This is a genomic window from Acinetobacter nematophilus (genome assembly GCF_026344175.1).
Classification (GTDB): domain Bacteria; phylum Pseudomonadota; class Gammaproteobacteria; order Pseudomonadales; family Moraxellaceae; genus Acinetobacter; species Acinetobacter nematophilus.
Genome location: NZ_JAPKMY010000012.1, coordinates 1 through 57,671, shown reverse-complemented (window position 1 = coordinate 57,671; position 57,671 = coordinate 1). Strand labels below are relative to the sequence as shown.

The window sequence follows — 57,671 nt, the reverse complement described above, 5'->3', positions numbered from 1 at the left end:
TTCTAGGCCATATGGATTATGTACCACTTGGGTAGACGCTGGTTGAGGCGGTGGAGTATGGGCACTATTGTTTACATTTTCAGTGGTTTGAACTGTTGTTGGTGTAACTGTTTCTTCTGCAAATACACTGGAAACAGGCAGTATACTCGTACCTGCTAAAATACTTGTTAATGCAAAAAGTCGCACAGTTTTCATCATTTTATTCATTCACGATCTCCAATTTTTTAATTAATTCATTACAAATTCATAGGGAATGTCATACCAAGAATCCTGAGGTTCACCATTCTTCAAGGCAGGTTTAAAAGTACATAAACTGAAAGCTTTGGAAGCGGCTCTATCTAAAGCCTTACTGCCACTCGATTTTTTAACTTTGGCTTCTTTCACTTTGCCATCACCACCAACAAAGACTGAAATAAGCACTTCGCCTTGTTCCTCATTCTGTAAAGACTCCCTTGGATAATCAGGTTTTTTGCAGCCCGCTTCACCACGAGATACACCTCGAGTTTCACCTGCTGGCTGAGGCTTCGGTGTAGGATTCGTTTTTTGCTCTGACTCAGCTTTTTGCGTTGGTGTCGGCTCTGGGCTTTCAGAGGTTTTCTGTGTTGGCTTATCAGTTGGTTTTTCCTGAGGTTTCGGATCAGGATTGGTCTTTTCCACAGATTTTTCACGAGGCTTCGGATCAGGTGTTTTTAATACTTTCTCCACTAACTTTGGAAGCTCAGGTGGTTTTTCAATAGGTTTTGGTTTTTCTGATTCAGGCTTTTTATCCTGAATGATGAGCAATTCAACTGGCTCATCTGTCGGTTTTTCCACTTTTTTCGATAATCCTGTCACTAGTCCATAAAGGAGGATGAGATGTAGAAGAATTACAGCTCCAATCCCCATCAGGCGTTTGACAGAATTATGTTCTAATGCTGAAAAATTCTTGCCCATTGCGACTCCTCAAATGAGAGACAAACAATAAATAGCGCAAAATAGGCTATATAAAAATTGTGTTCAATTTTCTGTTTGGCGGTGTGAACGATTTACTTTCACAAACAACAGATGGAACTGAGCTGATGTTTGTGAAATATCCAGTTAGAACTTATAGGTCGCTCTTAGGTAATATGCACGACCTGTTGGATCGGCATAACTTGAGTCATAGCCATATTGGAAGTTATCTGTGACATTTGAGGCAGGTGGATCTTGATCAAAAATATTTTTGATTCCTGCAGTGAGTTCTAGATTCTTAAATCCACTGTATGTACCTGCGATGTTGTATAGGGTGTAGTCACTGACACGATGTCTGTCATACTGGGCTTCACCAGTTGAATTTGAATCTTTATAGCCACGGTTGAATTGTTGCTCAAAGATCATTTTCCAGTTGTCATAGCTCCAATTTATATTGGCAACATGTTTCCAACGTGTATAAACTTGTTGGTTGTAATAGCTCCCCACACGACCGACCCATTCACCGCCTTTTTCTTCTTGTTTGTCATATTTGATGACATATGTACCATCAATACCAAAGCCAAATCGACCAGTTTTGGTCACAGGGGTCAGATAGTTCAGACTTAAATCAACCCCTTGCGTTTTGATCCCTCCCATATTGATCAACGTGGTACTGACATATTTGATTCGACCATCTGCGTCACGCACAAAGAGACTGGAATATTTGTCTGGATCTGCGAAAACAATTGAATCTGTAATGGCATCGATCAGATTATCAACTTTGATATTGTAGTAATCTGCGGTAAATACAAGATTTTTAATCGGCTCGAATACCACACCGGCAGTATATGACGTTGATTCTTCTGCTTTTAAATCAGGGTTTCCACCTTGCATACGTTTAAACTGAACATTACATTCTGTTTGATACTGTGGTGAGGTTGCATTGCCGCCGGGGCAAAGTACGGGATCATTGTATCTTGAACCTGTATAGGTTTGGCTTTGAGGTGCATTGATGTCGTATAAACTTGGTGCACGGAAGCCTGTGCTATAGGATGTACGGAACATTAATTGTTTTAAGGGTTCCCACCGTAACGCAACCTTAGGATTGAAAGTATCACCAAAGTCACTGTAGTCATCATAACGTGCTGCAAGTTGTGCCTCCAAATTGGCTAAAATCGGAATATGAAATTCAGTAAACAGGGCGGAAATATCACGATCACCTTTACTCACAGGCTTATTAGGATCTATTCCACTGCCAGGCACTTGTTTCACAATTTCGGCATTGATTTTTTGATCCCAGTTTTGTTTGGTAAAACTTCCACCTAGTGCAAAACCAACATCACCGGCAGCTAAGCTGTAGATTGGACGAGATACGGTCACATCAACTGATGTTGAATCTAAACTTGCTTTGTTGGTGTCTCCTTTCACTTCAAAAGATTTCCAAATATTCGCATCTGCTGAAGGTCCAAATGGATTGAGTGAACCATCATTTAACGCAGTCTGAACTTTACTTTGGTTGAGATAACCGGCATTAAAGCTATCGGTTGCTTCACTTTTTGCATAGGTTAAACCTGCGTTAATGTCCCATCCATAAGCTTCACCTTCAATTCCAGCAAATGCTCGATGTGAATCATTGGTCGTTTTGCCTGAACGATTGCCTCCTTGTGAACGCAGATAAAGTTGTAAATCTGCATCATTCAAGCCAGTCACTGCGGGTGTGATTCCTTTCCCAGGATAATATTGACTTGTACTTGGGAGTGTTAAGGAACGGCTGTATACATCAGGCGCAATCGAGGTTGTTACTTCATTGCGAGAAAAAATATACTCTCCAATCAAATTAAATTGATCAGTAAGTTTCAATGTGCCTCGACCCAGTGCTGAAATTGTTTCTACTTCTGGTGTGATACCAATCAGTGCCTGTGTGTTGAGATAACATAAGCCTTCATCGGCAATAACATTGGGGGTATTATTACAATTTGCATTGCCATATGGATTGGCAAGAATATTGGATGTAGGATCAAAAAAGTTTGCAGGAAAGGCATTTGCTGAACTGGCATCTAGTCCCAGTTCAGGGATGACGCCACCACGACGGCTGATTTTACGGTCTTTCGCCATGATATTATTGGTTCTGCGGTAATCTACTACACCATAAACATTAAAGCCCTGTTCATCTAAATTGCCATATCCTCCAAAAATAGAAATGTCTTGTTTATCTCCTCCACTGGCTTCAGGTTGAGTTGCACCCACACTAATATTGAGTCCCTCAAAAGATTTTTTAGTAATAAAGTTAATAACTCCCCCAATTGCATCTGCACCATATACGGCAGAAGCACCATCTCGTAGAATCTCAATACGTTCAACCATGGCCATTGGAATAATATTGAGATTGGTCGTTGAGGTGCTGAAAGGGCTATACGCCAAACGACGACCATTGAGCAATACCAATGTTTTATCTGTTCCTAAACCACGAAGGTTGGCAGAAGAGCCCTCGGTATTACTTGCACCGACGTTCTGTGAAGTTGAAAATCCTGCTTGGTTTGAACTGACTTTGGTCAATGCTTCTTCAACTGTGGTAACCCCTTGTTTGGCTAAATCATCACCTTTAATAATGGTAATCGGTGATGCACTTTGAGCAGCAACTCCTTTGATTGAAGAGCCTGTCACGGTCACTTTTGCCACTTTGGTTGTTTGGGAGCTTTCTTCATTTTCTGCTGCTTTTGCTGTAGTGAGGTACATCAAACTTAAACTAAGTATGCTTAATTTAAGAATATTTTTCCCCATTGTTGGCGACTCCAAAGAACGAAACTCTTTGTTCATTTTCATATTTTCAGACATCCGTTTTTTTTTGTACTTAGCGATATTGCTGCAATGCTTTCTAGCAATACAAGTGCCAACTATCTAATTATATGTTGTAAAAATATACAAAAAATTGCTAATAATTTGCGTTACTAGTGTCGAATTATCTTATTCTTCCAAGACTTGATTGAAAAAATCTATTTTTGAAAAAATATGAAAAAGTATTAAGTAAAGATGAAATCATTGTAAAAAAAAGTATTAATTTATAGTGATTGTGTTTTATCAATATCTTTAAAATCAAATGTTTAATTTAAGTTATGAGTTGTATATAAATTTATTATGATTAATATTTTTATATTATTTTATAATAATCATATATTTATTATTTATTTTAGAGTGATTGATAAAATAAGTGAGCAATTTTGGAACACTCGTGTATTTAAATTGTGCAATATAAGTCATTCTGATAAAGGTTATATGAATTTAATATTTATAATATTCATCGTGCAAATCTTGAGAGATTGAACGTTGATAAATCTTTAATAATTGTTAATTTTTTACGGTAAAAAGAAACAAAATTTACAACAATAATTATGGGTGGCATGAAATTCGCTTTCGATTTGGGGCTGTTATCTTGTACAGTTTTTCACTATTGTTAATTTGATATTTGGTTTCGTACCAAAGCGGTAATGTACAGGATGATCGTACCGTTAGCTTATTGTTTCATATGATCTGATTCAGAGCTGAGGCGTTTTCAAGGTTTGCTACTCTTATAAAAATACATAGGTATGAATTTGGAATCTAAGCTTTTACGTATTGCGTTGTGCGCTTATGCAATCGGTTGTGGGGAACTCGCCATTGCGAAAACTCCTGCACAACCCAATAAAATGTTGCATTTGGCTTTTGAAGCGCCAGATGATGGTTTTGATATGGTTAAAACCTATAATTACTACAGTGGCAATATCGCAGAAGCGATATTTGAGCCTCTGCTAAAATATGATTATTTGGCTCGTCCAGTAGTACTCGTGCCTAATACAGCACAGTCCTTACCCAAGATAGAACAAGAGGGCAAGGTGTATACCTTTAAAATTCAGCCTGGAATTTATTTCACTGAAGATCCTGCATTTAAGGGAAAACGGCGTGAATTGACTGCTCAGGATTATATCTATTCAATCCAGCGTATCAGTGATCCTAAAAACCATTCCCCTACATATTCTTTTATTGATGGAAAAATTCAAGGTTTAGAACAAGTTGTCGCCAATGCCAAAAAGACTGGAAAATTTAATTATGATACGCCCATTTCAGGACTAAAAGCTTTAGATAAATATACATTGCAATTTACCCTTACTCGTCCTGACTATAATTTCCCTTATATTTTAGCTTATGTCACTTTTAGCGGAACAGCACGAGAAGTTATTGAGTTTTATGGAGAGCGTATAGCACAACATCCTGTAGGTACTGGACCCTATCAACTCAGTAAATATGTACCGCGTAGTAAAATCGAACTGGTGGCAAACCCTGACTATCGTGGTTTTATCTGGAACTATAAATCTACCGGAACAGTTTGGGATAATCAGTTGGTCAAGGAAATGACAGGCAAAAAAATGCCCCAAGTGGGAAAGGTTGTAGTGAGTATTATTGAGGAGGAACAATCCAGATGGCTAGCGTTTAAGTCTAGGCAATTGGATTTTGATAAATTAACTTCTAATGCTGTTCCACAGGCACTCAATGGCACACAATTAAAACCCGAATTAAAAAAACAAGGTATTCAACACTTTCCCAATAAAGACCCCGAAATTACCTACACCATGTTCAACATGAAAGATCCAATTGTAGGAGGCTACAGTTTAGAGAAAATTGCCTTGCGTCGAGCGATTACCTTGGCATATAACCAAGATGAAGCGATTAAGCAACTTTATAAGGGGCAAGCTGTGCGAGCTGAAATGCTCGTGCCAGATGGGGTACAGGGTCATAATGCCCAATATCGCAGTAGCGTGGCTTATAATCCTCTGTTGGCGAACAGATTACTGGATCGATTTGGTTATAAAAAAGCAAAAGATGGATACCGAACTTTACCTAATGGGCAGCCGTTGATATTGAAATACAATACAGAAAATAGCTCAAGTTCAGTCATTCATTCTGAATTATGGAAGAAAAATTTGGATGCGATAGGCGTGCGTGTTGAATTCAAAGTCAGTAACTTTGCTGATAATTTAAAAGAAGCGATGCAATGTAAACATATGATTTGGGGTGGAGCATGGATTGCTGACTTCCCAGAAGGTGAAAATTTTGCTCAGTTGCTTTACGGTCCTAACTCAGGCAAAGGTAATTTAAGTTGTTATCAGTCGAAAGCTTACGATTCGCTTTATCGGCAAGCCTTAACCTTACCGCCACAACAACGACAGCCTTTTTATGAAAAAATCAGTCGTCAGATTGAAGCAGATAACCCTTGGATTATACATACCACCCGAATTCGCAATTGGTTATTGCAGCCACAAGTTCAAGGCTATAAAGCACATCCAATGATGAACACCGTTTGGCAATATCTTGATGTACAGCCAGTCAAAAAATAACAGATAAAGTTGAAGGAAATGATGAAGGATAATTTAAGTCGGAAACTTAAACAGATTGGATCAAGTGTAGTGTTGGGCAGTATGATGCTTACAGGCACGGTGAGCATTTTTGCCAAAAATCCCGCAGATCCAAATAAGATTTTACGTTATGTTTTTCCTGTTGCTGAAACGGGGTTTGATCCAGCCGGGACACAAGATCTTTATTCTGCACATGTGCATAATTCAATTTTTGAAGGCTTATATACCTATGATTATCTGGCATCGCCTGCCAAATTGGTGCCGCGTACTGCTGTCGCGTTACCAGATGTGAGTACGGATGGGTTGACCTATACTTTTAAAATTAAAAAAGGCATCTACTTTGCAAAAGATCCAGTGTTTAAAGGTAAGGCGCGAGAATTAACTGCACAAGATTATGTCTATTCCTACAAGCGTTTATTAGATCCAAGTTTACATTCACCCAATAGTTGGTTGCTGGATGACAAGATCGTGGGGATCGATAAAGTTCTTGAGCAAGCCAAAAAAACCGGAAAGTTTGATTATGATCAACCCGTTGCGGGACTTCAGGCAACAGATCGATATACCTTGGTGATTAAATTAAAACAGCCTGATCAAAACTTTCCCATGCTTTTGGCACATCAACCCGCAGGTGCAGTGGCTCGGGAAGTAATTGAACATTATCGCGATAAATCGGGTTTTGCCATGGCTCATCCGGTAGGTACAGGTCCTTATATTTTGACCAAGTGGATTCCTGGCTCACGTATTATTTTAAAGGCAAATCCTGATTACCGTGGCTATGTTTGGGATTTCAAAGCTTCTACGCCCGAAGACCAGAAAATTGTCGATGCAATGAAAGGCAAAAAGATGCCACAAATCGGTGTGGTTGATATTCAAGTGATGGAAGAAGCGCAATCACGCTGGTTGTCGTTTAGCAAAGATGAAACAGACTTGTTTGTTCTGGATGGTGATTTAACTGTTCAAGCGATTCAGGATGGTCAGCTCAAGCCTGAACTGGCGAAAAAAGGCATTCAACTTTCCCGAATTGTCGATCCTTCGATTGATTATTATTACTGGAATATGCAAAACCCTATCGTCGGTGGTTTAAGTAAGGAAAAAATAGCCTTACGTCGTGCCATGGCAATGGCGTATTCACCAGACAATCAGATTAAAATTTTAATGAAAGGTGATGCACAAAGATTACAATTCCCCGTCCCTTATGGCGTAGTGGGACATGATCCCAATTATAAAACCAGTATTCCTTATTCAGTCAAAGCAGCCAATTTACTTCTCGATCGTTATCACTATAAGGTGGGGGCAGATGGTTGGCGAACCCTGCCTGATGGTAAGCCGTTGGTGATTGAATTAGCCGTTTATGGGGGCAGTGCACGCAGTCAGCAGAGTGCCGAATTTTGGAAAAAAACCTTAGACAATATCAAAGTTAAAATGACCACCAAATCTTTGCCTTTTGCAGAAGGTCTAAAAGCTGAAAAACAATGTAAAACCATGTTTAAAGGTTCTGCCTGGGTTGCCGACTATCCTGATGCTGACAACTTTATGCAACTGTTCTACAGCAAGAATATTCATGCTACCAACAATGCCTGCATGAAAATACCTGAATATGATCGCCTGTATGAACAAACTCAAAAGTTAAAGCCAGGTCCTGAGCGTGATGCACTCTATCGCAAAATGGCAAGAATATTGGAAGTCTATATGCCTGTACAAATGGCATCGACACGTTACCGAAATGCTTTGGCGCAACCGCGTGTGATTGGATTTAAAAAGCATCCCATTCTTCCCTCAGAATGGATGTATTTTGATATGAAAAAGTAATGTTTAGCGGTGGCTGAAAAAATAAACAGATTGAATTTTGAAAATAAATTGAAGATTGGAGAAAAGATGAAAATGAAGATATTTAAGCTGAGTGCGTTATGTATGTTATCGGTCAGTTGGGGACAGTGGACATATGCACAACCTGAACGCAGTACTTTACCGAAGTTTCAAGCAAAAGATATTCCAGCTCAGTGTGATGCGAAAATTGCCAATGTAAAAAGCAAACTTGCTGAATTTGCCACGCTCAAACTCAAAAACAATGCACCAGCCGGAAATGTGTTGGCAAAATGGGATCAGATTTTTGCTGAGTTTGAAGATTTTTATGGACCGATCAATTTGATGAGCAATGTCGATCCCGATGCAGCATTACGCAAAGCCGCTGAGGATTGTGAGGTTAAAATTAGCCAATTCCAGACGGAAGTCTATCAAGATGCCCAACTATATCAGCAGATTAAAAAAACCAGAGCCACGAACGAGATTGACAGTAAATATCGCCAAGATATTTTGGATGGTTTTGAAGATACAGGCGTTCAGCTCTCGACGGAAAAACAAGCCCGTTTAAAAGTGATTTTGGATGAATTGACCAAGATTCAACAAGAATATGCGCGAAACATTCGTGATAATCCAGAAAAATTAGAATTCACACCTGCCGAGCTGAAAGGTTTACCCGAAAGTTATATCTCAAATTTAAAGAAAAGTGAAAAGGGCGACTATTTATTGGGGTTTGATTATCCTGAATATCGTCCTTTTATGGAGTTGGCAGACAGTGATGATGCCCGTAAACGCTATCAAATCGCCTATACACGCCGTGGAACAGAAAAGAATTTAGTCCTGCTTAAACAAGCCATTGATTTGCGTTATGAATTGGCACAACTGTTTGGTAAAGCCAGTTATGCCGATTGGGCATTGAAAAATCGCATGGCGCAAAATCCTGAAACAGTAAATAAGTTTCTCAAAGAGGTACACAATACCGTTGCTCCATTGGAACAAAAAGAAGTACAGGCTCTTCGCGAATTCAAAGCTAAAACCTTGAATATTCCTGTAGAAAAAGCTGAAATTAACCGTTGGAGTGAGGCGTATTGGAGTGAAAAATTACGTCAGCATAAGTACCAAATTGATCAAGAAAAAATGCGTGAGTATTTTCCAACCCAAGCGTCGCAAGACTGGTTATTTGCCATTTCATCTCACCTATATGGAATCGAGTTTAAGCCTGCCAAAGTCGATGTTTGGCAAGATGAAGTTGAATACTACGATGTAATCGATAAGCAGACAGGTCAACTTTTAGGTGGTCTGTATATGGATAAGTTTCCACGTGAAGGTAAATATGGTCACGCTGCGGTTTGGGGAGTAAGAGGCGGAAGTACATTGACCCAGCGAAAGCCCATTTCTGCTTTGGTCACCAACTTTAACCGTAAAGGCTTAAACAGTGATGAACTGGAAACATTTGTACATGAGTTTGGTCACGCTTTACATGGCATTCTGTCAAATACGCGTTATGCCTCGCAGTCAGGAACTTCTGTAGAGCGTGACTTTGTGGAAGCACCTTCCCAAATGTACGAGGAATGGGCTCGTCGTAAAGAAACGCTTTCTACCTTGGCAGATTATTGTAAACCTGCATGTCCACGCATTAATGATGAACTGATTGCAAAACTCAAAGCGGTTAAAAACTATGGGCGTGGCTTGTTCTATTCACGTCAGACCTTATATGCGCAATACGATATGGCATTACATACTGCCCATGCATTAAAAACCCAGCCCATGGATGTTTGGAAAAATCTTGAAGCCCAAACGGCTCTAGGCTATGTGCCTACAACAGAATTCCCGGGTCAGTTTGGTCATATTATGGGGGGCTATCAGGTCGGTTATTATGGTTATATGTGGTCTGAAGTCTTGGCCTTGGACATGCTTTCCGCATTTGGCGATAACTTAAATAATCCTGAAGTTGGCGCACGCTATCGTAAAACAATTCTGTCACAAGGTGGGCAAAAGAAAGCTGAACAATTGGTGGTCGATTTCCTGGGCAGAGCACCGGATAACAGGGCATTTTTTCAGGAAATTACGGGACAACGTAACTAAAGGGAATTAGAACTATGTTGGCATACATCATACGTCGTATATGGCAGATGATTCCCACCATGTTGGGAGTTGTGTTGCTGATCTTCTTTTTATTCAATTGGGTTGGGGGCGATCCGGCATATATTCTTGCGGGGAAAATGGCGAATCCAGAACAAATTGAAAACATTCGACAGCAATTGGGTGTCGACCAGCCCTATTACATCCAACTTTGGATTTTTATTAAACAGATTGTCACCTTTGATTATGGTTTTAGTTGGAGTACAGGTGAGTCCGTTTCAAATATTATTTTGACCCGTCTAGGACCGTCACTGACCATCATTATACCGTTGACGATTTTACAAACTGTGATTTCAATCATTTTGGCATTGGCTGTTGCATCGGTCCGTGGTTCTTTAACGGATCGAATGGTGATGCTGTTGTGTACCATTGGGATGTCGATCAGTATTTTGGTCTACATCATCGTATTTCAATATAGTCTGGCTTATCAGCTAGGTTGGTTCCCAGTACAAGGCTGGAGTGACAGTCTGACTGAGAATTTATTTGAGTATGCCTTATTGCCGATTCTCATTATGTTGGTGGTCAGCATTGCACCAACATTACGGCTTTACCGCAGTTTCGTCTTAGATGAAGTCAATCAGGATTATGTCAGAACTGCTCGTGCAAAAGGCGTAGGGGAAGGACGTATCTTGGGGATTCATGTGCTTCGTAATGCTTCAATTCCGATTATCACTGATGTGATGGCAAGTCTGCCTGGTTTGTTAATCGGCGCATTCTTAATTGAGCGTTTTTTTGGGATTCCAGGGATCGGGCGTGAAATCATCATTGCAGTTGAGCGTAGTGATTTTCCTGTGATTAAAGCCATTACTGTGTATGTCGCAGCCGCAACCATGATTTTTAATCTCATCGCTGATTTGATTTATAAAGTGGTTGATCCACGCGTACAGTTGAAGTAGGTGGGATGATGCTTGGAATTTTATCTAAAAAAGTAGAAACACAACAGCAAGCTTCTCCGGGGCTATGGCGCTTGGCTATGCGACGATTAAAAGCTGATCGTGTTGCCATGGTGTCGTTAGGGGTATTGTTCTGTTATTTCATCATCTTGATTTTATCCATGACAGGTGTCATCGCTTCTAACTGGAACAAAGAGGTTGCCGAAAGTTATGCACCTCCTACCTTTATGGGAGCAGATCAAACACTACAAAATACAGCTAAAAAAGCAGTCAATGCAGAAGCATTACCTGAAAACCCTGTTGACCCTTTAAAAGACGTGATCAAAGAACTGAATGCCCAAATTGCCACTGAGCAGGCTTCAGGTGGTACAGTAGATTATTATGGTGTACAAGATCCACTTGCCGAGGATATGAAGGTCATTGATCAGCAATTGGGTGGACATTTGCTGGATCAGCAAAGTGAATTGAAAAAAACCTTGCCTTTCGGTGCAGACAAGTGGGGACAGGATGTTTTACTAAAGACCATTAAAGGCGCTGAAACTTCAATTGTGGTTGGGCTGGTTTCTGCATTGTTGGCTGTGGTTATTGGTACATTTTTAGGTGCGATTGCAGGCTATTTTGGCGGATGGGTCGATGATCTACTCAATTGGTTCTACAGTATTTTTACCTCTATTCCCTATTTATTACTGGTCTTGGCGATTGCAGCTGTATTACAGCAGAAAGGGATTTTATCTATCGTTTTGATTCTGGGCTTAACCGGTTGGACAGGTGTGTTTCGCTTAATTCGTGCTGAATATATGAAACATACCTCACGTGAGTATGTACTGGCCGCCAAAGCTATTGGGGTTAGCCATCTCAGGCGAATGTTCGTGCATATCTTTCCAAACGTCAGTCATATTGCATTGGTTCAAATGTCAATTTTAGTGGTTGGGTTTATTAAATCCGAAGTAATCTTAAGTTTTCTGGGTTTTGGTGTTCCTGTCGGAGTTGTGTCGTGGGGCAGTATGCTGAATGAAGCACAGAGCGAGCTCATACTCGGTAAATGGTGGCAATTGGTTGCAGCATCAGTCGCGATGGCAGTACTGGTTACAGCATTTTCAATGTTTACTGATGCATTACGCGATGCATTAGACCCTAAAATAAAATAAGGAGTATATAGATGTCAGAACAACATGTGATACCTCCTGTACTGCTGAGTGTTCAAGATCTCAGTGTGAGTTTTAAGGGGGAAAATAAGCAACTCATTGAAACTGTAAAAAGCATTTCTTTTCAGATTCCTGCCAATACCACAGTGGCATTGGTGGGAGAGTCGGGCAGCGGTAAGTCAGTAACGTCTCTGGCAACAATGGGACTCTTGCCCAAAGATCAGTCTTATATTGCTGAAAAAAGTAAAATTATGTTTGAAGGTCAAGATTTACTGTGTCTGACAACCCAACAAATGCGTAAGATTTGCGGTAAAGATATTGCCATGATTTTTCAGGAACCGATGTCATCGCTTAATCCTGTGTTTACTGTGGGGGATCAAATCGCTGAAATTCTACGCATTCACTTAAATATGGGGCGAAAACAAGCACGCCAACGTGCGCTCGAGTTACTCACTGAAGTGGGGATCCCATCCCCAGAAACCAAGATCGATGCTTATCCCAATCAGCTTTCGGGGGGACAACAGCAGCGGGTCATGATTGCAATGGCGATTGCATGTGAACCTAAATTACTGATCGCGGATGAACCGACCACAGCACTAGATGTTACCATCCAAAAGCAAATTTTAGATTTGTTAGAGGCTTTGCGCAAACGCCGTCAAATGTCGATGCTATTCATTACTCATGATTTGGCTTTGGTGAGTGAGATTGCGGATCAAGTGATTGTGATGCGTCATGGCGAAATTCGTGAGCAAGGTTTAGCCAGAGAGGTGCTTGAACACCCCACGGATCCATATACCAAAGCTTTATTGTTATGCCGACCAACATTGTCTCAACGTCCATTTCGTTTACCTGTCATCAGTGATTTTCTTGAGCGGCAAGAACCACATTCGCTTGAAGATGGTGATTTAGCAGAAACAAAAATGCTGGAAAGAACGCGTGGCTTGGTGGGTGGTGAAGAAATTATTCTAGAAGTTAAGGACTTAAAAAAGTCATTTTTTAGCCGTAAAGGATTCTTTGGAAAAGAAGAATATCAAGCGGTGAAAGGTGCATCATTTCAATTGGCGAAAGGAAAGACTTTAGGTTTAGTCGGTGAGTCAGGATCCGGTAAAACTACAATTGGTTTATTGCTCATGCGTCTACAGCAAGCAACGGGCGGTCAGGCGTTTTTTCAAGGAAAAGATATTTTGGCAATGTCTGAAAAAGAATTTACCCAATATCAACGTAAAATTCAGATTATTTTCCAAAATCCGTATGCTTCATTGAATCCACGATTTACCGTTGGACAGATCCTGATGGAACCGATGCAGATTCATGGCATTGGTGCAAACGATATAGAACGTAAGCAGTTTGCCTTAGCGTTATTAGAGAAAGTCAGTTTGCCGGTTCAAGCTTTCGATCGTTATCCCCATGAGTTTTCTGGAGGGCAGCGTCAACGGATTGCAATTGCCCGCTGTTTAACACTGAAGCCTGAAATTTTGATCTGTGATGAGTCGGTATCCGCATTGGATGTTTCAGTACAAGCGCAGGTGTTAAATCTACTTCAAGACTTACAGGATGAGTTTGGATTAAGCTATATTTTCATTTCACATGATTTATCTGTAGTGAAATATATATCTGATCAAATCATGGTGATGAATCATGGTGATATTGTCGAAATCGCCAATTCTGATGAATTGTATCAGTCACCAAAACATGAATATACCAAACGTCTGTTGAGTGCAATTCCTCAAGCTGCGGTTGAACATCTGTCTTGATTTACATTTAATTAAAAAGCCACTCAATTGAGTGGCTTTTTATATTGAAGTATTCGAGTGTTTTAGAACTTCTTAAAACCTTTCGTCACGACAAAAGGTTTTTTCTTTTCAGGTTGTTCATTACGTTCTTGACGGTCTGCATAGTCTCGACGATCATTGCTGTAACGCTCATCTGAGCGGTTACGGTTTTGTTGCGTACCATAGCGATTTTCAGAACGGTTGCTGTTAAAGCTGTTCCCACGATTATCAGCACGATCGTGATTGTAGCTGTTGCCGCTCGAGCGTACTTTATTGAAACGGTTTTCAGAACGTTCATTACGCTGATCAGCACGGTTTTCACTGCGGTTTTGACCATATTGGTTTGAACCTGTTTTAAAGTCGCGCTGTTCATTATGGCTATATTGTTGTTCACCTTCACTGTCACGACGTTGCTGACGAAGGAAACCGCCACGACGTGCAGCCATAGGTTTGTCTTGCATACGTTCTGTACGGCGTTTTGCCATACCAAATAGACCCGTACCTTGACGTGGTTTTAATTCAACCGCTTTGGTTAAATTATCAATATCAGTTTTATCCAGTTCCATCCAACGACCTGTACGAAGTTCACGAGGCAAAATCACAGTACCGTAACGTGTACGGAGTAAGCGACTTACTTTTAAACCTTGTGATTCAAAAATACGGCGAACCTCACGGTTACGACCTTCTTTCACAACGACTTGGTACCAGCGATTGATCCCTTCACCACCAATTTCAGAGAAAGATTCAAATTTAGCTGGACCATCATCTAAAACAACGCCATTGATCATGTTGTTTTTAAGTTGAGGCGTGACTTCTCCCATGACACGAACGGCATATTCACGTTCGATTTCATTTGAGGGATGCATTAAACGATTGGCAAGCTCACCATCGTTTGTGAAAAGCAATAAACCGGTAGAGTTAATGTCTAAACGACCCACCATGACCCAACGATCGTTGGCAATTGGCGGTAAATGATCAAACACGGTCGGGCGAGATTCTGGATCATTACGCGAGCAGATTTCACCTTCTGGCTTATAGTAAATCAATACGCGACGACGGATTTCATCTTCAATTTGGAACTGAACCTTACGACCATCGATGCGAAGCTCATCACCTGGTTCGATACGTTCACCCACTTGAGCAACCTGCCCGTTGACACTTACACGACCAGCGGCAATGACCTCTTCCATATAACGGCGAGAGCCCAGACCAACTCGTGCGAGCACCTTTTGCAATTTTTCACTCATGACAGCATAACCTTAGAAATAATCATCAACAGTGCACCTATTTAAGACTTTGGCGCTTGCGCATCCAAAGCCATAAAAGCTTCCTTGGCGTCCTGTAGGGGAGGCAATTGATCCAAAGACACTAGACCAAAGGCATTTAAAAATTGTGGCGTCGTTATCAACAACGCGGGTCTTCCTGGGAGCTCACGGTAACCAGATTCTTTAATCCAGTTCCAATCAAATAAAGTCCTGAGTATTTGACTATTATTTGTCACTCCTCGTATTTGCTCAATATCAGCGCGGGTTACAGGCTGATGATAAGCGATCACTGCAACAGTTTCCAACAGTGATGGAGATAATCGGGTTGGTCGATCAGGCCAAACCTGTGCAATCATGTTGCGGTACTTTGCACGGACCTGAAAACGATAGCCTTGAGCGGTTTCAATCAACTCAATGGAGCGACCATGTTGTAAAACGGACAACTGCTGTAAATACTGTTGCAACTGTTGTTTGGAATATTGATTTTGAAATGCTTCTTTTAAACGTGCTAGAGAAACAGGGGCGTCACTTGCAAAGATAATCGCTTCAAGTTGCATGAGAACTTCATGATGTAATTCATCAACATTAAATACATTATTTTGATCTATGGTCATGCGTTTGCACCTTGAATGGAAAGAGGAGCTTCGACACCAGATGAAATAATTTGTACTTTTTGCTGACGCGTCAGTTCTAAGATTGCCATAAATGTCACCACCATGCCCATACGACCTTGGTTTGGTTTAAGCAATTCTTGGAAACTGAGCACCCCACCTGATTGAGTCATATATTCAATATAGGCAATACGTTCTTCAAGCAGTACAGGCTCTTGCTCAATTTTGTGGGTAATCGGTTCGGGACGGTTAAAAATGCAGTACAAGGCATCTTTTAGCATGTTGACGTCATAGCCCTCATATACTTTAGGGATTTCACCTATCGCGACATGACTGGCAAAAGTGTCTCGATCTAAAACAGGCATTTGCCCTAACCGTTCGGCGGCTTGTTTAATACGTAAATAGGTTTCTAAACGATCAATAAGTTCTTGTTTTGGATCTTTTTCAATCTGGATTGTTTTTGGTTTTGGTAACAGTAACCGTGATTTTAAATCCGCTAACAGTGCCGCCATGACCATGTAGTCTGCAGTGAGTTCAATATTCAGCGATTTCATATTGTCCATATAGGACAGATATTGTGTTGCAATTGGAGCGATATCCAGTTGTAAAAGATCAAAACCGTTTTTTTGAATCAGGTAAATTAAAAAGTCGAGCGGTCCTTCGAAATGTTCAAGCAGAATTTCGAATGCAGCGGGAGGAATGTATAAATCCTCTGGAATTTCTTCTTGCCATTCATCCAATACACGGATGTTGGAAATGGATTCCATAGGATGATGAGTTGCTTGAGTCATTACAATTATTAGCCACGCGAATTTTCAAAGGCATGTTTATTCGTGCTACCACGCATAAAACAGTTGCTTTGGCGCAAGGTGGTGACGAATTACGAAAAGATAGTCGGTGTATTTTAAAGTAAAAGTTCGCAGGAATACATTGTTAAATCATAAAAACGATAAAAAACCTGAAAATAAATAGGGAATATCACGTCACAAAATATGTCAGACTGTCGATAAAATCATCTAAAAGTCTAAAAAATAGAGTGAGATCATTGGTTTATAAAGAGCGGCGCAGCACAAAAGCTGCAATGAGTGAAATGTTTGTATGATTTTGTTATTTAACGATTTATTTTATATTTATGATCTATCGGTACGCTCCTGTTTTATCTTGGGATAAGGTGCAAAGCATATATTGTCAATCTGTTAAAAAACTCATGCATTAAAATATATTTTTTTGTGGCTCAATACGATGAAACTATTGTGGGATGGCATAAAGCTTTTATTGCCATGCTTTAACTTAAAGTTCAAAGTGATTTAAGCAGGCGATGCCTCACTTTACTCAACCAATTTCTGTTGAACTGCATTTTTGCGCTGTAAACACAGCAGTGCTTTGGCTTTTGCTCATATCGTGCTGTCCGGCATGGTGACATTCATGTCACTGCATCATCGCAAACCAGCAATGACTGAAAAGTACAATCTAAATGAATTACGATATCTTCTGGCAATCAATTTGTATAAAAAATATAAAGTTTATTGGATATGAAATTTTGAAATGAAATCACCTGTAAGAATCCTCTAGCTGTTTCACTATAGATTCATAAAAAAAAGCATGAGGATGAGTCATGCTAAAAAGGGAAGTGAATTAAAAAATATTTAGATTTTAAATGCTCTCATAGAGCAGTAATACTCAACGATGATCATTGATTGGGAAAACTAAAAAGTTTTTGTGAGTGCAAAGGTCACTGTTGAGTCAATCGGATTGGAAACTTTAGCATTTGGATTGCCATTACTATAGCTCTGGTAAAAACCATCTTGATCCCAGGCTTTGCTATAACTCAAACTGCTTGCAATCTGATAAGGTAATTGTTTACTGATGGTCAGACTGGCATCCTGAAAGTTAGCATCAGAAAAGTTTCGAATACGTTGATGACCGTAGTGTGCATTTACAGACCAACCTTGGATGAGGGGCTGATACCAATTCAAATCCAGATATCCAGAGCCACGAGAGTGTTGATTGTTTCCAATCGCCAAGGTGTCAGAGTTATTGCCGAAATAATCTTGTGTATAGGTGATGGCATATTTCAGGCTGAATGGACCATAACTAATTTCAGGAATGATTTCTCCATAGTTAAATCGGGAATGTGCTGTTTCTGCTGTGGTTTTTGCACCAGGATAATAGTAATACGCGACTTTTGTACCGAGCGTCAGCTCTCCGAAACTGCGTCGATATCCAGTGTAAACATCCCATTCTACAGTTGCGTCCCGGATAAAATCATCACTGACTGTGGATGCCCATGTTCCGGCAAAAAAGCCATTGCTATGGTTGTAGTCTAAGCCACCTTGTAAAGCGGGTTTCCCCCAAGTCTGTTGGAAACCACGTGAAACATATTGGCTTGCTATGGTCAGATTTGCACTATACGGAGATGTCGTGACTGTACTTGATTCGTCTGCATAGATGCCTTGAACGTACATGCTGCATGAAATGAGAAATAGTAATTGCTTTTTCATCTTATCCGTCCTTGATTAATGCGTCAGCTCAGTGGTCACTCAGCTGGCGCAATATAGATTTCTATGAATGAATTTGGCGTAAAGGAGCCTGGCGTACAGGCGCTGTTCCTGCCTTGTAATAACCCGCTTCAGATCGTGGTAACTTTTGACCACGGATTTGGTCTGCAATTTTTTCTGCGATCATAATGGTGGTTGCATTTAAGTTTCCAGTAATGATCAATGGCATGATTGAAGCGTCTACTACACGTAAGCCCTCTAAACCATGAACTCGTCCTTGACCGTCTACCACAGCCATTTCATCTTCGCCCATTTTGCAACTGCAAGAAGGGTGGTACGCCGTTTCAGCATGGTTTCGCACGAAATCATCGAGCTCTGCATCGGTTTGCACTTTTTTGCCAGGGCTGATTTCATCGCCACGATAGGCATCCAATGCAGGCTGTTGCATGATTTCACGGGTAATACGGATCGCATCTCTGAATTCACGCCAGTCTTGTTCTGTTGACATGTAGTTGAACAAAATACTTGGATGTTCAAATGGATTTTTCGATTTGAGTTTGATTCGACCACGAGAGGGTGAACGCATTGAACCAACATGGGCTTGGAAACCGTGTTCTTTAACAGCATTACTGCCGTTGTAGTTAATCGCTACTGGCAAGAAATGATACTGAATATTAGGCCAATCAAACTCGTCTGAGCTACGGATAAAGCCACCTGCTTCGAACTGGTTACTCGCACCAATGCCTGTGCCATTAAAGAGCCATTCAGCACCAATTGCAGGTTGATTGTACCATTTCAACGCTGGATAGAGAGAAACGGGCTGCTTACATTTGTACTGTAAATACATTTCCAAATGGTCTTGCAGATTTTCACCCACGCCTGGCAAATCATGAACCACAGCAATGTCCATTGATTTCAGGAAAGTACTTTGACCGATCCCCGAACGTTGCAAGATTTGTGGTGATGCAATCGCACCTGCACACAATAATACCTCACGTTTCGCTTGGGCTTGTTTTAGGTTGGTTTGATCCGCACCCAGAATATATTCGACACCGACGGCTTGTTTCTGATTAAAAAGAATTTTATTGGTGGTTGCATGGGTGACAATGGTTAAGTTTGATCGACCTTTTGCCATGTCCAAATAACCACGAGCTGTACTTGAGCGACGACCTTTCGGTGTCACGGTACGGTCCATAGGACCAAAGCCTTCTTGTTGATAACCGTTTAAATCATCTGTACGGGGATAGCCTGCTTGAACGCCTGCTTCAACCATGGCATGGAACAGTACATTGTTGCCATTTTTAGGTGTAGCCACAGAAACTGGACCATTGGCACCATGGTAGTCATTACCGCCGATATCGCGTGTTTCAGCTTTTCGGTAATAAGGCAAACAATCTGCATAGGTCCAATCTTCAAGACCCTTGTGTGTTGCCCATTGGTCTAAGTCCATCGCATTGCCACGGATGTAGCACATGCCATTGATCAATGAAGAGCCACCTAAGCCCTTACCACGACCACATTCCATACGGCGATTGTTCATATGGGGTTCTGGATCGGTTAAATATGCCCAATTGTAACGACGACCTTGTAGTGGATATGCCAAGGCAGCAGGCATTTGGGTACGAAAATCTAAACGATAGTCAGGACCACCCGCTTCCAATAATAAAACAGTGACATCTTTGTCTTCAGTTAAGCGAGTAGCCAATACATTTCCGGCAGATCCTGCGCCAATGATAATGTAATCATAGGATTGAGTATTCATAATTATCCTTTTTGTATTTTTTAAAGGTGCCAATGCAATCAAGTGATGACATGGCACATGGGATGGATTGAAAGTTACCAGATAAGTGCATTAGAAAATGCTTTGATACTCACCTAACTCAACTTGAATAGATTTGATGCGGGTGTAATGTCCGAGTGTGGTCAAACCATTTTCGCGACCTACACCTGATTGCTTGTAGCCACCGACAGGCATTTCCGCAGGAGATTCGCCCCAAGTATTGATCCAACAGATTCCAGCTTCAATTTGGTGAATAATGCGGTGTGCTCGGCTGATATCTTGAGTAACCACACCCGCTGCAAGACCAAATGTGGTGTCATTGGCACGGCGAATGACCTCTTCCTCTGTTTCATAACTGAGGATACTCATCACAGGACCAAAAATCTCTTCTTTAACGATGCGCATATCATCCTGACAGTTGCTAAAAACAGTCGGTAAGACATAAGCCCCTTTGGCTAAATCGCCTTCAGTTGTACGTCCACCACCGATAAGCAGTTTTGCACCTTGTTGTTTGCCTGACTCAATGAAAGACAATACCTTGTCCATATGTGGGAAGCTGGTGAGCGGACCAAAGTTGGTGTGTTCTGCCATCGGATCACCGATGCGAATACGTTTTACACGTTCAACAACTGCTTGTTCAAAGTCAGCGAGTAAAGATTTAGGTACAAATACGCGTGTCCCATTGGTACATACCTGTCCTGAGCTAAAGAAGTTTGCCATGACTGCAATGTCAGCGGCACGCTCTAGATGAGCATCGTTGCAAATGATCAATGGTGATTTACCACCCAGTTCCATTGTCACTTCTTTCAGGGTTGAACCTGCAGCACTTGCCATGACTTTCTTGCCTGTCTCTACACCGCCAGTAAAAGAAATCTTTTCAATTACAGGATGTTCTGTCAGCCATTGTCCAATTTCACGACCTGCACCTTGTACAACGTTAAATACGCCATCTGGAAGACCTGCTTCGGTATAGATCTCTGCAAGTTTAAAGGCAGTAAGCGGGGTAGTTTCACTTGGCTTGAAAATCATGGCATTCCCCGCAGCAAGGGCAGGAGCAGATTTCCACAGTGCAATTTGAATTGGGTAGTTCCAAGCACCAATGCCTGCAACCACACCCAGGGGTTCACGACGGGTATAAAAAAAGCTGGAATCACGAAGCGGAACTTGTTCACCCTGTATCGCCGTGGCAAGCCCTGCGTAATATTCTAGAACATCAGCCCCTGTGACAATATCCACAGTCGAGGTTTCACTATAGGCTTTACCTGTATCGAGCGTTTCTAGGTGGGCGAGCTCGTGATTACGCTCACGGAGAATATCTACAGCACGGCGTAAAATACGTGAACGTTCCATCGCCGTCATGGCTGCCCAAACTTTTTGACCCTGTTGCGAACTTTGAACAGCAGTTTCAATATCTTGTTGTGCAGCTTGCTGAAGTGTTGCAATCACCTCACCATTGGCAGGGTTAATACTATTAAATGTTTTACCACTGGTCGCGGCAACATAGCGACCATGGATATACAATTGATGAACTTGTGAATCACTCATTCTGTCTCTCCTGCAAAGGTTTCTGCGCAAATTGCAATTGCGTTTTTACATAATCGTAAGCAATGGATCGTGCCAGTTGGCTGTCAAATTCATCATGACTGCTTAAACTGCCACGCAACCATAATCCGTCAATCAAAGCTGCCAATCCACGAGCAGCAATACTTGCCTGATCTTTGTCCAATAACTTGAGGAAATGAAACTTCAAGTTTGAATACAGGCGTTGGTCATTAATCTGTTGCAAGCGCCCCAGTTCAGCGAGGTGCATACTTGCGGACCAAAAGTCCAACCAGACGCGCATTGCCTGTTTGTTAACCTGGCTGATATCAAAGTTGGAATCAATAATTGCTTTGATTTGGCTTTCCGGATGCGGATCTGCTTCAGCTTTATATTGGTCGGTCTTTCGACGCAAAACGTTGAGCATTTCTTGCATACAGGTATTTATTAATCCTTGTTTATCACCAAAATAGTGACTCACAATACCCGTTGATAATTCAGCTTTTTTTGCGATTTGTGCAATGGTTGTATTGGACAATCCCACTTCATAAATCACATTAAATGCGGCATTGATAATTTCTTCACGTCGCACATGCTCTGGTTTTACTCTACGCTTTGTCATGTTTATCCATTCACCCAATAACAGGGTTTTTATCTAACATTTCTCGATATAGAGCATCATAGCATTTTAATCATACTTTTTATTGATTGAACGTTCAATCAATAAAAAGTATAATCTGCAAAAATCAACAATTTTTTGATGGGCAATAGAAGATCTAAATGGCAAATTCAAGCTCCTGAGAGGTTGAAATGCTAAGTCGAAAAAATGTCTATCATATTATTTTTTAAGAAAATACACCGTTTGCAAGGAGCAACAGCATGGTGTCAAAAAGTCATGATGGATCGGAATCTGAGCATGTTCGATTAAATTTATTTGTATTTGGAAGTTCAGCAGTCAGTATCGGTATTTTTGGGTTATTGTTTGTTTTGTTTCCTGAAAAAAGCCAGTTTTGGCTGACCTATGTACAGGAGCAGACCAATCAATTATTTGGTTGGTATTATATGTTGGTCATTGTTGGCTGTATTGGTTTTGTTGCATGGCTGGCTTTTTCACGCGTTGGACAAATTCCATTAGGTAAAGATGATGATAAACCTGAGTTTGGCTATCTGGCTTGGGTATCCATGTTGTTCTCTGCCGGTATTGGGATCGCCTTACTCTACTATGGTGTTGCAGAACCTGTTGATCACTTTCTTCGTCCTCCAGAAGGAGAGGGTGGAACCATTCAGGCTGCACGTGATGCAATGATGTATAGCTTTTTACATTGGGGTATTCATGGTTGGGTATTATATGCCTTATTGGGTGTGACTCTGGGTTATTTTGCTTTCCGCCTAGATTTACCCTTAGCCTTACGCTCAGCACTTTATCCAATTTTTGGTGAAAAAATCTATGGTTTGATTGGTGACTGTGTTGATGGCTTTGGTATTTTAGCCACCGTTATTTCTCTAGTCACCAATTTAGGGATTGGTGCTTTGGTGCTTGTTTCAGGAATCAGTTATTTACTTCCAGAGATTCCCGATAACAATGTTACGCTGATCAGTGTTGTTTTGGTGATGATGGTTGTTGCGACGATCACTACTGTGGTGGGTATTGAAAAAGGCTTGGCCTGGCTTTCACGGATCAATTTACGCTTACTCTATGCTTTATTACTTTTCGTATTTTTAACTGGACCAACCAACCATTTGTTAAATGGTTTGGTGCAAAATATCGGTGATTATTTAAATCATTTTGTAGTGAAAAGCTTTGACGTGTATTTATACAATCAAAAAGCAAGCGGATGGTTGGGATCGTGGACGGTATTTTACTGGGCATGGTGGATTGCTTGGGCGCCATTTGTTGGAATGTTTATTGCCCGTATTTCAAAAGGTCGTACGATTCGTGAAGTGGTATTGGGTGTATGCCTTATTCCACTTGGTTTTACTCTGGCTTGGCTTTCAATTTTTGGAAATACTGCGATTGATTTAATATTGAATCAGAAACAAAAAGTTCTGGGTGATATGGTATTAACCGATCCTGCTTTGTCCTTATTTAAATTGCTGGAGTATTTACCTTTCAATCCTTATGTGGCTGGTATTGTGGTCGTGATTTGTTTTGTCCTATTTTTAACGCCAGTGGGTTCAGGGACATTGATGATTGCGAATTTATCTACCAAAGGTGGAAGTAGTGAAAGCGACTCACCGATCTGGTTACGAATTTTCTGGTCAGTGGTGATTACATTGGTCAGTGTTGGTCTGTTATTGGCAGGGAGTTTCCATTCAATGCAAAGCGCAGTTGTACTCTGTGGTTTGCCATTCTCTGTGATTATTTTGCTCTATATGTTTGGTTTGAGAAAAGCATTGTTAAATGATCATTTCAGCCCTCAAGCAGCGATATCCCTGTCTCAAAAGGTATCTCCAAAAGAGCGTCAAAATTCACAACTATCCTAATTCAGTAAAACCCGAATCTAATTTTACTGGATCAAATTCTGCCCATTCTGTGCTAGGTGATCTGCCTATATCTAGAATGGGCGCGTTGATGGCCAAACATAATGGGGGTGAACCTTGAGTTCGAAAACCTCCAAGATTTGATCAAGTTATAACAGTCAGTAGGATTCACTGAATATAAAATGGTCTTTGATTTTTTCTACCAGTCAGTTTTAACTGATATTGCTATCGCGGGCGGCATGGATGTTGCCATGTTGAGTGAGGGAAAATGAGCAAAACAAAGTAATGCATCGTATGCAACACAGGAATGTGCTTAAACAAAAAATGGATTGGGCAAGATGAGGTCCGCTTAAGTAAATTGATCGACACTTTTTTCAAAATATAAGATTGTAAAAGTGTCTTATCTAGATGATGCAAGTGAAATCAGCGATGTGAATAACAAGAAACACCCAGAAGAGAAAAGCAAGCTGAGTACGATACGTTTGAATTGTAATTCAGAAATTTTGTAAAACATTTGAGCACCCATCATTGCAGGGATGCTGACTGTAACAATAATCAGTGCTAAATAAGGTAAATGTAAACTTTGAATCGCGCCTTGATAGCAATAGACCAATATCGTAAATAACTGAATAGCAAAATTAAAGTGCCTGAGAATATAGCGCTGTTGAGCTTTAGGTAAATTTTTAAGCATGACCCATGCAGAAGGTGCCGCACCACAAAAACCACCCAATCCCCCTAACACTCCACCTAGAAAGCCGATGCAGCCGTCTGCGAGTTTTCCGAATGCCTGAATGCGAGGAAATTCAGGTGCAAAAAGCATAATTGGACACCAAATCACTAAAAAAAGCCCAAGTAAGGTTTTAAAACTGTTGCCATCTATCATGTGCAAGAGGTAAGTGCCCAATGGAACACCGATTAATCCAGCAATCAGATAGGGCAGCAGCAAGGAAAAAGAAAAGGTATGTTTTTGTTCTCGTCCGAGTGCAATCAGGTGACTCCATAGGGAAGCGAAGACCACTAAGGGGGCTGCCAGTTGCGGTGGCAATACCCAGACCCAAAAAGACATCGCAATTAAAGCAAAAGCGAAACCTGTTAAACCTTGTATAAAGCCTGCAAGCATTGCACCTAGAATAAAAATAAACCAGGTCATTTTTAGATTGTAGTATCGAGCTGAAAAATAGGCATGGTATTTCGACCAAACTGAAGGGATCAAGCACTCGATTCTAAAAGAAATATCTGTGCTATAGCATCATTTATTTAGATCAAGACTGAGATTTAAATCGTCAGTGTTTGGGCATTCAATGTCAGCCAATAAAAAAGAGCCCCTATATTCAGGAGCTCAATAATGTTGCTATATCGAACTGATCAATTAATCATTGTTGGGTTTTAATGATTGAGTTAAACCATTGATATCACCACCTTTGATACCTAACTCGTTCATTAAGCTGTCAATTAAAGGTGCTTGTGAGCGATAACGTAGGGCACTGTTGACGACCTGATCTGAAAGAGCAACCTGATTTTGCTCACCAGATTCAGCTGTTCCTGTTGCACCTGCAACACCACCTAAGCCATTGACTTGAAGGATCTTGATATCATCAATATTCTCCATAGGTTTAACACTTTCACGAATGATTTCAGGAAGGTATTTCAATAAGGCTAAACGAATTTGCATCTCCACCTGTTCAGATGAAAGGACATTATTGGCCTCGTTCACTGCACGCGTACCTTCAGCATCCACTTGATACTGTTTCTCTTGAGCGGCTGCAAGTAGCATTTTTGCATCAGCTTCACCTTTGGCTTTTAAGCGAACTTTTTCTGCTTCAGCTTGTGCTGCAATACGTACAGCTTCTGCATCATCTACGGCTGCTTGTTTTGATGCTTCTGCTGCAACAGTGATAGCAATCGCATCTGTTTCAGCAACCTGTTTTGCCGCCACCAGCTCAACTGCTTTCAAACGTTCAGCGCGTTGAGTTTCTCGAACAGTTGTCACTTCTTCTTCCGCTTTTACTGCTTGCGCACGTGCTTGATCTGCCAAGGCTTTTGCTTCAGATTCCGCGCGTGATTTTTCAGCAATCGCGATGGCACGGTCTTGTTCAGCAAGCTCAATCGTTTTCTTCTGCTCTACTTGTGCTTTTTGGATCAACTGTGCTTTTTGAATATTTTCATTTTCAACATCGCGTGCTGAAGCAATGCGTTTGATTTCAACTTCACGTTCAGCGGCAATACGCGCCTCTTCGGCTTCACGTTTTTTTGCCGCTTCTTGGGTCGCGATTTCAGCAGACTGTTCAGCTTTACGAATGGCAATTTCACGTTCTTGTTGCATTTTTGCATATTCTTCTTCACGAAGGATTTGCAAACGCGCTTGTTCAGCTTCTAAGTTTTTGGCCTTGATGGCAAGGTCATTGTCTTGTTCGATGTCATTTCGTTTTTTACGACGGTCTTCAATAGTTTCGGTTAATTTCGTTAAACCTTCAGCATCGAAGGCATTTTGTGGATTAAAATATTCAAAACTGGTTTGATCCAAACCTGTCAAAGAAACAGTTTCAAGTTCTAAACCATTTTTAAATAAATCTTCTGAGACCACTTGTTGAACTTTTTGAACAAAGTCTACGCGCTTCTCATGTAACTCTTCCATTGCCATTTCAGCTGCAACTGCACGTAGAGAATCAACAAATTTACCTTCAACCAAGTCTTTTAGTTCTTGTGGTGACATTGTTTTTTTGCCTAGCGTTTGGGCTGCCGTAGCAATTGATTCTGCGGTAGGTTTTACACGAACATAGAATTCTGCCATTACATCCACACGCATGCGATCTCGAGTAATCAATGCTTGATCCGTCGCACGTTTAACCTCAAGTCGTAGTGTATTCATATTGACAGGAATCACTTCATGTAAAACAGGAAGTACAATTGCACCACCATTCAAAATGACCTTTTCACCACCAAAACCAGTACGAACAAAGGAGACTTCTTTACTCGAACGTTTATATAAACGGGCAATGATCACGCCAATAATGATCAGTGCTGCGAGCACAATGCCCGCTAAAACCAGTATTTGATATAAATTTGAATTCAACATTTTATTATGCCTTCGTTTGTTATTAAAAAATTAATCAAGAATTGCTTGAAAACCTACTTTTGTTCGCTGGGTGAGAATTACGGATTGACCTTGTGAAAAGACTTGGTCTAATTCAGGTTCCACCAAAATATAATGCGTTTGTCCAAATTGATCGATGACTTTGGCTTGAGCAGGGTAGTTCTGTTTGGCTTCGCCTAGAACAATCTGTGCCGTACGACCAATCAACTCATCACTATAAATGGCAGTGGTTTCATCTTGAGGTAAAATTTTGGAGATAAATGCTGCGCATAGCCGAACGATCGGCATACATAAGAAAAGACTGGCTGGTGCAATCACCCAAATAGAAAAATAATGTTCTGTAAAATGATAAAAAATGGTTTGAGCAATAAAGCCAAATAGTGCGTAAACAGTTAAAAAAATAATCAACCATATCAAGACAGGAATTCGTCCTAAATAAAGCCAATCCAAAAGTTGTACAACAAAACCATGTTCTGTATGCAGATCAATATCTGGATGATGGACTTCGAGAAGCTGATCAGGAACAAATTGGTCTAAAAAACCTTGACTACTTGAACCAATAATAAGAAGTAAACATTCGACCAACCCCAACAATAACATCAGGCAGAGACTTACACTAAAAACTAAGTTCGATGAATGTGTAAATAATTCCCACATAATTGTTTTGCTCAAAATTATTGTTAAAAGTTTTTGTGGATCGTATTTTAAATTTGAACTAATCCGACAATTATCATCAATTAATTCAATTAATAAATAAAGTCTATCGATTTTGTCGAAATATTGCAACTAAATATTTTTTGATTGTAATTAAAATCAATATCTTATCATTTTTAATAGTGGAAAATTTGCTTGAAAATGATTGCTTGCATTTTGTTCAATGATTCCTTATAACTGTTGGAGTTAACAGACGGAACTGTAGACAAAAAAATACGCAATGATTGGGGTGATCATTGCGTAGAACAACGAATCTGCTTTCACAGTTCGGTTAAGGAGAAATGTTATGAATTTTGGGGAAGATTCATAACTTAAGTGTGATAGTAGACGGTTCTGTCTGTTAATTCATTGGTATTCACGTAAACAAGTGTTAAATCTCGTAAATAAGATCAAAATGTGACCAGTATCAATGAATAATACTCAAATTTAATCTATGTTTTTTATAGATATTTTTAAGGTGTAATATATAAAGCGGCGATTCAAATATGCTGTGTATATTTTTTAACGAATGATAAATACGCGCTTTAAAAAAATCAGATTTCGGCTATTTTTTAATATCTTAAAAAGTATTCATCAGGTCTTGTTTAAGCTGAATTCTTGAGCATTTATCTGAATCAAGTATGTCCTGAACGCATTATTTGTGGATGATTGATTAGTTTAAATTAAAAGCACATCATAGTGTTGTATTGAATTGATAAAAATCACTAAATTTCTAAAAAACTTGTTTTTAACTATGACTTGCGCTCTATATTACAAATAAAAAATATGTTTCAAATTTGCTTTAGCCTTTAACTCAGATATCTGAACGAGTTCAATTCACCTTAAAAGAAACGGCTGTAAGTATTGTCATCATAAAGCATTATTGTTGGGTGTATGCCCCATCTCGATTTAAGCTTGATATGTCATTTTTCTTGCATTTGTAGTGTTTTTTTTCATAATAAGCTTTCTTATATTTATGCGCTTTTTATCATGTCAGCATTAGAAATTTTTGCCGTTATTATTAGTGTGATTGGTGTTGGTTTAACGATAAAGCGTAATATGTGGTGCTGGTTATTTAACTTTTTTGCATTTGTTCTCTATGCTTATCTGTTTTTTACCTTCAAATTATATGGTGAAACGATTTTACAGCTGTTTTTTATGCTGGTGAATTTTTATGGTTTTTATCACTGGTATAAAGGTAAACAGCAAGATCATGAAATTCGAATTGAACCAATTGCGATACGTACTGTGTTTATTCAAATGTTGATTGCAGCTTTAGGTGGGTTGGTATTTGGGTTGTCACTGCATTATTTTACTGATGCAGCTTTGCCGATGTTAGACTCTCAACTGGCAGCATTTAGTTTGTTGGCAACCTATTGGACCAGTCGTAAATACATTGCGACTTGGGTACTTTGGGTATTTGTTGATATCGTGTATGTGGCGATGTTTCTTTACAAAGATTTATTTTTGACTGCGGGTTTATATGCAATATTTGTGGTTATGGCAGCATTTGGATGGTGGCAATGGGAACAAGTGAAAAAGAAACAATTGGGTCAGTTGTATAATCAAATCTAGTTGATATAAAGGTCGGGTATGTTGATTGACTTTGTTCGAGTACAAAAGCAAAAATTCGAAAATCTGGCACAAAATATTGTAGATAGACCTGATAAGTATCTTAATTTTGATTCAGTATCCGATTTTTATAAAGTGAAATGGCTCAATGATTTTCCTCTGGGAACGACATGGGCTGTATCTGGTCTTGATGATGGTGCAGAAGATTTCTGTATTCAGATCAAATATAAAAATCAATTTTTATGGATCGAAGTACAAGATGTAATTAAGGTGCGTTATACGATCTGCGAATAGCCACATGATGATGATTTAGGTGTTTTATTTCGTTCATGCGATTGTCGTATTTGTGATCGATATTGATCATATTGGATAAGCTTTTTAATTATATTTCAATAAAAAATGGTCTTTTTTTAATCTATTTTTTAAAAAGAAGCTGTTTTCGACACATTATAATTTTTGATTTTGATATTTCTGCTAAGATCCAAAATTCCAAGCCACTACAGAATTAAAAAATAAATTTTTATAAACTTAAATAAAATTTTTTGTAAGTATTTATATTTTAAATGTTTTTAAAATTAATTTTGCTGTCTGCTGGTTTTTTGTTTGTTGTAATTTTATATTTTTATTTGGTTTGTTTGTTTTATTGTTTTTTAATATTTAAACAAATACAAATGTTTAAATATATCAGATGGTTTAAATGAGAGTTGAGCTAAATCAAAGAAATAATCGTGTTTTATTCAATTTAGTCTTATTGTTAAAATAAATAAAATTAACAAATGGAATTATTTAAAAAATTGACTTACTTTGAGTTTTCTAAGTGTTATATTTTAATCATCGATATGAAAAATAAAAATAGAGAGTAATTGACTATTTTTGAAGGGTGAATGGTAGTATGAAGCAAAAAAATAGAGGCGTTATACCTTCCTCTGCACAAAACCTAAGACATGATAGTATGATCTTGAATTGGAGTAATTTTAAAAAATGTAGTTTGGTCTTATTGCTTGGTGCCATTGACGTTTTTTCGTGGATTTTATGGTGGTATTTCAGCCAAGGAAAAACGGATATACAACAGTGGATTAATCAAGATTTCTATCAAACCTATCTCAGCATGTTGTCTTTAGCTACATTTGGTTTTTTTGTATTTATTTTTTTAATTTGGTCTTTAAATAAAATTGCTTTTATGGACAAAATTATTCCTTATATAACGATTGCATATTTTGGTTTGATTTTTATTTATGGTGCATATTGTATTGGAATTTCCAGTCCGGCATCAATTGCAGGTTTTGTCAGCCTCATTACTGTTGGATTGGTATTATTTGAGCGCCGAGTTGTATATTTAACTATTGTTCCCATTAGTATTTTTATTCTTATTAGTATTGCGTTGACTCTGACTGGTAAAATTGCCTATGCTCCGATTTTCAGTGAAAAATTATTAACTATGCCACTGTATAAAAATGAGTTTTGGGTTTATTCAATGCTGTATTTTTATATTCCTATTTTTTTTGCAAGTTTGGTCCTATTTGAAATTCTGCTCAGTCAGTGGCGCAAACGGGAGAAAATGATTGAGCATGTGAGTATTATTGATCCTCTGACTGGCATTTTTAACCGCCGTAAAATCAGTGAGAATATTGATATGCTCAAACAGCAACAGAGCTCTTTTGCGATTGTCTTATTAGACCTTGATTATTTTAAAGATATTAATGATAAATATGGTCATGACATTGGCGATATCGTTTTACAACAAGTTGCCGGCATCTTGACTGAAAATATCCATGAAGAGGACATTGTTGGACGGTTTGGCGGTGAGGAATTTATCATTTTGACCAGAGGTGGTCAGCTTGTTAAAGCTATCGATATCGCAGAGCGATGCCGTAAAGCAATTGAGAAACAAGTCATTTTATTGGATACACATCGCAAAATCAGCATTACTGCAAGTTTCGGTGTTGCTGCCTCGATTAATCCTTTTATCATTACCAAAGAAGAAATTATCCGTCAGGCAGATCAAGCATTATATTTAGCAAAAAAGAATGGACGCAATCAAGTCCGTCATTTTCTCGAAATTAAAATTATCCCTTCAATTGAGTCTAAGCGAGTGATTTAATGTATTTCAAATTTTTTCTGGTAGATTAAACTTGTCATCAGGGTGATGCCACAAAGGACCAAGATATAGTACATTGCGCCAATATCGCTATATAAACTGAGCCATTGTACCAATGGGAGAGTCAATCCACCGGCGATGGCATAAGCAACATTATATGAAAAAGAAATTCCTGAAAAACGGATTTGAGCAGGAAACATTTTAACCATGCTATAAGACACTATACCTACCGTACCTGAAAAGAAACCCAGTAACATATAAAAGCTAAAAATAGTAGATGGTGTGCCATGCCCCAAACTGTTATAAAAAATACCCGAAATAACTGCAACGCACAGTGAACCCCAGAACATAATATGGCCTGCACCAAAGCGATCAGCCAGCGATCCTGCAATCACACAACCTAGCATCTGCATTAAGATTGCAGCACTTTGCATTTGAAATGCATCTGCACGTTGAAAAGCAAATGTCGCTGTGAGTAAATTAGGCATCGCTAAAATCACCACCACAACACATCCGGTTAAAAACCAAGTAAAGAGCATTCCAATCAAAACCGCTGATTTATGAAAGCTTAAAACTTGTTTGACTGGGAGGCCTTTAGAGAGCTGTTTACGTGCCTGCATCGCTTTAAACACAGGTGTTTCTTTGAGATAGCTTCTCAGATATAAGGCAACTAATCCAAAGATACCTCCTAGAATAAAGGGAATACGCCAAGCCCAATCATGGATTTCTGTTTCACTGAACTTGATTGAGATCAATAAAGACGTCAGTGATCCCAGTAAAATGCCTAACGATAATCCTGCTGTCAGTAGACCGTTGGCAAAGCCAATTTTCTTTTCAGAAACATGTTCTGAAACAAAAGTCCAAGCAGCTGGAATTTCTCCACCAATGGCAATACCTTGTACCACGCGCATAAGCAGTAATAATAATGGTGCAGCGAGACCTATTTCAGCATAGGTTGGCATAAGACCAATGACTAAGGTGGGAAGTGCCATCAGTAAAATAGAGAGACTAAATAGACGTTTACGACCTACTAGATCACCAAAATGTGCCATGATTATACCGCCCAAAGGACGGAAGAAATATCCAGCTGCAAAAATTCCATAAGTGTTGAGCATCGCCCAAAAAGGACTCAGTGAGTCAGGAAAAAATAGTTCAGCAATGATTTTTGCGTAGAATACATAAATTACAAAATCATAAAATTCGAGTGCACCTCCTAAAGAAGAGAGAGCAAGAGTACGTTTATCTTCTGGATCAAGATTTATTTTTTCATCCATGTTGTAGTATCTAAAATAGTCATAACTAAAAGTTTATAATTTTAATAAACAATTTTTTTCTTGAATAATCAATCTTTATTTTGATCGTGAGAACAAATTGTTATGGGTTATTTAGCATGTATGTTTTAGGTTAAATGGGGGAGATACCAATATAAATCCTCAAGTATTTAGTTATTGGAGACTATTCATAACGCTGACTCAATAATTTATGCATATCATCATATTCATTGCAGAGCTCAGAATCAGCCATAAACCTGTATGAAAACTCAAAAGACTAATAAGCTGTTATATGCGAAAAAGCCATGGAATAAGACTAAGAAGGATTCCAATCGCAATGATCATCAGATTGTTCTCAAAGAAATAGGGGAAAATCATTAAAGCGATGCCACAGATGAATGGCATGGTCATTCTTTGTTTTTTTCCATAAACAAAATAACCTAATCCAATCGAACTAAAAATCAAACCGAGAAATAAGGTTGTACTATTCATTGATATGATCTCATGCTTGAGTGACTGTTATTTACAAGAGTAAGATTAAAAATAAATTAAAAGCCAGTTTAAAATTTAATAGCTGATGAATGAAAGTTTAGTTAAGCACACGCATTGCTTGTATGAAATAATGCAATTGAGATTGCAGGACTGAATGTTAAAATTAAATCACGACACGGTATGCTAAAAAATCTGAAGAGACTATGAGTATTATTTTACCAATCGCTCAGCGTGGCGAAGATGTTTTAAAATTAATCGCGGCTCCAGTCGCTGATGCTGAGTTTTCAACAACATGGTTGCAAGAGCTTGCCAAAGCATTACAGGCAACGATGTTGGAACGAAATGGTGTGGGGATTGCAGCACCGCAAGTTTATGTTTCTAAGCGAGTGATTATTGTCGCTTCACGCCCCAATCCCCGTTATCCAGATGCACCTGCAATGGAAGCCATTACGATGGTAAATCCAGAGATTATCGAACAGTCATCACAGACCGTGTTGGGTGAAGAGGGGTGTTTGAGCGTTCCTGATGAACGAGGTCAAGTGGCTCGTGCAGAACAGATTACTGTGCAGTTTTTTAGCTTAAAGGGCGAGAAAGTAATTCAGAGCTTTCATGGTTTTCCTGCTCGAATTGTTCAGCATGAAATTGATCATTTAAATGGTGTGCTTTTCGTCGAACGAATTTAATTTAAAAAAAACTGGACAAAAGTTTACTTTGGGTAAACAGATAGCCCAGTTTTTAGGGAGTGTGTCTTACTTCGACTTTGCTCTTTGTAAAGCATCATTCCATAAACTTAAATGATACTCACGTTGGTCATTGCTCATATTCGGTTCAAAAGCCCGATCTAGCTGCCAAGATTCTGAAATTTCATTAAGATTGTTAAATATATTGCTTTTGAGACCTGCCATAGCTGCCGCACCCCATGCAGTTGATTCCAAAAGCTTTGGACGCAATACAGGTACATTTAAAATATCAGCTTGAAATTGCATCAGCATATCATTTTGGCTCGCTCCGCCGTCCACACGCAGTTCTTTTAAAGGCTGTGAAATATCCGACTGCATTGCGCTTAATGCATCTGAAACTTGAAATGCGATGGATTCCAACGCAGCTCTGGCAATATGTGACTTATTGGTTCCACGTGACATGCCACAGAGCAATGCACGTGCATCACTGTCCCAATGCGGCGCACCCAATCCTGTAAATGCCGGTACAAGTACGACCCCATCAGTGGTATTGACTTGGCACGCTAACTGTTCAACTTCAGCACTGTTTTTGATAATGCCTAAACCGTCTCGTAACCATTGCACGATTGCGCCTGCCATAAATACACTACCTTCCAATGCATAGCTAGACTGGTTTTGACAATTCCATGCCAAGGTCGTGAGCAGTTTGTTTTGACTATATTGGATCTCATGCCCTGTATTGAATAGCATAAAACAGCCAGTGCCATAGGTATTTTTTGCCGTACCCGTTTCAAAACAGGATTGTCCAAATAACGCAGATTGCTGATCGCCCAATACACCACAAATTGGAATTTCTGCACCCAACAAGCCTGTTGCTGTACTGGCAATATAGCAGTCTGATTGAATAATTTGAGGCAGGATACTTTTAGGAATATTGAATAATGCCAAGAGTTCCTCGTCCCATTGCTGGGTTTTTAAATCCATCAACATGGTACGAGACGCATTACTGGCTTCGATTACATGTTCTGAGCCTTGAGTTAGATTCCAGATGAGCCAACTGTCAATTGTCCCAAAGGCTACATGATTTTGCTCTGCCAATTGTCTTAATCCTTCAACATTATCTAAAAGCCAAACCAGTTTTCCAGCACTGAAATAAGGATCAATTCTTAATCCTGTTTTTAGGTGAATTTTTTCAGATAAATTGTGTTGGCTCAGTTGATTACACCAATCTGTTGCACGTCGATCTTGCCAAACAATGGCAGGGGCAAGTGGCTTTCCATTTCTTTTATCCCAAACAACAGTGGTTTCACGTTGATTGGTTAAACCAAGGGCTTTGATGTCTTTGGCAAGTAATCTGGCTGAGGCAATTGCTTGTTGAACCACTGCAATCTGCGTGGTCCAAATTTCCATGGCATCTTGTTCAACCCACCCCGAATGAGGGGTTTTGATTTGGATTTCACGTTGTGCTGACGCATATACTTTTCCATGCTCATCAAAGATAATCGCACGGCTAGAGGTCGTTCCTTGATCAAGTGAGAGTAAATAGCTCATCTTTTTTATATTTGTCCCTTGAAAAAAACTGATAGTAGCGCAATTATAGGACTAGGCACATCATTTAGAATAAATGTCGTGAATTATCTGCTTAATTTACAACATCTATGTTATGATGACCTTGTTATCTGGGGATGTTATTGGCTTCGACGCTGATGATGAAGCTCATAGATGCATGCCGAGAGCGCATTTTCTCTCGTAAATCAAATTTGCATATTTTAGTCGCAAACGACGAATCTTACGCTCTAGCTGCCTAAGGGCAGTTTGTCCGCTTCACTGAATACTTGTGGTCAGTGAACCCGACCGAAGCGCACGCACACAAGTCCGTATAAAGCTAAGCCTCGGGGCTTTGTACTAAATTTAGAGGATCGCGTTTTGTACCCTGTTCGTCGGGTCACTTAGCGTTAAAATAATTGACGATATCTAAGCATGTAGTATTCTCGAGTGTAGTGTTGGCGGACGCGGGTTCAACTCCCGCCATCTCCACCAAAATTCAATTCAGAGAAGTTTGACTGAATGTAAAAAAGCCTTTAAGTTCAATACTTAAGGGCTTTTTTATTTGCCTGTTTGTCCGATATCATCCGACTTGATTTGACCTAATTTTTGCCTTCTCTGGGTAATTATTGGGAAAATTTACCCAATTATTTTAGTCTAGATAAAGGGTAAATACTGATGAAGCTTACCGATACAGAATGCAGAAAAGCACAGCCAAAAGAAAAACGATATCGCCTTTCGGATGAGAATGGTCTATCACTTCTCGTAACGCCATCAGGGCAAAAATACTGGAACATACGCTTTACTGTTCTTGGTGAGCGTAAGTCAGAGTCACTTGGTCCATATCCTGATATGAGTTTAAAGAAAGCAAGGGAGCTTGCACTTGAACTGAAATACAAATATTCCAAGTCGGTGTTGCACGAGGAAATTAAGCCATTCTTTAAAGAGGTGGCTGAAGACTGGTTTGAGAACCAAAGAGAGACTTGGTCATCCAAACATATTAGTAATGTGCGAGCATCTTTAGATGAGCTTTATATTGCTCTGGCCAATAAACGTATTAATCAAATTCAAGCTCCAGAGATTCTGCAAATCATTAAAAAGATCGAAGCTAGAGGCTCATTAGAGGTGGCTAAGCGTACTTTGTCTCGTTGTGGTATGGTCATGAAATATGCCATAGCTCATGGCTATAGATTCGATAATCCGGCAAGTGATTTGGTTTATGCACTTAAAAATAAAAAAGTGAAGAACCTAGCTTCATTATCAGAAAGTGAAATGCCTGAATTTTTAAGAAAAATTAAAACTTATCCAGCAGATGCCCAAACTCACCATGCAATAATTATGATCATGCTTACTGGTGTTCGAGTAAGTGAGTTACTGCAAGCACGTTGGGATGAATTTGATCTAAATGAGCGTAAATGGGATATTCCTGCTGAGCGTATGAAGAATGGTTTACCTCATCGTGTACCTTTAACAGACATGATGATCGATGAACTTCAGGCATTGCGACTGACACATAATCAGGATCTGTTATTTCCACATCGTTTAAATAACAAAGAGCCTATGCGTAGCGAATCAATCTTAGCTGTGATTAAACGGTCGGGCTATGCGGGTCGAATGACCACGCATGGATTTAGATCATTATTTAGTACAGTAGTGAATGAATCGAATTTATTCAATCCTGATGCTATTGAGCGGCAACTTGCCCATGTGCCACAGAACCGTATTCGCTCTGCATATAATCGAGCGCAGTATTGGGACGAACGTGTAAAGATTATGGAGTGGTATGGGGAGCAAGTAAAAAATTGGTTGCTAAAATTATAGCGTGAAAAAAGAGGCTGAAAAGCCTCTTATCTTTAGGAGATTAAATAGTTATGGAACGTGAAACAGATATGGAGGAGGAAGCTGTATTTTCAATTTAATGTATCACCGCTATGCCATTTAAGGTGACTTTTAACTGTTGATAAAATGCAAAAATCGATCTATACGAACTTGCTAGTATTTTAACTTTCCATCCTCATCACACATTTCTTTTAAATACATTTGATGAATTAATTCCTCTAATATTTCGTTTTCAGTTTTATTCTTGAAATCGGATAGTTTTTTTAATTCTGATTTTGCTCCCTTTGTTAATGGTAGGTGATATTGTTTTTTCACTTTATCTGCTGCTCTAAACTTTTTTTGACTCCAAGCTTTATAAAGTTGATTAGTTAATGAGTAATGAGTATCTTTTTTAAAGTGTAAAATGTAATCAAGAAATGAGACTATTAAATTATAATAATCTGAATTTGTTGATGGTCGATATTTTAATCTTTTAAAATCTCTGCTTTTATTTATTAAGTATGAGTATGCCCACTTTAGGAAATCTTCGTCTTCAAAGTTTTTTGAATTGTTGTGGTAGTCTTTTGAAATTACATCAATAAATATAGCTTTAACTTTATTAATACTATCTTTATTGAAATTAATTTCATTGAAGGTGAATTGATATATGGTATATAAATAATTATTTTCAATAAATTTAAATTCTGGTAAATTATTTCTATTTTCTAAGGAATTATTTTCTATAAAGTTAATTGCAAAATTACATAAACGTTTATTAGTTTTTAAAAATGAAAAAAGTTCTTTGTCAAAATTATTAAATTTTTGAATTCTTTTGAAAAAATATTCAACTTCTTCAATTTCCCCAATCTTTTCAAGTCTAGATTTAATTTTTTTAGTTATTTCTTTAATATTATTAAAGTCATCAAATTTAAAATTTATCTGTTTTCCTATAAGTAGACTATCTGTTTCACTATGGAATGAATATTGGTTTTTATCGACAAATATGAGTAATTTATCGTAAATCCATAACATATCTTCATCATTGAATTTTTTTAATTCCTTGTCGATAAGGTCTGCTATTGATGAATCGTAATTGAATCCAGGCATTGTTGTTTCCTTGTAGAATTGTGCGTAGTATTTTTAATAAATTTTAGCATTTTTTTAGGATATTTTTGAAGGTTTTTTTTGAAATTTTTTTTAACGAAACCCTTTGTTGTCAAGGTGTTTGGAACTGAAATTACAATAATTTTTTGAAATTTTTGGTGTGAATTTGATGATTTTTAAAAGTATGAGAAACTTTAGATTTTTAAAATTTAAATAAAATCGATAGCTAAGACGCTATAAGGTCAAAATTTTTCAGGTAAAGGTGATAGCTTTAAAGATTATAAAATTTGTACAGATGGATTTGAATTATTGTGATTTAATAAGTTCGTTGTATATTTAAGAAATGGTATTAGTTGTCTGGATTTATCGATGTAATTTTTTATTTTTTATTAACGAATAAGTGTTGCCTTGATGTATTGCCTTCTTATAAGGTGCTATGTGGTTGTGAGTTGTGAATTAATATTTTTTTTGGTGGGTTTTTAATATTATTTAAATTAATAAAGCTAGTTGAATAGAATTTTTATTATCAATACTAAGTAAAAAATTACACTCTGTGTATTCCTATGAATTAAATTCTCATAGGTGTAACATGAATAATCAAGTTAATGAATCTAGAACCCTTATCGAAATCGAAGACTTTGTGGATGATGTCGTAAATAGATCCCGAGAACCGCGCCGGTTCTTCAGAAAACTCACTGATTTAATTTTTCAACTCGATAAAATATATAATCCTGATTTCTATTACTCTACTTGTGTGGATGCTTTAATTGAATTGCTGATCGATTTTGATAGAGATCTAAATAACTGGCAGTCTTTATATGATCAATTAAAACGAGTTTCTTTTACTGGAATTAAAGAAAGATTTAAAAAGCACCATCGCAGGCATTTACGTCAATTACGTGATCATCAATATAGTGAATCTGTAAATACGAAGAATTTAGTTGAACGTATGGAGAGGATTACTGATCATTATTCACGTATTTTAGTGGTTCGAGTAGATTTAGCTTATCCTCTTAAACATCAAGACCAAGTTGGTATTCAAGAATTTAATGAGGATATGCGAGTATTACGTACTAGATTACGTGATAAAGATAGAATATTTGAGGGTTTAATTGAATATGCATGGGCATTAGAACAGGGTAAGGATAAAGGCTACCACTGCCATTTATTATTGGTCTACAAAGGACATGAGCGTCAGAAAGCTTATGGTATCGCCAAACGAGTAGGTGACATATGGGGAAATATCACCAGTGGTAAAGGGTGTTATTTTAATTGTCATGATCCTAAGTATCTTCAGCAATTCTCTGATCGAGATACTTTAGGTATAGGGATGATTTATCGTAAAGATCAAGATCAAGTGAATAATATGTTAAACACGATAAAATATTTAGTTCGACCTGAAAAAGAAGATCAGCACTTAAGGGTCAAATGTAAAAAGCGTATGCGTACATTCGGCTAATGAAAGAAAACTGAGTCATACATCATCTACATGAAGATCACGATCTATGTGATTGCAAATGAGGGTTTATAGAAATAAACCCTTTCATATTTTTCATTGGAGATGTTTGGTATGCCAACATGTTGTCCATATTGCCAGTCTACTCAAGTACATCGAATATTTGTTTCTCATCAGCAGCAAGTCATTCATTTATTTTCAAATAAGACATCCATCTCAAAGCTTGGCTTAGCAACCATGTTCATTAAGCGGCTTTCATCTGGTTCATCATTATCACCTTGGATGTTGAAATTAGCAGAAGTGATATTGAGTGGCTTGATTGATTATTTAGTTGAATTGAGACATAGCACTTCGGAATCAGGAATTGTAATAAAGTTTTATTGTGAATCTTGCCATCGCAGTTTTAATGCATGAATTTGGTAGATGATCGTCATGGCTTTAAAATAGACTTGATAGAAGATTAACAGGTTTTCATGTGTATTTTTAAGTTTTGTTCTTATATTCTAAAGTCATAAGGAATGATGAAGAGAACTATAAATAAACCGATGTGTTGAGAGGCATCGGTTTATCCTAGTAGAAAAACTTAATTTTTTTAATTTAAAAATTAAACGAATCGATAGAGTTTCCCATCAATTTTTAAGTCAACATGCTTAATTTGCTTTTCAGGACAAGCAGGGGTGATTAAAACGTCTATATCGCTATCTGTTATGGTTTCACCTTCTGGTCCCCATGAATCGACCATACAGGAATGACCATCTTTAGATGTAATCTGTACTTCCTCAATCAAGATATCTGGATATTCAATAGGTTTACCTAAAGTGATAAATTCGACCCATGCAGGGTTTTTAGGGTTCATGCTGTACATGAAATAAAGACGAGGTATCTTTCGATTCTCACAATCAGCACTGTATTCATCTGCACCACAAGATTGAACTTTTATTGGTGAATTTGTATTGGTTTGAATACTCTCAGTCATTTCTGTTTGATTTAGAGAATCCTCATGAGTATCTCCTGGCATGTCTGGTTGGTGGGCTGTCATTGTTCCAACTTGCGAAGCGTGTATTTGATCAGGATTAATATCTGATGGAACGTTGCTGCTGATTGATGATTGCTTAGATTGATTCCATACAAGATAAGCTATTCCAGCAAGGGCAATAATAATGATCACATTGAAGATAAGTTGCATATGATTTTTCATGTAATGATCCTTTTGATATTTTGTTGACTATACGCATCGATGCCACTGATTTAGATTAAAAATAATCCTCTATAGATCATGAAGAAAACAAACAGTTCACTACCATGCTAATGTATCTAAGTCGTTATATGCTTCCCTCTATCGAGGGTTTTAGCTTGGATGATTCTTTATCATTATTGGAAAGTGGAACCTAGGTTTTTAAGCCTAGGCATACCTATTTCTTTTTGATCATGGATATAAGCAATAATCGAATGAGCGCAATGATTAAAAATTTGAGAATTATAGCGAAGCACAACTCTCAACTAGTTCTTTAGCAAAAGCTTTATTGGCTTTTGCAGATATGAATGAAGCCATTTTTTTATTGTTAATAAAAACATCAATTTTTTTGGCTTTTCCTAGATGAGCGATAAGTTTGTTCCAATCATTTCCATTCAGTCTGGATCGTGTTTCATTGGGTACTTCAAGTGCTTTTCCATCAATGATAAAGCTAAAAGATGATTGCTTATTAAAGCTTGCATACGCTTTACTTGCAGTTGAGAGTTCCACTGAGTGATCAACGTTTAAAACACCGCCACTGTTGCATGAAATGGTCAATTTTTGGTTTTTGCTATTTTGAAGGGAATACAAACTAAAGCCTTGTGAAAAATTATCTTGCCAGATATTGGGCGCTGCTTGAGATGTGGAATACATGCACAGTATGAATGCCATTAATGTGAATTTTTTCATGAGAAAATCCTATAGATATTTTTAGATTGGAATTTATTTAGAGCGAAGCACTAAGCCACCGATGATTATAAGAATAAGTACGCCACCAATGAATTTACCCACAGATGGGAACATGACTGCTGGCCAAATCACGCCTTGCCCTAAGTGATAGGCAAATGATTTATAGCTATGTTGACCCCAAAAGTTTTGATAAATTGCAAACAGTAAGCCCATAATCAAATAAGAACGGATTAACCAAGAAGTAATAGATGTATTCATTTATTTCCACCAAACGCATATTGAGCAAGTAAGTAAAACAAACCAAAAACAATCATCATGCCGATGAATGGCAGACCCAGAAAGCAAATGACTGCAACAATACAGATGATTCCAGCAATAGCTCTCATGGCTTACTCCCGCATACATTGCAAACTGATTTGCACCATATCGTTTTGAAAGGCTTCAGTCTGGCTTAAGGTGTAAAGATTATTTTTAAAACCTTCCTCTCCGTACTTAGTCTCTAGTTTTTGATAGACACATTTGCAGGCGGATCGCTCCATTCCTGTAGATTGGCAACCCCCAAGAAACTCTCGTTCAGCTTTACTGGCACAACCGAGTGTTATGAGTGAACAGCCAATGATTAAAATTGAAGTTTGAATTTTCATCATTCCCCCTAATTTATTGTTATTGCTTATTTTGGAATTGATCATTTCAACAGCATGACAAAATGCAAAGACAAAGGCGTCCTATTCCAAGGACAAATAAGTCTTTAGATTGAATGTCTGTTGAATGAAAAACTAGCTGTTTTGCCAAAGGTAGGGCAATAGCCGATAGGGTTTTAGAGAAAACAATAAACAAAGATAAAGTTGAGTCATGATAACTACTCCTATATGCAATAGAAGTTCTACCGAATCACTGTCAATTGATTATGGTGGCAGAACGAAAGAGGGTTGACAGACTGGGCATATAGAACCAGCACGCGCGGACGCGTCCCCCTCCCGTTCTACCGCAAAGGGGGACGAGAAGGTTTCACATAAGACTTATACTCAGAAAGTAAAATCTGATGCGCTATATACAACGGTCTGTCAAAACCGACTGACAATGTAGGTCAGCAAACAAAGGATAGATGCTGAAATTTGCTTAGTCAACATGTGACTAATCGATTGAACGAAAATAGAATATATAGATGGTTTTTATTATCTTCATTTAAGAATTTAGCTTTACTTCATGAAGAATTATTTATTAAATAAGCTATTAACTTTTAAATAATAAAATATAAACAAGGGGTAACAAAAGTGTCTGAGACGTTATACACAAGCAATGAGGAAGCATTGCCTTCAAGTTCTCATGCTCCATTAGGGCTATTGGCTATTTTAGGAGGGATTAATTTTTTTTATACAGATTGGACGGTTCTCTATACCTATTCCGTGTTGATCATTTTTTCTTTTTTTTATTTTATTTACTATATTTTTTCCTCTGGTGAATACCAAAAGATTTTAGCGAACATGTTGCTTGCTGTACTCGTCATGTGTTTGGCAATTATTCCGATTATTGGCTGGATCATTCTAATATTGTTTATTTTATACAATATTTCCAAGGCTATAGATGGGATAAAGAATTTATTTCCAGAGGCTTGCTACAGTTTAGCAATATACTTTTTACTCGGTTCAAAAGAATTATTAGATCTGAATATCATCGGTTCAATTGTTGCATTCATTCTGTATTTAAGCATTACAACGACATATTTTAACCGTCTTTCTAAATCTGGTTTAGATACAAGGGGCGTGCTATTTCGGGTGTCGATCATGTTGTTATCGATTCCTTTGTTGATCATGTTGGTGATTTCCATCATGTCAGCACTTCGGAATATATTTTCTTTTAAGGTTACGCCTCAACAAGTATCAATCAAAACGCCTCAGCAAGTATCAGGTTATACAAGAGTTTCAGGAGTAGAAGTCGCAGGATATACACGACAAATAACTACAAACGTTACTCAGAATGTAGTAACCGCTAGTGCAGGCTCAGGAGCGATTACATCGACAATGACCCGAGCCATTACTGAAAGTCTGAATGAGCAAGATAATTTTGACGATGTGCAAACACCAATTAAAACTGTTTCTGGACGTGATTCTGAAATAGGGGGATGGGGTAGGAAAAGCTTCTCAGAAGATTTTTTAAAAAATAATATTCCTCCAACAGATAAAAATCTGAGCTTCTATAGATTTGATGAGTTAGATAATAAAAAAATTAATAATTTTATTGCGATTACCAAGAAAATTGCTAACTGTCCAATGTTCACAACTCAAGATGTCATTGTTTATTATGACGAAACTGTATTCGGAAAAGGTGATCAAGGAATCGTAATCACTGCACACTTTTTAATTGTTTATGTCAATCTATGTGATGCTAAATTTTATATTCCACTGAATGAAATTTATAATTTGACAATTAGTGGAAGGTTAAATAAAAAAATTAAATTTTGGGATGCGGACAATCAAGAATATGAGATTGAGTTAACGCAATCAAATGAGGGAGCGAAAAATATATTTAATACTATTCACTTACTTAAATAAGAATTATAAAAAATTTCAGCTATATATCATCAACATGAATCCATGATTTAAATCAAATTCTGGTTGATTACACTTTGGCTTACTCCTTCAGTAAGCCTTTTTTATGCCTCAAATTTAGATTTAAACAATTTAATCTAATTCTAAAAGGAAATGAATATGTCACATCTTATTGAACAAATGGCTTATGTGGGGCAAACCCCTTGGCATGGCTTGGGCAATCAACTGACGCAGAACCAACCTATTGAGATCTGGGCGCAACAAGCAGGCATGAACTGGAGAATAGAATCTTCAGATGTCAGCTATATGGCACAGAATGACCGTGGACAAAGTATCATCATGCCTTTTGAAGAACAGCGTGTTCTATATCGTTCAGATACCTATGCACCTTTATCGGTGGTCAGCCAACGTTATCAAGAAGTCCAACCCCTTGAAATTCTACATTTCTACAAAGACTTAACAGAACAATCTGGCTTTGAACTTGAAACAGCAGGCGTACTCAAAGGTGGTAAGAAATTCTGGGCATTGGCACGAACAGGACAGACCTCAGCACTCAAAGGCAAAGATGTCAGTAATGGCTATATTCTATTAGCCACGGCTTGTGATGGTACTTTAGCCACCACTGCACAATTTACTTCCATTCGTGTGGTGTGTAATAACACGCTTGCGATTGCACTAAAAGGACAGGATACAAGTCGAGGTGTTGTTAAAGTCCCACATAGCACTAAATTTGATGCTGAAAAGGTCAAACAACAATTGGGTATTTCAATCCGTGCATGGGATGAACACATGTATGAAATGAAACAGCTCAGTCAACGAAAAGTGACTCAACAAGAAGCCGCAGCCTATTTCGATGCCGTATTTAACAACACGAGCCTAAGTATTGCTGAACAGGATGAAAGCATCATTCAGTTTTATCGTAATGTTGCCAATCAAGCAGAGGCGAATAAAACCGAACCGAATGGAAGAGCCATGTCTAAGGTTATGACCATGTTTAATGGGCAAGGGCGAGGAGCAACACTTTCCTCAGCCAAAGATACTGCCTACGGTTTACTTTGCTCCATCACAGAATTTGCTGATCACGAACGTCGTGCAATGAGTCAGGATCATCGGCTCGATTCAGCATGGTTTGGTGCAGGCGCAGGCTTAAAACAACGCGGTTTGGAACAGGCTTTAAGGATGATGGCTTAAACAACTATTCAATCCATCTGAATAATGAAATTTTAGTTGAAGTAATACTTTACAATTGCATAAAAATAGCAGACACTCAATACGGATTTATTCTTAAATCGCCTGTAGTTTCTCTTTTATAGCCACATCTTCGGATGTGGTTTTTTTATGCCCAAAATTTAACAATAACAGGAATGAAACTATGAATAACCACATCAATATCAACCCTCAATCCACTCGACCCATCACATCAACAACTGCTCAAACTTTTATTGCCCCAAAGCTCTTTAGTGCCAAACGCTTGGTCAATACCAAACAAATGAGCCAAGCCGAATGGCTTGAAGTAAGAAAACAAGGCATTGGTAGTAGTGACTGTGCAGCAGCCTGTGGACTTAATCCCTATATGTCGATGTTGGAACTGTGGATGATTAAAACAGGACGTATCCAACAAAACATTGAGGATGAAAGTGAAGGGCATGCACCGCTCTATTGGGGCAAACGTCTCGAACTATTAGTCGCTGAATACTACAGTCTCCACACCAACTATAAAGTACGTCGGGTCAATGCAGTTCTCCAACACCCTGAACCTGATAAACACTTTATGTTAGCCAATTTAGATTACTCGGTGGTGGGTGATGCAGATGTACAAATTCTCGAATGTAAAACCGCAGGAGAACATGGTGCTAAGCTTTGGCGAGATGGTGTACCTCTGTATGTACTTTGCCAAGTACAACATCAACTGGCAGTGACAGGTAAGAAAGCAGCGCATATCTGTGTCCTGATCTGTGGGCATGAAACCCGAATCTTTAAAGTGACTCGTTCAGAATCAGTGATCCAACACATCATCCATGCAGAACGACACTTCTGGGAATGTGTGGAAAAAGATACGCCACCTGATGCTGATGCATCTGAATCAGCAGCTAAAGCCTTACAACAGCTTTATCCTGAACATGTGCCACTGACAACCACTGACCTATCCGAAGATGAACAAGCCAATCAACAGTTTGAGCAATTGATTCAAGCACGCCATCAAATTGAAACTGGTCAAGAGACATTCGATCTGATGAAACATCAACTACAAGCCAAAATGCAACAAGCTGAACGAGCGACCTTTAAAACAGGTTCAGTGACGTGGAAAAAGTCTAAGGATTCAATCGTCTTGGACACTAAGGCTTTACTCAAACAGTACCCTGAATATCTCAATCAATTTCCACAAAGTAAACAAGGTGCTAGGCGTTTCAACATCTATACAAACGATGATTGAAAGGAATTTAGCCTAAGTAATTTGAAACGAAATAAACAATTAAAAGTCCCATGCCAGAGCGTATGGGATTTTTTTTTATGTCCCATTAATTTATTCAAAAGAGAGAATTACCATGATCAAAGGTTTAGCCATTACACCACCCATACTCGGTAGAATCAGCATTGGTAAAATTGTTGAAAAGAACGGTAAACGACTGCCTGAAAAGGATGACCAATTTACCATTACCAGCCAAATCCAAGGAAAAGATGGCTGGATTAAACATCCACTGGATGAACAACTCCGAGCCAAAGCACCCAATCAAAACCAAAAACTCAGAACAATTCCAGTACGGATGATCTTTAACGATCATGAACTCAACCTTAGAGCGGAATACACCTTATTTGATCGCCAAACTGGACGACCTGTATGTATTGGCAATGGAGAGACTTGTCAAAGACAAACCAATCAAGGCATTGAGCAACATCCATGCCCATCTCCTGAGCTATGTCCATTGGCACAGGGAGGCAACTGTAAACCCTTTGGACGCTTGCATGTCAACTTAGACGAATCGGATGAACTCGGTACTTTTATTTTTAGAACGACTGGATTTAACAGCATTCGGACTTTGGCAGCACGCTTGTGTTATTACCATGCGGCATCGAATGGTTTGCTGTCATGTCTACCATTACAACTCACACTCCGTGGCAAGTCCACCACACAAAGTTATCGAACCCCAGTGTATTACGTGGACTTAACTTTAAGAGATGGTGTGAATCTTCAACAAGCTATTCAAATGGCAAAAGAGATTGATCAGCAGTGTAAAGCATCTGGATTTAATCAAAATGCTTTAGATCAGATGGCTGGGCAGTGTTTTAGTAATGCAAGATTTGAGGTGAATTCGGAAGAGGGTTTGGACTTGGTGGAGGAGTTCTATACAGATGAAGTTGCTGAGTCTGAACAAGCACAACCTGAGTCAAAATCTAAAGTTAAACCTAACTTTAATCAGGGTGATGGGTTTGTGCAGGATATTCAGCAGGGATTGCAGGGGAGTGTGAGGGCAGTGAACTGAATGAGCTCAAAGGTTAAAAAATTACAGACCTTGGGGTTATTTGAGCAGTAGCGCTCGCATCAATGATCAGGAGTAAACATCATGAATGCGTTCACAGGTCAAACTTTTCAAATGAATCAAATTATTAATATTAAGCAAGTTGTCTTATTTACAGGTGTTGGTCGTTCAACGATTTATGAAATGATGGATGAGTTTTCACCGTATTATGATCCAACATTTCCAAAGAGAGTGAAAATCACTCAGAACCGTATTGGTTGGTCAGCTTGGGAAATTAATCAATGGATTGAAGCTAAGTTAGCTAGCCGTGAATAAGGGGGAGCTTTAGCTCCCTTATTTTTTTCATTAAATTCATTTGATAAATTATAAATCTGAGTTCAATCATAGATTAAAGAAAATCAAAATAGCAGCGTTTTATCAAGATTTGTATAGTGAGTGAAAGGGAGGGCTATGGTTAACGCTAGCTTTGGAGTAGGAGAAGAAGGAGGCCTAAATTTAACCTATACTTTTAGTACTTAATTTTTATTGTGAATAATTTTTACCTTAATGAAAATTATGAATTAAAAGTTTACTGACAAAAATTGCTTGAATAGACTCAAATGGATAAGATGAATTTATCTTTAAAAAACAAACTAGAAATCTATTTATGGATATTTTTGAATTTGTAAGCGGGTATAAAAACCATCCTGTTCTCTTCGTTGGTACAGGACTAAGTTTAAGATATTTAAGAAATTCTTTCACTTGGGAAGGATTACTTAAGTATGTATCAATTGAATTGTATGGCTCTGATGAAAAATTTTATGATCTAAAGAGTACTGTTTACAATGCGCATGATGGCTCTCACAATTTAATGGAGTTAGCCGAAATTCTTGAGAAAGAGTTTAATGAAATTGCTCAGAGTGATAGGAATGGAAAGTTTTCTGCCATAAATCAGTTGTTTTATGAAGCTGGTAGAAATGGTAAAACCCTTAGTCGTTTTAAAATTTTTGTAAAAAATTTATTAACTCAATTAGATTATAGATCTGATAAAGCTGATGAAATTGAATCTTTTAAAAGGCTCGCAAAAAATATTTCCTCAGTTGTAACAACGAATTATGATCGAATGATTGAGGATCTAATTCAATTTCAACCTTTAATTGGTAATGAAATTTTACTAAGCAATCCGTATGGTTCTATTTATAAAATTCATGGATGTGTTAATTATCCTGAAAAGATAATTTTAACTACTAATGATTACAATTTATTCTTTAAAAGATATGAATTAATTCGAGCACAATTAATTTCTTTATTTGTACATAATCCTATAATTTTTTTAGGGTATGGGGTAGGTGATACAAATATAAAGGAGATTTTGAGTACAATTTATAAGTATGTAGAAATTAATTCTCCAGAAGCTGAAAAGATTAGGAAAAACTTTTTGCTTGTCGAGTATGAAGCTGGATCAGACTCATTAGATATTCAAGATCATGACATCCTTATCAATGGTTCTATGATTAGAATTAACAAGGTAAAGACAGATGATTATATAAGTGTTTATAAAGCTATTGAAGATTTATCTCTTCCTGTTTCAGCATTAGAAGTAAGAAAAGTTTTAGATGTTGTAAGGGAGATCGTAGCAGGAGGAACAATCAAAGTAAGTGTTGCTGAGGATATTGAAACTTTAAAGAATTCAGATAAGGTTCTTGCTATTGACTCTAAGGAAAATATTAAATATCTATATAAAATTAATAATCCAGCTCAGTTAATTAGTGAATATTTCGAAATTCTAAATACACAAAATTGTGATATCGTTAAATTATTAGATGATATGGTAGTTCCAAGTAATCAATGGTTTCCTACTTATGGTTTCAGTACAATTTGTCCTGAGTTAGAATGTGCAGAATTATTGAAAAAATCTCAATCAGATAAAATTAATTCATACTATCAAAATTCTAGAAAAGATAGGTTTGAGACATTTTGTCCAACTACAATACAATGTATTCTTGATACGGATCAGATCAAGAAAACTTATAAGTTAGATGCAATATTTCATTTCGTGTTAAATGATGTAATTGATTTAGAAGATCTTAAGGGGCATATTGAGAGTCTTGAGGATGATCGAAATTCAGAATTTAGAAAGTTATTATGCTTATATGACTTTAAAAAATATTCTTAAGAAAAAATTTTAATTGCTCATGAGTTTTTTAAAAAAAGAGGGTCAATATTGGGTAAATTTGACCTTTTTTTTTAATAGAATTGAGAGAAAACAAGGTATTATTGGCTAGGTTAAACTGACGCCACCTCCACCAAATTCTTGTATAAAAATCATTGCTTAAAAAAGGTGTTGTCTAACGTGAAGTCGCTTTCCGCTTTTTTATAAACATACAAGGAACAAAATATGTAAATAATATTTTTTTGTAAGTTACTTTTAGTCTAATGGCTATTGGTTGTGCGAACGGATAAGTGCCTGGGATTTTTTATGCAATTTTATTTTCAACCAAGCGCAGCAAATCCCTATGGGTGAGTGCCTTTGGGAAATCATGAAAAATGGGATGAACAAAAGTTCAATGAATATGTTTTGCTTCCTCTAAGGTTAAGAAAAACGGCTATACAACAAATTTATTTGAAGCCAAACAAAGAATAATTAATGAAACGGGAATTAAATTTACCTTTCACGATCTCAGACGTAGATTTGAAAAGATTGCTGAAAATCTAGATTATGGTCAATACACGATTAAAATGCTTTTAAACCACACTATATATGGTGATTTAACTGAATAGCCTCCGATTTTGTAGACACCTTTTAGTTAGATAAAATGGCTAATTAGCGAGGTGCTTATGAGCAGTAAACGATACCCTGAAGAAGTCAAAATTGAAGCAGTAAAGCAAGTGACTGAGAAAGGCCATAGTGTGGTCGAAGTTGCTGCACGTTTAGGGATCACCACCCATAGTCTATATGCCTGGATTAAACGTTATGATCCGCAGCAACCCAATATAGTAGAATCTAGTGATGCACTTGCTGAGCTAGCGAAACTGAGAAAAGAACTGCAACGAGTTACAGAATAAAGGAATATTCTAAAAAAGGCCGCGGTGTACTTCGCAAGCCAGTCCAAATGAGGTACGCCTTTATTCAGGACAACCAGCACATATGGTCTGTTCGTCGTTTATGTTCAACTTTAGATATTCATTACAGTGGTTATTACGCATGGTTAAAGCGACCCATCAGTAAAACTGCGAGGAAACGGCAACAGCTTTCAGGATTGATTAAACAGTTCTGGCTGGAATCTGGTGGAGTTTATGATTATCGTAAGATTTTCTGTGATTTGAAAGATGTTGGTGAAAGTTGCTGAATTAATCGAGTACACCGACTCATGAAGGCGAATGGTCTAAAATCACAGCGTGGTTATCGTAAATCTAGAGTTCATGCAGGTACTCCATCTGTCTTTACTGCAAATATGTTAGATCGACAGTTTAACCCAGCTCATCCCAACCGTTTATGGGTTACTGATATTACTTATATTCGTACTCATGAGGGATGGTTATATCTTGCGGTAGTAATAGATTTATTTTCACGCCTTGTAATTGGCTGGTCTATGAAATCAAGAATGACTACAGATCTAGTTTTAGATGCATTATTGATGGCTTTGTGGCGAAGGAATCCAATGAACAAGGTGCTGATCCATTCTAACCAAGGCAGCCAATACACCAGCCATGAATGGCAGACATTTCTCAAGCACCATAATCTTGAAAGCAGTATGAGCAGAAGAGGCAACTGTCATGATAATGCTGTTGCTGAAAGCTTCTTTCAGTTGTTAAAGCGAGAACGTATCAAGAAGAAGATTTATTCAAACAGATCCGAGGCTAGAACCGATATCTTTGAATATATTGAGATGTTTTATAATTCAAAACGTAGACATGGTTCCAATGGTCAGCGTTCTTCATTAGATTATGAAAAAGCCCATCAAAAGACGGTTTTGTGTGTCTAGAATTTTGGTGGCTATTCACTCAGGTTAAAGTAATACACCCAATTTAATATTAACTTTTAATAATCATTGTGAATAGATGCGGAAAATTTTTTAAAGTTAAATGGATTTTATTTTAAAAGTATAATTATAATAGGCTTCTTTCATAAATCATTTTTACTCAACTCTAAATTATAAATACCTTCAATCAAATTAAACCTTAAGCCAAGCCGTTTTCCTCTATTTCGATAACGCTCTGCAAGAATTTTGAAAGTCTTTAATGTACCAAATACATGGTCAATCTCTATTCTTCTTTTATTAATTTCTCGATTATATATTTTTAGCAAAGGATCTAATCCACTACGCTTTTTAGCTTTGCCTGATAACAGGCTATCAGGGTATAGAGCATAAATTCCTTGATATCCTTTATCTGTAAGAATAAATAAATTTGTTGAAAATTAAATGCAGATTGCATTTGAACAGTTTAAAGTCATTTACAGCAACTTTGCTCATGCAAAAATTTAGTATAATGATCGCTTGCACCTTAAATGTGTGAGCCTTTTTCTTACCACTATAGCTTTTCTTCTGTTTTATTAGGCATTTGAATTGAAATTTCAGTGGCATCTACGATCACAACATTCCAGTCTATACCTTCATCTTCGGGGATATCTTTGGGTAAATTAAACAAACCTGACTGAATTAAACTATCTTCAACTTGACGAACAATTCTGGAAGCTGTTGGCTCTCAAACACCGTAACTTGCAGCAACATGGAATAAGGTTTGGTATTCTCTCTAATAGCTTAAACAGAGTAATACTTGATCTTAAAAAAAAAGTTTGGGTGGTCTGCATTTAGTAGGAATTTGCATCTGCATTTGTTCAACCATTAGAGAAAATATCGAATGAGATATACCTGTATAACGCTTAAACTGTGTATCAGAAAGCTTTGTTGAGTTAAAATATTTCATAAACAGATTATGCTTGAAATCTAAATTTTACCAAAATTAATATTAAATAAAAGATGATTTTTTTTGAAACTGGTTTATTAATAATTAACAGGGAAAGTGTGTTTAAATATTCTAAGAGAAAATTTTTAAAAAAATTATTAAAATTAAGAAGTGATTATATCAATAGAACATATGTATAGAAATTTTTTTAATATTTATGTTAGGGTTTTTTGATATTTTTAGTGCATATTTTTGCTCTATAAAGGCAACCATATAAATATACAAGCTAGAGCTACCACACTCTGATAATTTCTCTTTAGCTAGTCATATCTTGTTCCAATACCTCTAAACGCTTTTAAATGTGCAAATATATTTTCTACTAAATGTCTAATTTTATATAAATGCCAATCCATATGATCATTATTGAGTTGTGTATCGGATTTTCATCGAATACTTGCATGTGTTTTTGTCTTTTGTATTTATTCGCGTGAACTTTCTAAATCATATCGCTTGTTTGTACATAATTTTTCTGTTGAACTTAAATCAAACTTAGAAACTAAATCAGGCGTAACTTTGACATCATGAGTTGTACCATCACAAATAATAACTTCTATTGGGTTGTCATCAGCAACAAAAGCCAAATGTATTTTTGAGCTATTACTACCAATACTTTTGGAAATATCTTGATTTTTAATCTCAGCAGAATGTTGATTTGTCCTGATATGAGTTCAATCAATGAAAAGCCATTCTTTATCTGCATGTTTAGTAAATAATTTAAATATTTTCATAAATTTATTGTCCGCAGATCAACGACAAAACTTTTTAAATATTGATTTTGATTTGCCAAATTCTGTCGTTAAATCTCTCCAAGGACAACATGTTCTGATACGGTATAGGATAGTTTCAATAAAATTTCTCAAATTTTGTTTTATATGAATTCTAAAAATTATGGGAAATAGATTTTAGCTTAGGACCAATCTTGATCTTTCAGCATTGTTCGAGGCATAGCGAGTAGTAAATTTGGTTTAGCGATTGAATATTACTTTCTCGCAATTTTTTTATACGGTAAATGTCAACAGACCTTAATAATATTGATTAAATTTTTAAATAAAAATCTTTTAAGTAATTTATTATTTTAGTTAAATAAAAACAATAATTTATTTTTGAATAAGGAAAGTGTGATGAATATCAGTTTTAATTTGCTTTTGGAGAGTTTTTTCGCATATCATGTCTTAAGGGAAGACAGTCAAATGACGTATAAAAAAATTATTCATTATTTTGTTGAATCTAATCAAAAATTATCACCAGAAAATATTACAACTAATGATGTGATAGAATGGAGAAAGAGGATGTTAGCTAAAATTAAGCCAGTGAGTTGGAATACCTATGCAAGACACTTACATGCGCTTATAAGTTTTGGAATAAAACAAAAAATATTAAAACGTACAGATAATCCGTTTAGTAAAGTTCAGATTAAATCAGATAATAAATCTATAAAATATTTAAATAGTTATCAAATTACACAATTAGAAATTTTTATGAAGGAATGTCATCTTAATAAAAAGTTAAAGTTTATCAAACCTATTTGGTTTTTTATAACAATTGTTAAGAGTTTTCAATATACTGGTATGCGTAAAAGACAGTTACTAAATTTAAAAATACAAGATATTAAAATTAATGAAGGAATTATATTCATTGATGGTATTTACAATAAGAATCATAAAAGTCATCAAATACCAATATCAAGTAAGTTAAAGCCTCATTTGTTAGAGTTAATTGACAAACATAGAGAGCTAAGCTCATCTATAGAGGATCAATTATTCAATATTAATTGCTTTAAATATCAGAAAACACAAGTAAGGAAAATGTCAGTCTATCAGATTGATGCTATATTTAGATATTTGTCAAAAAATGTTGATTTTAAAGTGAGTCCACATCGTTTTAGGCATACTGTTGCAACAACAATTTTAAAAAATAGTGACAATATTTACATGGCACAAAAAATACTTGGACATCAATCAATCAGGACCACGATGCAATATATCGAACATGATATAGAATTATTAAGGAATGGTATTGAAATGATTTAGTTATTGTTAACAATGACTTATGTTAAAAAGTGTCGAAAGTAGGCAGTTGATATGTAATCAACTGTAGGTTTTTATGTGATGAATATTGCATTTTTCGTATAAAAATGCAAACAAAATCGTTTAAGCTTTCCTTGAGTAATGACGTACCTTTCTAAATTAATACCAATATGAACAAAAAACAAACAATTTAATATTTTTTTTAACTCTATCCATTTTTAAGTAAACAAACAGGCAGTTGATTACATATCAACTGCCTGTTTGTTTTTGAATGCTTAAGAAGTAATAAATCATATTTAGGTGAAAGCAATGAATAAACTATACAAAGTAATTTGGAATGCATCACTTGGTGCATGGATAGCTGTTTCTGAAATTGCAAAGGGTAAAGGTAAAAACTCTAAGCAAAAAACATTAAAAGCTTGTAAAGCTCAAATTTACAAAATTAATGTTGGGAAAATTTTAAGTTTTACAGCAATATATATATCAATTTCGTTCATTTCTAATGTTACTTTTGCTCAAAAAACTATTTCGACAACTGGAACAGGAGCAGGTGTAGCAACTAGTGGTTCTGTAGCGAATGATGACAGTTTATCTATTTTAGATTGGCAAAATCCCTTTTTACCACTTTTTATGCAACTAGGTGCGGGTTCACAACCAGCAGGTGGTGCAGTAGCCATAGGTGAAAATTCTAAAGCAATTGCTCGAAGCTCTGTTGTTATTGGTTCTAATTCGACTGCTACTATTAATGGAGCTACAACAACCACAGGTGTAGCGACCAATTTAGGAGCATCAGTTGTTATAGGTGCTAATAATTATTCGAACGGAAATAATAACGTTGCTATTGGTAATAGATCTTACACGAATGGTAATGCGGCTTTAGCAATAGGTCGAGAATCTAGTGCGACAAGTGATTTCGCATTATCTTTAGGAACTGTTAGTGCTGCTACAGGTATAAAGTCTACTTCTATAGGACATTCAAGTGTTTCTTCTGGGAATAATTCTATAGCCATTGGTAGTTCTCAAGGAGCAGGACGTGATTGGAGTAATAATGGGACAACTTCAAGTGGAAGCAATTCCATTGCGGTAGGTACATCAGCCAAAGCAAATGCGGCTGATACGATTGTAATAGGACAAGCTGCAAATGCATCTACACTCGCTACAAATGCAATGGTAATCGGTAAAGATGCACAAGCAATTGGTCAGAATAATATAAGCTTTGGGGTCGGAGCTAAAACAGGAAATGTGGTGTCAAGTGTTACTGATGCTCTTCCATTAGCTGGTGGTTCACAAATTGCAATAGGTACAGGTGCAGTAACGGATACTGCTGGTTCAATTGCGATTGGTTATAATGCTTTAACAGGTTTAAATAATAACTTTGGATTAGCCTTAGGTGGATATGCGCAAGCTACTGGTAACAGTGCTGTATCAATAGGACGTAGATCTGAATCAACAGGTCAAAATAGTACGGCTGTGGGAGGTCGCGAAACAAAAGCCACAGCAGGAGGAGCTACAGCAGTTGGTTCAAATGTACAAGCAACGGGTTTTGAGTCTTTAGCCATAGGTGCTGGGAAGGGAGATGGTACTTCAGTTACTAGTACAATTTCCTCAGGAAAACAATCTGTTTCAGTAGGTGCAAATTCAAAAGCAACAAATACTTCAGCTGTTGCAGTTGGTACAAATGCTAATAGCACTGGCGAGAATGCTATTGCGATAGGTACAGGATCTCAAGCGACTGCGAAAGATACTATTAGTATCGGTACTGGAAATGTGGTTACAGGGCAAGGCTCAGGTGCTATTGGTGATCCAACAACAATTAATGGAACTGGAACATATAGTGTCGGTAATAATAATGGAACTATTGATGCTCTTAACAGTGGAGCATTTGGTAATGACAATACGATTACTGGTGCTTTAAATTCTGTACGAATTGTAGGTAATAAAAATACTGTAACTGCAAATTCTGTTTCAGTAATGGGTAATAACTCTACAGTTAGCGGTACAAGTGGAATAAGCATTGGTAATCAAAATATAGTTTCTGGTCAATCAGCAATAGCAATTGGTGAAATAGCTCAATCCAAAGGTCTGCAATCTTTTGCAGCAGGTTATGATGCATCTGCGTCAGGACAAGATGGATTAGCCTTAGGTAGTGCTACAGATGCAAGTGGATTAAGTTCAACTGCTGTTGGTAGAGCTGCATGGGCATTAACTGATTATGCTACTGCTCTAGGTGCAGAAACGACTGCTGATGCACTGAATGCAACTGCGATAGGCTCTTTTGCTAAAGCCACAAAAGAGAACTCTGTAGCTTTGGGTGCTAGCTCAACTACTGCAACAGATGCTACGCAGCAAACCTCTGCCACCATAAATGGACTGACCTATGGTACTTTTGCAGGACAAGTGACTGATCCAGGCATGCAGATTTCTGTTGGCTCAGTAGGTGCTGAGCGCCAAATCAAAAATGTAGGTTCTGGTGAAATTTCAGCTACAAGCACAGATGCCATCAATGGAAGTCAACTTTATGCAACGAATGCAGTTTTAGGAAATATATCAAACAGTATCGAGACTACATTAGGTGGAAATGCAACTTTAAACTCTGATGGCTCAATTAGTATGACTGATATTGGAGGGACTGGTCAAAACACCATTCATAATGCAATTTTAGCCTCTAGAACAGAAGTC

At 37.7% G+C, this 57,671-nt stretch carries 44 protein-coding genes, 1 other RNA gene and 4 pseudogenes (1 of these 49 running past the window's edge); 25 read left to right on the top strand and 24 right to left on the bottom strand.

Features of this window, described 5'->3' with window-relative positions:
- The 3 genes from OSH00_RS17915 to OSH00_RS17905 form a co-directional block, all read right to left on the bottom strand.
- Positions 1-207, bottom strand: partial view of a MotA/TolQ/ExbB proton channel family protein gene (locus OSH00_RS17915; protein WP_266131556.1) — the 5' portion only. It extends 654 nt beyond the left edge of the window; 207 of the gene's 861 nt are visible here — the first part of the coding sequence; its start codon is at positions 205-207; its stop codon lies off the left edge, out of view.
- 21 nt (positions 208-228) lie between these two features.
- Complete coding sequence (locus OSH00_RS17910; protein WP_266131555.1) at positions 229-933, bottom strand: energy transducer TonB; 705 nt, start codon at positions 931-933, stop codon at positions 229-231.
- A 144-nt stretch (positions 934-1,077) separates the two neighbouring features.
- Positions 1,078-3,753 (bottom strand): TonB-dependent receptor, encoded by a 2,676-nt coding sequence (locus OSH00_RS17905; protein WP_266131554.1) that lies wholly within the window; start codon positions 3,751-3,753, stop codon positions 1,078-1,080.
- 755 nt (positions 3,754-4,508) lie between these two features.
- Here OSH00_RS17905 and OSH00_RS17900 point away from each other — a divergent pair.
- From OSH00_RS17900 to OSH00_RS17875, 6 genes are all read left to right on the top strand, one after another.
- A complete protein-coding gene (locus OSH00_RS17900; protein WP_420909548.1) occupies positions 4,509-6,299 on the top strand; it encodes an ABC transporter substrate-binding protein in 1,791 nt (596 codons plus the stop codon).
- A gap of 81 nt (positions 6,300-6,380) precedes the next feature.
- A complete protein-coding gene (locus tag OSH00_RS17895; protein WP_420909547.1) occupies positions 6,381-8,126 on the top strand; it encodes an ABC transporter substrate-binding protein in 1,746 nt (581 codons plus the stop codon).
- Positions 8,127-8,192: 66 nt separating this feature from the next.
- Positions 8,193-10,202, top strand: a complete 2,010-nt coding sequence (locus tag OSH00_RS17890) for a M3 family metallopeptidase (protein WP_266131551.1) — start codon at positions 8,193-8,195, stop codon at positions 10,200-10,202.
- Positions 10,203-10,216: 14 nt separating this feature from the next.
- A complete protein-coding gene (locus OSH00_RS17885) occupies positions 10,217-11,155 on the top strand; it encodes an ABC transporter permease (RefSeq protein ID WP_266131550.1) in 939 nt (312 codons plus the stop codon).
- Between the two features lie 8 nt (positions 11,156-11,163).
- The gene (locus tag OSH00_RS17880) at positions 11,164-12,300 is read left to right on the top strand and encodes an ABC transporter permease (RefSeq protein ID WP_266131549.1); all 1,137 of its coding nucleotides are present in this window, start codon (positions 11,164-11,166) and stop codon (positions 12,298-12,300) included.
- An 11-nt stretch (positions 12,301-12,311) separates the two neighbouring features.
- The gene (locus OSH00_RS17875) at positions 12,312-14,051 is read left to right on the top strand and encodes an ABC transporter ATP-binding protein (RefSeq protein ID WP_266131548.1); all 1,740 of its coding nucleotides are present in this window, start codon (positions 12,312-12,314) and stop codon (positions 14,049-14,051) included.
- Between the two features lie 406 nt (positions 14,052-14,457).
- Here OSH00_RS17875 and rluB read toward each other — a convergent pair.
- From rluB to OSH00_RS17860, 3 genes and pseudogenes are all read right to left on the bottom strand, one after another.
- A pseudogene (gene rluB, locus OSH00_RS17870) lies at positions 14,458-15,316 on the bottom strand (23S rRNA pseudouridine(2605) synthase RluB); the annotation flags it as partial.
- A 41-nt stretch (positions 15,317-15,357) separates the two neighbouring features.
- Entirely contained in the window at positions 15,358-15,948 is a 591-nt protein-coding gene (gene scpB / locus OSH00_RS17865; protein ID WP_196074827.1) for an SMC-Scp complex subunit ScpB, read from the bottom strand.
- The gene (locus OSH00_RS17860; RefSeq protein ID WP_266131547.1) at positions 15,945-16,736 is read right to left on the bottom strand and encodes a segregation and condensation protein A; all 792 of its coding nucleotides are present in this window, start codon (positions 16,734-16,736) and stop codon (positions 15,945-15,947) included. Before OSH00_RS17860 ends, scpB begins: the two co-directional genes overlap by 4 nt.
- Between OSH00_RS17860 and OSH00_RS17855 the strand changes: the two genes are divergently transcribed.
- Positions 16,724-16,858 carry a hypothetical protein gene (locus OSH00_RS17855; protein ID WP_265092650.1) on the top strand — a complete coding sequence of 45 codons (135 nt, stop codon included), beginning with the start codon at positions 16,724-16,726 and terminating at the stop codon, positions 16,856-16,858. The genes OSH00_RS17860 and OSH00_RS17855 overlap by 13 nt on opposite strands.
- A gap of 793 nt (positions 16,859-17,651) precedes the next feature.
- Here OSH00_RS17855 and OSH00_RS17850 read toward each other — a convergent pair.
- From OSH00_RS17850 to betI, 4 genes are all read right to left on the bottom strand, one after another.
- Positions 17,652-18,446, bottom strand: coding sequence for a TorF family putative porin (locus OSH00_RS17850; protein ID WP_266131546.1), 795 nt, complete (start codon positions 18,444-18,446; stop codon positions 17,652-17,654).
- Positions 18,447-18,507: 61 nt separating this feature from the next.
- Positions 18,508-20,205 (bottom strand): choline dehydrogenase, encoded by a 1,698-nt coding sequence (gene betA, locus OSH00_RS17845; protein ID WP_266131545.1) that lies wholly within the window; start codon positions 20,203-20,205, stop codon positions 18,508-18,510.
- A 90-nt stretch (positions 20,206-20,295) separates the two neighbouring features.
- Positions 20,296-21,768: a betaine-aldehyde dehydrogenase gene (betB, locus tag OSH00_RS17840; protein WP_266131544.1), complete on the bottom strand. Its 1,473-nt coding sequence runs from the start codon at positions 21,766-21,768 to the stop codon at positions 20,296-20,298.
- Complete coding sequence (betI, locus tag OSH00_RS17835) at positions 21,761-22,384, bottom strand: transcriptional regulator BetI (RefSeq protein ID WP_266131543.1); 624 nt, start codon at positions 22,382-22,384, stop codon at positions 21,761-21,763. Before betI ends, betB begins: the two co-directional genes overlap by 8 nt.
- 257 nt (positions 22,385-22,641) lie before the next feature.
- On the opposite strand from betI, the gene OSH00_RS17830 reads away from it, so the two are divergent.
- A complete protein-coding gene (locus OSH00_RS17830) occupies positions 22,642-24,246 on the top strand; it encodes a BCCT family transporter (protein WP_266131542.1) in 1,605 nt (534 codons plus the stop codon).
- Between the two features lie 397 nt (positions 24,247-24,643).
- Here OSH00_RS17830 and OSH00_RS17825 read toward each other — a convergent pair whose 3' ends face one another.
- The 3 genes from OSH00_RS17825 to OSH00_RS17815 form a co-directional block, all read right to left on the bottom strand.
- On the bottom strand, positions 24,644-25,393 hold the full coding sequence (locus tag OSH00_RS17825) for a sulfite exporter TauE/SafE family protein (protein WP_266131541.1): 750 nt from the start codon (positions 25,391-25,393) through the stop codon (positions 24,644-24,646).
- A gap of 219 nt (positions 25,394-25,612) precedes the next feature.
- Complete coding sequence (locus tag OSH00_RS17820; RefSeq protein ID WP_266131540.1) at positions 25,613-27,319, bottom strand: flotillin family protein; 1,707 nt, start codon at positions 27,317-27,319, stop codon at positions 25,613-25,615.
- Between the two features lie 30 nt (positions 27,320-27,349).
- Complete coding sequence (locus OSH00_RS17815; RefSeq protein ID WP_266131539.1) at positions 27,350-27,994, bottom strand: YqiJ family protein; 645 nt, start codon at positions 27,992-27,994, stop codon at positions 27,350-27,352.
- Positions 27,995-29,020: 1,026 nt separating this feature from the next.
- Here OSH00_RS17815 and pnuC point away from each other — a divergent pair.
- The 3 genes from pnuC to OSH00_RS17800 all read left to right on the top strand — a co-directional run bounded on the left by pnuC (position 29,021) and on the right by OSH00_RS17800 (position 31,703).
- On the top strand, positions 29,021-29,605 hold the full coding sequence (gene pnuC / locus OSH00_RS17810; RefSeq protein WP_266131538.1) for a nicotinamide riboside transporter PnuC: 585 nt from the start codon (positions 29,021-29,023) through the stop codon (positions 29,603-29,605).
- An 18-nt stretch (positions 29,606-29,623) separates the two neighbouring features.
- Positions 29,624-29,896 carry a hypothetical protein gene (locus tag OSH00_RS17805; RefSeq protein ID WP_266131537.1) on the top strand — a complete coding sequence of 91 codons (273 nt, stop codon included), beginning with the start codon at positions 29,624-29,626 and terminating at the stop codon, positions 29,894-29,896.
- Between the two features lie 664 nt (positions 29,897-30,560).
- Positions 30,561-31,703 (top strand): GGDEF domain-containing protein, encoded by a 1,143-nt coding sequence (locus OSH00_RS17800; protein WP_266131610.1) that lies wholly within the window; start codon positions 30,561-30,563, stop codon positions 31,701-31,703.
- Here OSH00_RS17800 and OSH00_RS17795 read toward each other — a convergent pair.
- Together OSH00_RS17795 and OSH00_RS17790 are read right to left on the bottom strand one after the other, a co-directional pair.
- Entirely contained in the window at positions 31,700-32,974 is a 1,275-nt protein-coding gene (locus tag OSH00_RS17795) for an MFS transporter (protein WP_266131536.1), read from the bottom strand. The two genes, OSH00_RS17800 and OSH00_RS17795, sit on opposite strands and share 4 nt — an antisense overlap.
- Before the next feature lie 285 nt (positions 32,975-33,259).
- Positions 33,260-33,463: an amino acid transport protein gene (locus tag OSH00_RS17790; protein WP_266131535.1), complete on the bottom strand. Its 204-nt coding sequence runs from the start codon at positions 33,461-33,463 to the stop codon at positions 33,260-33,262.
- 203 nt (positions 33,464-33,666) lie between these two features.
- Between OSH00_RS17790 and def the strand changes: the two genes are divergently transcribed.
- Positions 33,667-34,146 (top strand): peptide deformylase, encoded by a 480-nt coding sequence (def, locus tag OSH00_RS17785; protein WP_266131534.1) that lies wholly within the window; start codon positions 33,667-33,669, stop codon positions 34,144-34,146.
- A gap of 66 nt (positions 34,147-34,212) precedes the next feature.
- On the opposite strand, the gene glpK is transcribed toward def, so the two are convergent.
- Entirely contained in the window at positions 34,213-35,694 is a 1,482-nt protein-coding gene (glpK, locus tag OSH00_RS17780; RefSeq protein ID WP_266131533.1) for a glycerol kinase GlpK, read from the bottom strand.
- A gap of 130 nt (positions 35,695-35,824) precedes the next feature.
- On the opposite strand from glpK, the gene ssrA reads away from it, so the two are divergent.
- Positions 35,825-36,183: a transfer-messenger RNA gene (ssrA, locus tag OSH00_RS17775) on the top strand.
- A 183-nt stretch (positions 36,184-36,366) separates the two neighbouring features.
- The gene (locus OSH00_RS17770) at positions 36,367-37,509 is read left to right on the top strand and encodes a tyrosine-type recombinase/integrase (protein WP_266131532.1); all 1,143 of its coding nucleotides are present in this window, start codon (positions 36,367-36,369) and stop codon (positions 37,507-37,509) included.
- A 171-nt stretch (positions 37,510-37,680) separates the two neighbouring features.
- Here the strand turns inward: OSH00_RS17770 and OSH00_RS17765 are convergent, their stop codons facing one another.
- The gene (locus OSH00_RS17765) at positions 37,681-38,613 is read right to left on the bottom strand and encodes a hypothetical protein (protein ID WP_266131531.1); all 933 of its coding nucleotides are present in this window, start codon (positions 38,611-38,613) and stop codon (positions 37,681-37,683) included.
- Between the two features lie 586 nt (positions 38,614-39,199).
- On the opposite strand from OSH00_RS17765, the gene OSH00_RS17760 reads away from it, so the two are divergent.
- Positions 39,200-40,069, top strand: a complete 870-nt coding sequence (locus OSH00_RS17760) for a YagK/YfjJ domain-containing protein (RefSeq protein ID WP_100885860.1) — start codon at positions 39,200-39,202, stop codon at positions 40,067-40,069.
- Positions 40,070-40,670: 601 nt separating this feature from the next.
- Here the strand turns inward: OSH00_RS17760 and OSH00_RS17755 are convergent.
- The 5 genes from OSH00_RS17755 to OSH00_RS17735 form a co-directional block, all read right to left on the bottom strand.
- A complete protein-coding gene (locus tag OSH00_RS17755; RefSeq protein ID WP_266131530.1) occupies positions 40,671-41,264 on the bottom strand; it encodes a hypothetical protein in 594 nt (197 codons plus the stop codon).
- 279 nt (positions 41,265-41,543) lie between these two features.
- Complete coding sequence (locus OSH00_RS17750) at positions 41,544-41,990, bottom strand: hypothetical protein (RefSeq protein ID WP_266131529.1); 447 nt, start codon at positions 41,988-41,990, stop codon at positions 41,544-41,546.
- Between the two features lie 33 nt (positions 41,991-42,023).
- Entirely contained in the window at positions 42,024-42,248 is a 225-nt protein-coding gene (locus tag OSH00_RS17745; protein ID WP_266131528.1) for a hypothetical protein, read from the bottom strand.
- Entirely contained in the window at positions 42,245-42,376 is a 132-nt protein-coding gene (locus tag OSH00_RS17740) for a hypothetical protein (RefSeq protein WP_257790575.1), read from the bottom strand. The genes OSH00_RS17745 and OSH00_RS17740 overlap by 4 nt, the downstream gene beginning before the upstream one ends.
- 3 nt (positions 42,377-42,379) lie before the next feature.
- The gene (locus OSH00_RS17735; RefSeq protein WP_266131527.1) at positions 42,380-42,634 is read right to left on the bottom strand and encodes a hypothetical protein; all 255 of its coding nucleotides are present in this window, start codon (positions 42,632-42,634) and stop codon (positions 42,380-42,382) included.
- A gap of 630 nt (positions 42,635-43,264) precedes the next feature.
- Between OSH00_RS17735 and OSH00_RS17730 the strand changes: the two genes are divergently transcribed.
- From OSH00_RS17730 to OSH00_RS17700, 7 genes and pseudogenes are all read left to right on the top strand, one after another.
- Positions 43,265-44,542 (top strand): hypothetical protein, encoded by a 1,278-nt coding sequence (locus tag OSH00_RS17730; RefSeq protein WP_100885855.1) that lies wholly within the window; start codon positions 43,265-43,267, stop codon positions 44,540-44,542.
- 156 nt (positions 44,543-44,698) lie between these two features.
- Entirely contained in the window at positions 44,699-45,730 is a 1,032-nt protein-coding gene (locus OSH00_RS17725) for a DUF932 domain-containing protein (protein ID WP_266131526.1), read from the top strand.
- 181 nt (positions 45,731-45,911) lie between these two features.
- On the top strand, positions 45,912-46,973 hold the full coding sequence (locus tag OSH00_RS17720; protein ID WP_266131525.1) for a YqaJ viral recombinase family nuclease: 1,062 nt from the start codon (positions 45,912-45,914) through the stop codon (positions 46,971-46,973).
- Between the two features lie 112 nt (positions 46,974-47,085).
- Positions 47,086-48,021: a recombination directionality factor gene (locus OSH00_RS17715; protein ID WP_266131524.1), complete on the top strand. Its 936-nt coding sequence runs from the start codon at positions 47,086-47,088 to the stop codon at positions 48,019-48,021.
- A gap of 81 nt (positions 48,022-48,102) precedes the next feature.
- Positions 48,103-48,333 (top strand): helix-turn-helix transcriptional regulator, encoded by a 231-nt coding sequence (locus tag OSH00_RS17710; RefSeq protein WP_266131523.1) that lies wholly within the window; start codon positions 48,103-48,105, stop codon positions 48,331-48,333.
- Positions 48,334-48,664: 331 nt separating this feature from the next.
- On the top strand, positions 48,665-50,173 hold the full coding sequence (locus tag OSH00_RS17705; RefSeq protein WP_266131522.1) for an SIR2 family protein: 1,509 nt from the start codon (positions 48,665-48,667) through the stop codon (positions 50,171-50,173).
- A 662-nt stretch (positions 50,174-50,835) separates the two neighbouring features.
- Positions 50,836-51,983 (top strand): annotated as a pseudogene (locus tag OSH00_RS17700) (IS3 family transposase).
- Between the two features lie 140 nt (positions 51,984-52,123).
- On the opposite strand, the gene OSH00_RS17695 reads toward OSH00_RS17700, so the two are convergent.
- Together OSH00_RS17695 and OSH00_RS17690 are read right to left on the bottom strand one after the other, a co-directional pair.
- Entirely contained in the window at positions 52,124-52,348 is a 225-nt protein-coding gene (locus tag OSH00_RS17695; protein ID WP_266131609.1) for a transposase family protein, read from the bottom strand.
- Positions 52,349-53,162: 814 nt separating this feature from the next.
- A pseudogene (locus tag OSH00_RS17690) lies at positions 53,163-53,911 on the bottom strand (IS5 family transposase).
- A gap of 175 nt (positions 53,912-54,086) precedes the next feature.
- Here OSH00_RS17690 and OSH00_RS17685 point away from each other — a divergent pair.
- The 3 genes and pseudogenes from OSH00_RS17685 to OSH00_RS17680 all read left to right on the top strand — a co-directional run.
- On the top strand, positions 54,087-54,995 hold the full coding sequence (locus tag OSH00_RS17685; protein WP_266131521.1) for a tyrosine-type recombinase/integrase: 909 nt from the start codon (positions 54,087-54,089) through the stop codon (positions 54,993-54,995).
- Positions 54,996-55,301: 306 nt separating this feature from the next.
- Positions 55,302-55,403 (top strand): annotated as a pseudogene (locus OSH00_RS20610) (ESPR domain-containing protein); the annotation flags it as partial.
- A 219-nt stretch (positions 55,404-55,622) separates the two neighbouring features.
- Positions 55,623-57,671 (top strand): YadA family autotransporter adhesin (locus OSH00_RS17680; protein ID WP_420909546.1); only part of this gene is annotated, 2,049 nt, incomplete at its 3' end.

Excerpts from the sequence above, each read along its gene's own strand:
- def (WP_266131534.1), top strand. The coding sequence starts at position 33,667 with ATGAGTATTATTTTACCAATCGCTCAGCGTGGCGAAGATGTTTTAAAA.
- OSH00_RS17760 (WP_100885860.1), top strand. The coding sequence starts at position 39,200 with ATGAATAATCAAGTTAATGAATCTAGAACCCTTATCGAAATCGAAGAC.
- OSH00_RS17815 (WP_266131539.1), bottom strand. The coding sequence starts at position 27,994 with ATGTGGGAATTATTTACACATTCATCGAACTTAGTTTTTAGTGTAAGT.
- OSH00_RS17705 (WP_266131522.1), top strand. The coding sequence starts at position 48,665 with ATGGATATTTTTGAATTTGTAAGCGGGTATAAAAACCATCCTGTTCTC.
- OSH00_RS17740 (WP_257790575.1), bottom strand. The coding sequence starts at position 42,376 with ATGAGAGCTATTGCTGGAATCATCTGTATTGTTGCAGTCATTTGCTTT.
- betA (WP_266131545.1), bottom strand. The coding sequence starts at position 20,205 with ATGAATACTCAATCCTATGATTACATTATCATTGGCGCAGGATCTGCC.
- OSH00_RS17895 (WP_420909547.1), top strand. The coding sequence starts at position 6,381 with ATGATGCTTACAGGCACGGTGAGCATTTTTGCCAAAAATCCCGCAGAT.
- OSH00_RS17795 (WP_266131536.1), bottom strand. The coding sequence starts at position 32,974 with ATGGATGAAAAAATAAATCTTGATCCAGAAGATAAACGTACTCTTGCT.
- OSH00_RS17745 (WP_266131528.1), bottom strand. The coding sequence starts at position 42,248 with ATGAATACATCTATTACTTCTTGGTTAATCCGTTCTTATTTGATTATG.
- OSH00_RS17825 (WP_266131541.1), bottom strand. The coding sequence starts at position 25,393 with ATGACCTGGTTTATTTTTATTCTAGGTGCAATGCTTGCAGGCTTTATA.
- betB (WP_266131544.1), bottom strand. The coding sequence starts at position 21,768 with ATGAGTGATTCACAAGTTCATCAATTGTATATCCATGGTCGCTATGTT.
- OSH00_RS17750 (WP_266131529.1), bottom strand. The coding sequence starts at position 41,990 with ATGAAAAAATTCACATTAATGGCATTCATACTGTGCATGTATTCCACA.
- OSH00_RS17790 (WP_266131535.1), bottom strand. The coding sequence starts at position 33,463 with ATGAATAGTACAACCTTATTTCTCGGTTTGATTTTTAGTTCGATTGGA.
- OSH00_RS17850 (WP_266131546.1), bottom strand. The coding sequence starts at position 18,446 with ATGAAAAAGCAATTACTATTTCTCATTTCATGCAGCATGTACGTTCAA.
- OSH00_RS17905 (WP_266131554.1), bottom strand. The coding sequence starts at position 3,753 with ATGAAAATGAACAAAGAGTTTCGTTCTTTGGAGTCGCCAACAATGGGG.
- pnuC (WP_266131538.1), top strand. The coding sequence starts at position 29,021 with ATGTCAGCATTAGAAATTTTTGCCGTTATTATTAGTGTGATTGGTGTT.
- OSH00_RS17725 (WP_266131526.1), top strand. The coding sequence starts at position 44,699 with ATGTCACATCTTATTGAACAAATGGCTTATGTGGGGCAAACCCCTTGG.
- OSH00_RS17735 (WP_266131527.1), bottom strand. The coding sequence starts at position 42,634 with ATGAAAATTCAAACTTCAATTTTAATCATTGGCTGTTCACTCATAACA.
- OSH00_RS17830 (WP_266131542.1), top strand. The coding sequence starts at position 22,642 with ATGGTGTCAAAAAGTCATGATGGATCGGAATCTGAGCATGTTCGATTA.
- OSH00_RS17820 (WP_266131540.1), bottom strand. The coding sequence starts at position 27,319 with ATGTTGAATTCAAATTTATATCAAATACTGGTTTTAGCGGGCATTGTG.
- betI (WP_266131543.1), bottom strand. The coding sequence starts at position 22,384 with ATGACAAAGCGTAGAGTAAAACCAGAGCATGTGCGACGTGAAGAAATT.
- OSH00_RS17890 (WP_266131551.1), top strand. The coding sequence starts at position 8,193 with ATGAAAATGAAGATATTTAAGCTGAGTGCGTTATGTATGTTATCGGTC.
- OSH00_RS17770 (WP_266131532.1), top strand. The coding sequence starts at position 36,367 with ATGAAGCTTACCGATACAGAATGCAGAAAAGCACAGCCAAAAGAAAAA.
- OSH00_RS17875 (WP_266131548.1), top strand. The coding sequence starts at position 12,312 with ATGTCAGAACAACATGTGATACCTCCTGTACTGCTGAGTGTTCAAGAT.
- OSH00_RS17720 (WP_266131525.1), top strand. The coding sequence starts at position 45,912 with ATGAATAACCACATCAATATCAACCCTCAATCCACTCGACCCATCACA.
- OSH00_RS17805 (WP_266131537.1), top strand. The coding sequence starts at position 29,624 with ATGTTGATTGACTTTGTTCGAGTACAAAAGCAAAAATTCGAAAATCTG.
- OSH00_RS17710 (WP_266131523.1), top strand. The coding sequence starts at position 48,103 with ATGAATGCGTTCACAGGTCAAACTTTTCAAATGAATCAAATTATTAAT.
- OSH00_RS17715 (WP_266131524.1), top strand. The coding sequence starts at position 47,086 with ATGATCAAAGGTTTAGCCATTACACCACCCATACTCGGTAGAATCAGC.
- OSH00_RS17755 (WP_266131530.1), bottom strand. The coding sequence starts at position 41,264 with ATGAAAAATCATATGCAACTTATCTTCAATGTGATCATTATTATTGCC.
- OSH00_RS17880 (WP_266131549.1), top strand. The coding sequence starts at position 11,164 with ATGCTTGGAATTTTATCTAAAAAAGTAGAAACACAACAGCAAGCTTCT.
- glpK (WP_266131533.1), bottom strand. The coding sequence starts at position 35,694 with ATGAGCTATTTACTCTCACTTGATCAAGGAACGACCTCTAGCCGTGCG.
- OSH00_RS17885 (WP_266131550.1), top strand. The coding sequence starts at position 10,217 with ATGTTGGCATACATCATACGTCGTATATGGCAGATGATTCCCACCATG.
- OSH00_RS17765 (WP_266131531.1), bottom strand. The coding sequence starts at position 38,613 with ATGCCTGGATTCAATTACGATTCATCAATAGCAGACCTTATCGACAAG.
- OSH00_RS17685 (WP_266131521.1), top strand. The coding sequence starts at position 54,087 with ATGAATATCAGTTTTAATTTGCTTTTGGAGAGTTTTTTCGCATATCAT.
- OSH00_RS17910 (WP_266131555.1), bottom strand. The coding sequence starts at position 933 with ATGGGCAAGAATTTTTCAGCATTAGAACATAATTCTGTCAAACGCCTG.
- OSH00_RS17860 (WP_266131547.1), bottom strand. The coding sequence starts at position 16,736 with ATGACTCAAGCAACTCATCATCCTATGGAATCCATTTCCAACATCCGT.
- scpB (WP_196074827.1), bottom strand. The coding sequence starts at position 15,948 with ATGACCATAGATCAAAATAATGTATTTAATGTTGATGAATTACATCAT.